At 65.0% G+C, this 49,986-nt stretch carries 39 protein-coding genes; 21 read left to right on the top strand and 18 right to left on the bottom strand.

Going from position 1 to position 49,986, the window contains the following annotated elements; translation table 11 throughout:
- Positions 1 to 244 precede the first annotated feature (244 nt).
- On the bottom strand, positions 245 to 1,039 hold the full coding sequence (gene cysQ, locus KM176_RS23085) for a 3'(2'),5'-bisphosphate nucleotidase CysQ (protein ID WP_160896889.1): 795 nt from the start codon (positions 1,037 to 1,039) through the stop codon (positions 245 to 247).
- Positions 1,040 to 1,382: 343 nt separating this feature from the next.
- Here cysQ and KM176_RS23080 point away from each other — a divergent pair, with 343 nt between their 5' ends.
- Both KM176_RS23080 and KM176_RS23075 read left to right on the top strand, forming a co-directional pair.
- Positions 1,383 to 3,098 (top strand): bifunctional sulfate adenylyltransferase/adenylylsulfate kinase, encoded by a 1,716-nt coding sequence (locus KM176_RS23080; RefSeq protein ID WP_160896890.1) that lies wholly within the window; start codon positions 1,383 to 1,385, stop codon positions 3,096 to 3,098.
- Positions 3,099 to 3,347: 249 nt separating this feature from the next.
- Complete coding sequence (locus KM176_RS23075) at positions 3,348 to 3,692, top strand: VanZ family protein (protein WP_160896891.1); 345 nt, start codon at positions 3,348 to 3,350, stop codon at positions 3,690 to 3,692.
- A gap of 3 nt (positions 3,693 to 3,695) precedes the next feature.
- Here KM176_RS23075 and KM176_RS23070 read toward each other — a convergent pair whose 3' ends face one another.
- Entirely contained in the window at positions 3,696 to 4,706 is a 1,011-nt protein-coding gene (locus tag KM176_RS23070; protein WP_160896892.1) for a ParB/RepB/Spo0J family partition protein, read from the bottom strand.
- 187 nt (positions 4,707 to 4,893) lie between these two features.
- Positions 4,894 to 6,273 (bottom strand): AAA family ATPase, encoded by a 1,380-nt coding sequence (locus tag KM176_RS23065; RefSeq protein ID WP_160896893.1) that lies wholly within the window; start codon positions 6,271 to 6,273, stop codon positions 4,894 to 4,896.
- 424 nt (positions 6,274 to 6,697) lie between these two features.
- On the opposite strand from KM176_RS23065, the gene KM176_RS23060 reads away from it, so the two are divergent.
- Complete coding sequence (locus KM176_RS23060) at positions 6,698 to 7,726, top strand: replication initiator protein A (protein WP_160896894.1); 1,029 nt, start codon at positions 6,698 to 6,700, stop codon at positions 7,724 to 7,726.
- 5 nt (positions 7,727 to 7,731) lie between these two features.
- Here the strand turns inward: KM176_RS23060 and KM176_RS23055 are convergent, their stop codons facing one another.
- Together KM176_RS23055 and KM176_RS23050 are read right to left on the bottom strand one after the other, a co-directional pair.
- Positions 7,732 to 8,640: a hypothetical protein gene (locus tag KM176_RS23055; protein ID WP_160896895.1), complete on the bottom strand. Its 909-nt coding sequence runs from the start codon at positions 8,638 to 8,640 to the stop codon at positions 7,732 to 7,734.
- Positions 8,637 to 8,903 (bottom strand): spike base protein, RCAP_Rcc01079 family, encoded by a 267-nt coding sequence (locus KM176_RS23050; RefSeq protein WP_160896896.1) that lies wholly within the window; start codon positions 8,901 to 8,903, stop codon positions 8,637 to 8,639. Before KM176_RS23050 ends, KM176_RS23055 begins: the two co-directional genes overlap by 4 nt.
- 270 nt (positions 8,904 to 9,173) lie before the next feature.
- Here KM176_RS23050 and KM176_RS23045 point away from each other — a divergent pair, with 270 nt between their 5' ends.
- From KM176_RS23045 to KM176_RS23030, 4 genes are read left to right on the top strand one after another with little or no spacing between them, the layout of a single operon-like run.
- On the top strand, positions 9,174 to 10,400 hold the full coding sequence (locus KM176_RS23045) for a glycosyltransferase (RefSeq protein ID WP_236045435.1): 1,227 nt from the start codon (positions 9,174 to 9,176) through the stop codon (positions 10,398 to 10,400).
- Positions 10,400 to 11,707: a lipopolysaccharide biosynthesis protein gene (locus tag KM176_RS23040; RefSeq protein ID WP_160896897.1), complete on the top strand. Its 1,308-nt coding sequence runs from the start codon at positions 10,400 to 10,402 to the stop codon at positions 11,705 to 11,707. The genes KM176_RS23045 and KM176_RS23040 overlap by 1 nt, the downstream gene beginning before the upstream one ends.
- On the top strand, positions 11,704 to 12,918 hold the full coding sequence (locus tag KM176_RS23035; protein ID WP_160896898.1) for a glycosyltransferase: 1,215 nt from the start codon (positions 11,704 to 11,706) through the stop codon (positions 12,916 to 12,918). The genes KM176_RS23040 and KM176_RS23035 overlap by 4 nt, the downstream gene beginning before the upstream one ends.
- Entirely contained in the window at positions 12,911 to 13,795 is an 885-nt protein-coding gene (locus KM176_RS23030; RefSeq protein ID WP_160896899.1) for a sulfotransferase domain-containing protein, read from the top strand. Before KM176_RS23035 ends, KM176_RS23030 begins: the two co-directional genes overlap by 8 nt.
- A gap of 17 nt (positions 13,796 to 13,812) precedes the next feature.
- Here the strand turns inward: KM176_RS23030 and KM176_RS23025 are convergent, their stop codons facing one another.
- Both KM176_RS23025 and KM176_RS23020 read right to left on the bottom strand, forming a co-directional pair.
- Positions 13,813 to 15,114 (bottom strand): hypothetical protein, encoded by a 1,302-nt coding sequence (locus KM176_RS23025; protein WP_160896900.1) that lies wholly within the window; start codon positions 15,112 to 15,114, stop codon positions 13,813 to 13,815.
- Entirely contained in the window at positions 15,114 to 16,157 is a 1,044-nt protein-coding gene (locus tag KM176_RS23020) for an acyltransferase family protein (RefSeq protein ID WP_160896901.1), read from the bottom strand. Before KM176_RS23020 ends, KM176_RS23025 begins: the two co-directional genes overlap by 1 nt.
- A gap of 325 nt (positions 16,158 to 16,482) precedes the next feature.
- Here KM176_RS23020 and KM176_RS23015 point away from each other — a divergent pair, with 325 nt between their 5' ends.
- The 4 genes from KM176_RS23015 to KM176_RS23000 all read left to right on the top strand — a co-directional run bounded on the left by KM176_RS23015 (position 16,483) and on the right by KM176_RS23000 (position 23,399).
- Positions 16,483 to 17,922, top strand: coding sequence for a mannose-1-phosphate guanylyltransferase/mannose-6-phosphate isomerase (locus KM176_RS23015; protein ID WP_160896902.1), 1,440 nt, complete (start codon positions 16,483 to 16,485; stop codon positions 17,920 to 17,922).
- Between the two features lie 11 nt (positions 17,923 to 17,933).
- Positions 17,934 to 19,100: a nucleotide sugar dehydrogenase gene (locus KM176_RS23010; protein WP_160896903.1), complete on the top strand. Its 1,167-nt coding sequence runs from the start codon at positions 17,934 to 17,936 to the stop codon at positions 19,098 to 19,100.
- Positions 19,101 to 19,287: 187 nt separating this feature from the next.
- Positions 19,288 to 21,408 (top strand): GumC family protein, encoded by a 2,121-nt coding sequence (locus KM176_RS23005; protein ID WP_160896904.1) that lies wholly within the window; start codon positions 19,288 to 19,290, stop codon positions 21,406 to 21,408.
- 170 nt (positions 21,409 to 21,578) lie between these two features.
- Positions 21,579 to 23,399, top strand: a complete 1,821-nt coding sequence (locus KM176_RS23000) for a glycosyl hydrolase family 28-related protein (RefSeq protein ID WP_160896905.1) — start codon at positions 21,579 to 21,581, stop codon at positions 23,397 to 23,399.
- 361 nt (positions 23,400 to 23,760) lie between these two features.
- Here KM176_RS23000 and KM176_RS22995 read toward each other — a convergent pair whose 3' ends face one another.
- Positions 23,761 to 24,066: a hypothetical protein gene (locus KM176_RS22995; protein ID WP_160896906.1), complete on the bottom strand. Its 306-nt coding sequence runs from the start codon at positions 24,064 to 24,066 to the stop codon at positions 23,761 to 23,763.
- Between the two features lie 317 nt (positions 24,067 to 24,383).
- Here KM176_RS22995 and KM176_RS22990 point away from each other — a divergent pair, with 317 nt between their 5' ends.
- On the top strand, positions 24,384 to 25,958 hold the full coding sequence (locus KM176_RS22990; RefSeq protein ID WP_160896907.1) for a glycosyl hydrolase family 28-related protein: 1,575 nt from the start codon (positions 24,384 to 24,386) through the stop codon (positions 25,956 to 25,958).
- Between the two features lie 73 nt (positions 25,959 to 26,031).
- Here KM176_RS22990 and KM176_RS22985 read toward each other — a convergent pair whose 3' ends face one another.
- Positions 26,032 to 26,640 (bottom strand): sugar transferase, encoded by a 609-nt coding sequence (locus tag KM176_RS22985; RefSeq protein WP_236045437.1) that lies wholly within the window; start codon positions 26,638 to 26,640, stop codon positions 26,032 to 26,034.
- A 730-nt stretch (positions 26,641 to 27,370) separates the two neighbouring features.
- Between KM176_RS22985 and galE the strand changes: the two genes are divergently transcribed.
- The 5 genes from galE to rfbA all read left to right on the top strand — a co-directional run bounded on the left by galE (position 27,371) and on the right by rfbA (position 31,932).
- Positions 27,371 to 28,354: a UDP-glucose 4-epimerase GalE gene (galE, locus tag KM176_RS22980; RefSeq protein WP_160896908.1), complete on the top strand. Its 984-nt coding sequence runs from the start codon at positions 27,371 to 27,373 to the stop codon at positions 28,352 to 28,354.
- 116 nt (positions 28,355 to 28,470) lie between these two features.
- Positions 28,471 to 29,040 (top strand): dTDP-4-dehydrorhamnose 3,5-epimerase, encoded by a 570-nt coding sequence (rfbC, locus tag KM176_RS22975; RefSeq protein ID WP_160896909.1) that lies wholly within the window; start codon positions 28,471 to 28,473, stop codon positions 29,038 to 29,040.
- Positions 29,037 to 30,110, top strand: a complete 1,074-nt coding sequence (rfbB, locus tag KM176_RS22970) for a dTDP-glucose 4,6-dehydratase (RefSeq protein WP_160896910.1) — start codon at positions 29,037 to 29,039, stop codon at positions 30,108 to 30,110. Before rfbC ends, rfbB begins: the two co-directional genes overlap by 4 nt.
- Entirely contained in the window at positions 30,107 to 31,009 is a 903-nt protein-coding gene (rfbD, locus tag KM176_RS22965; RefSeq protein ID WP_160896911.1) for a dTDP-4-dehydrorhamnose reductase, read from the top strand. Before rfbB ends, rfbD begins: the two co-directional genes overlap by 4 nt.
- A complete protein-coding gene (rfbA, locus tag KM176_RS22960) occupies positions 31,006 to 31,932 on the top strand; it encodes a glucose-1-phosphate thymidylyltransferase RfbA (protein ID WP_160896912.1) in 927 nt (308 codons plus the stop codon). Before rfbD ends, rfbA begins: the two co-directional genes overlap by 4 nt.
- Positions 31,933 to 32,205: 273 nt before the next feature.
- Here the strand turns inward: rfbA and KM176_RS22955 are convergent, their stop codons facing one another.
- The 4 genes from KM176_RS22955 to KM176_RS22940 all read right to left on the bottom strand — a co-directional run bounded on the left by KM176_RS22955 (position 32,206) and on the right by KM176_RS22940 (position 37,041).
- Positions 32,206 to 32,520 (bottom strand): hypothetical protein, encoded by a 315-nt coding sequence (locus KM176_RS22955; protein ID WP_160896913.1) that lies wholly within the window; start codon positions 32,518 to 32,520, stop codon positions 32,206 to 32,208.
- A gap of 207 nt (positions 32,521 to 32,727) precedes the next feature.
- Positions 32,728 to 34,089, bottom strand: a complete 1,362-nt coding sequence (locus tag KM176_RS22950) for a polysaccharide biosynthesis/export family protein (RefSeq protein ID WP_202398082.1) — start codon at positions 34,087 to 34,089, stop codon at positions 32,728 to 32,730.
- Between the two features lie 70 nt (positions 34,090 to 34,159).
- Positions 34,160 to 34,888: a YjbF family lipoprotein gene (locus tag KM176_RS22945; RefSeq protein WP_160896914.1), complete on the bottom strand. Its 729-nt coding sequence runs from the start codon at positions 34,886 to 34,888 to the stop codon at positions 34,160 to 34,162.
- A gap of 2 nt (positions 34,889 to 34,890) precedes the next feature.
- The gene (locus tag KM176_RS22940; protein WP_160896915.1) at positions 34,891 to 37,041 is read right to left on the bottom strand and encodes a YjbH domain-containing protein; all 2,151 of its coding nucleotides are present in this window, start codon (positions 37,039 to 37,041) and stop codon (positions 34,891 to 34,893) included.
- A 192-nt stretch (positions 37,042 to 37,233) separates the two neighbouring features.
- Here KM176_RS22940 and KM176_RS22935 point away from each other — a divergent pair, with 192 nt between their 5' ends.
- On the top strand, positions 37,234 to 37,989 hold the full coding sequence (locus tag KM176_RS22935) for a metallophosphoesterase (protein WP_160896916.1): 756 nt from the start codon (positions 37,234 to 37,236) through the stop codon (positions 37,987 to 37,989).
- 149 nt (positions 37,990 to 38,138) lie between these two features.
- On the opposite strand, the gene kdsA is transcribed toward KM176_RS22935, so the two are convergent.
- The 4 genes from kdsA to KM176_RS22915 all read right to left on the bottom strand — a co-directional run bounded on the left by kdsA (position 38,139) and on the right by KM176_RS22915 (position 42,158).
- Positions 38,139 to 38,954: a 3-deoxy-8-phosphooctulonate synthase gene (gene kdsA, locus KM176_RS22930; RefSeq protein WP_160896917.1), complete on the bottom strand. Its 816-nt coding sequence runs from the start codon at positions 38,952 to 38,954 to the stop codon at positions 38,139 to 38,141.
- 3 nt (positions 38,955 to 38,957) lie between these two features.
- Positions 38,958 to 39,749, bottom strand: a complete 792-nt coding sequence (locus KM176_RS22925) for a 3-deoxy-manno-octulosonate cytidylyltransferase (protein WP_160896918.1) — start codon at positions 39,747 to 39,749, stop codon at positions 38,958 to 38,960.
- Between the two features lie 20 nt (positions 39,750 to 39,769).
- Positions 39,770 to 40,762, bottom strand: a complete 993-nt coding sequence (locus tag KM176_RS22920; RefSeq protein ID WP_160896933.1) for a KpsF/GutQ family sugar-phosphate isomerase — start codon at positions 40,760 to 40,762, stop codon at positions 39,770 to 39,772.
- A gap of 247 nt (positions 40,763 to 41,009) precedes the next feature.
- A complete protein-coding gene (locus KM176_RS22915) occupies positions 41,010 to 42,158 on the bottom strand; it encodes a capsular polysaccharide export protein, LipB/KpsS family (protein WP_160896919.1) in 1,149 nt (382 codons plus the stop codon).
- A gap of 531 nt (positions 42,159 to 42,689) precedes the next feature.
- Between KM176_RS22915 and KM176_RS22910 the strand changes: the two genes are divergently transcribed.
- The 3 genes from KM176_RS22910 to KM176_RS22900 all read left to right on the top strand — a co-directional run bounded on the left by KM176_RS22910 (position 42,690) and on the right by KM176_RS22900 (position 48,495).
- Entirely contained in the window at positions 42,690 to 43,883 is a 1,194-nt protein-coding gene (locus KM176_RS22910) for a glycosyltransferase (protein WP_160896920.1), read from the top strand.
- A 67-nt stretch (positions 43,884 to 43,950) separates the two neighbouring features.
- A complete protein-coding gene (locus KM176_RS22905; protein ID WP_160896921.1) occupies positions 43,951 to 47,808 on the top strand; it encodes a glycosyltransferase in 3,858 nt (1,285 codons plus the stop codon).
- A 72-nt stretch (positions 47,809 to 47,880) separates the two neighbouring features.
- On the top strand, positions 47,881 to 48,495 hold the full coding sequence (locus KM176_RS22900; protein ID WP_160896922.1) for a CatB-related O-acetyltransferase: 615 nt from the start codon (positions 47,881 to 47,883) through the stop codon (positions 48,493 to 48,495).
- Between the two features lie 1,192 nt (positions 48,496 to 49,687).
- Here the strand turns inward: KM176_RS22900 and KM176_RS22895 are convergent.
- The coding region (locus KM176_RS22895; RefSeq protein WP_215558830.1) for a hypothetical protein at positions 49,688 to 49,986 on the bottom strand (299 nt) is incomplete at its 5' end.

The raw sequence follows: 49,986 nt of genomic DNA, 5'->3' as shown, positions 1-49,986 counted from the left end.
CAAGCTTCGCCACCCCCATCGGCTACCAGACCAACACCCTGGTCTACGGGCCCGGCGGCTACCGCTTCTCGGATTTCCTGAGGATCGGCATCCCCCTCAACCTCTCCATGGGCCTCATCGTCTCCGCCGCAATCAGGGTCCTGTGGCTGTAAGCTTTGGCGCAGAAGACAAAAGGGCCGCCCCCCGGGGCGGCCCTTCGCATGTCGACAGATGTTTCGCGCGCGAAACACGAAACCGGGGGGCCTCAGGCCTCTTTCAGATCGACGCCCGGCGCATAGGCGATGAAGAACGGGTTGGCATAGCCTTCCTTGCCGTAGACCAGCGGCTGGTGATCGTCGAAACGCACCACGTCGCCGCCCGCGCCCTTCAGCACCGCGTGACCGGCGGCGGTGTCCCATTCCATCGTGCGCCCGACGCGCGGGTAAAGATCCGCCTCGCCGGTGGCGACCAGGCAGAACTTCAGCGAGGAGCCGGCGCTGGTCATGTCGCGGGCCTTGTACTTGGCCAGGTAGTCGTCGGTCGCCTGGTCGCGGTGGCTTTTCGAGGCCACGATCATCAGCGCCTCGTTGTCGGGGGTCGAGACCCTGATCGGCTTCAGCTCTCCGGGTTTCTCGCCGAAGGGGCCCATCTCCTCAACGGTGGAACCATCCGCCAGGGTGAAGAACATGCGCTTGCGCGCCGGGGCATAGACCACGCCGCGGGTGGGCGTGCCGTTCTCGACCAGCGCGATGTTGACGGTGAAATCGCCGCGGCGGTTGACGAATTCCTTGGTGCCATCCAGCGGATCGACGATCAGGAAGGTCGCGGCGCTTTCGCTGTGGGTGGCGGCCTGTTCCTCGGTCACCAGCAGCACCTCGGGGAAGGCGGCGCGCAGACCGGCAGAGATCAGCGCATCTGCCGCCTCGTCAGCCTCGGTCACCGGGCTCGCATCCGACTTGGTCTTCACCTCAAAATCGTCGGCCTCGTAGATCTCCATGATCTTCGTGCCGGCTTCCAGCGCCAGGGTGCGCATCACAACGGTCAGTTTTTCGTAATCCAAAACGGGCTCCTGTTGAAAACGTCCGTACAAAACGTCCGGGCGGCCCCCTCCGCAGAGGCCCGCCCCGATGCCGGAAACCTATCCGACATCTCCTTCGCAATGAAAAGGAAAACACCCCGGAAAGCCGCGCGGCGCCCGTCTTTTCCCCCTTCCCGGAGCCACGTGACCCGGAACACGCCATGGCTGTCTGCTAAGCGGATGGAACACGTTCCCTCCCGGGGGCCGGTTTTTTCCCCCGCCCCGCCCCGGCGGTACTTGCGCTTCCGGGACCGGACCGTCTAGGTCACGATTGCGATAACCTTTAAAGCGGCCCGTCCGCCATTCTAAGCAGCAAGGTTTTATAATGCCGACGCATGATCTTTCTCCCATTCCCGAACTATTTGTTTCCTACGACTCCGCCCAGAAGCTGAAAGTCGAAGCAGGCGAGCTGGTCAGCTGGGATCTGACCCCGCGTCAGATCTGCGACCTGGAACTGCTGATGAACGGCGGCTTCAACCCGCTGAAGGGCTTCCTGACCGAGGCTGACTACGACGGCGTGGTCGAGAACATGCGCCTCGCCGACGGCTCCCTCTGGCCGATGCCGATCACGCTGGACGTGTCGGAAGCCTTCGCCGAGAAGCTCGAGCCCGGCCAGGACATCGCGCTGCGCGACCAGGAAGGCGTCATCCTCGCCACCATGACCGTCACCGACAACTGGGTGCCCAACAAGGCCCTGGAAGCGGAAAAGGTCTTCGGTGCCGATGACCAGGCTCACCCGGCGGTGCACTACCTGCACAATGTCGCGGGCAAGGTCTACCTGGGCGGCCCGGTCACCGGCATCCAGCAGCCGGTGCACTACGACTTCCGCGCCCGCCGCGACACCCCGAACGAGCTGCGCGCCTATTTCCGCAAGATGGGCTGGCGCAAGGTCGTGGCCTTCCAGACCCGCAACCCGCTGCACCGCGCGCACCAGGAACTGACCTTCCGCGCCGCCCGCGAGTCCGAGGCCAACCTGCTGATCCACCCCGTGGTCGGCATGACCAAGCCCGGCGATGTCGATCACTTCACCCGCGTGCGCTGCTACGAAGCGGTGCTGGGCAAGTACCCCGCCTCCACCACCGCGATGTCGCTGCTGCCGCTCGCCATGCGCATGGCCGGCCCGCGCGAGGCCGTCTGGCACGGTCTGATCCGCAAGAACTACGGTGTCACCCACTTCATCGTCGGCCGTGACCACGCCGGCCCGGGCAAGAACTCCGCAGGCGAGGACTTCTACGGTCCCTACGACGCCCAGGAGCTGTTCCAGGCCCACGAGGAAGAGATGGGCATCGCCATGGTGCCGTTCAAACACATGGTCTACGTCGAAGAGCGCGCCCAGTACGAGCCCAACGACGAGATCCTCGACAAGGACAAGGTCACCATCCTGAACATCTCGGGCACGGAACTGCGCCGCCGCCTGCAGGAAGGCCTGGAAATCCCCGAGTGGTTCTCCTTCCCGGAAGTCGTCGCGGAACTGCGCAAGACCAAGCCGCCGCGCGGCAAGCAGGGCTTCACCGTCTTCTTCACCGGCTTCTCGGGCTCGGGCAAGTCGACCATCGCCAATGCCGTCATGGTCAAGCTGATGGAGATGGGCGGCCGCCCGGTGACGCTGCTCGACGGCGACATCGTGCGCAAGAACCTCTCCAGCGAACTGGGCTTCTCCAAGGAGCACCGTGACCTGAACATCCAGCGCATCGGCTACGTCGCCTCCGAGATCACCAAGAACGGTGGCATCGCGATCTGCGCGCCCATCGCCCCCTATGCCGCGACCCGCCGCATCGTGCGCGACGCGATCGAGCAGTACGGCGCCTTCGTCGAAGTCCACGTCGCCACCTCGATCGAGGAATGCGAGAAGCGCGACCGCAAGGGCCTCTACAAGCTGGCCCGCGAAGGCAAGATCAAGGAGTTCACCGGCATCTCGGACCCCTACGACGTCCCCGAGCACCCCGAGCTGCGCATCGAGACCGAAGGCACCGACGTGGACAACTGCGCCCACCAGGTGATCCTCAAGCTCGAAGCCATGGGCCTGATCGCCGCCCACTGAGGCCGGCCCGATCCGCTCCGAAGACAGCAACGCCCCGGTCGCAAGGCCGGGGCGTTTCGCATCCGATCCGGCCCGTCCCGGGCCGGGCCTCCGGAGGGGATATTTTCGGCCAGATGAAAGAGCCTGCCGCGCGCCCCATTTTCTTGTTTCAAGTACCTCGGGGGAGTCTCCGCAGGAGCGGGGGCAGAGCCCCCTTACCTCCTCATGTTTCGCGCGCGAAACATTTTCCGATCTGCACGAGGATCCTCCATGTCACGCCCCACCTTCTCCCTGCTGCTCACCACCGCCCTGGCCCTCGCCGTGCTCAGTGCCGCGCTCGCTCCCAGTCCCGAAGAGGTCTCGCTCTATGGCATCGACAAGGTGAAGCACGCGGGCGCCTTCGCCGTCCTGACCTTGCCCACGGCCCTTCTGGCCCCGCGCCTGCTGCGCTGGAGCCTTCCCGGACTGCTGCTTCTGGGCGGTCTGATCGAGATCCTGCAACCCTGGTTCGGGCGGGATCGCAGCGTCTACGATGTCTGTGCCGATGGCGCGGGGATCATCCTGGGCCTGCTGCTGGCCCGCGCGCTCCGGAAGGGCCTCTCCCGGAGCGCCTGATCGTCAGCGCCGCTTCAGCCAGGCCTCCAGCGCCTTGCGCAAATCTTGATCCACCCCCGGGCCGCTCAGCACCAGGCGGCCCGCCTCGGCGTCATAGGACAGCGCCACAGCGGGTGGGGCGGGGGCCTTGGCAACTGGCGCCTTCGCAGCCGGCGGGCGGCGCAGTAGGATCGCCTGCTCGGCCTCGGCAGTCTCCGGAGAGGCCGCTTCCAGCGCCTTTCTCAGACGCGCCGCCGCCCCCCTCTCCTCGGTCAGCCGCTTGGCCAGCTCCAGCCCCAGCCGCTCGCCGATGGCGGTCGGGAAACGCAGCGCACCGTCCAGGCAGTCGACCACCACGGTGAAGCTGCGGATCTTCGAACGTTTCGCGCGCGAAACATTTGCGAAGAGCCCGCGCAGAGCGGCACCGACCTCCGGGTAGACGCCCTGCTCGACGGCCTTCATGGCGATGCGGGCGCGCTCATAATAGCTGAGGCCGACCCGGATCTCGTTCTCCTCTACCATGGCGACATAGGCATCGGCGGCGCTTTTCGGAGCACGCACCAGGGCCAGCACCCGGTCGAATTTCTGATCCTCCCGCGCCAGCCGCCCGAGCGCCGCCAGCCGCCGCCAGCCCGAAATCAGGCCATAGCGCGGCACGGCGCCGGCGCCGCGGTCCACCACCTCGATCGGGGTCTGCTGGCCACGGGCGCGCAGGCTCTCCACCAGCGCCTGAAGCTCTTCCTCGTCGGCGATGATCCGGTCGCGAACCATGTGCCCGCTCTCGACTTCGGAAAGCGCCAGGACCTGCACCAGGCGCCCCTCGTCACGGGCCTGCTGAAGGGCATCGGACAGCTCGCTCAGCGCGGCCGCCGCCGAGGCTTCGGCGGCAACCTCCGCGATGGGCGCGCGGGACCGGGTACGGGTCTGCGCCACGCCCATCGGGAAAGCCGACTTGGTTTCGAGCGGGGCCGCTTCCTCCTCGGGGCCTCCGAGGAAGGTCGGGTTGGCGGGGGTCAGGCGCCTGCGCTTGGCCATGCGGGGTCCTCCTTGAGAGATGCACCTGTCGGGTGCAAATGTTTCGCGCGCGAAACGGCCCTTCGGGCCGAGCCTCCGGCGGGGATATTTTCGGCCAGATGAAAGAGCCACAGGCTCCCTGTCATCTGGCCATAAATATCCCGAGGGAGTCCCCGGAGGGGACGGGGGCAGAGCCCCCCTCCCGCTCTCATTCCGCAGCTTCCCGGGCGGCCAGTTCGTCGCGCCGCCAGGTGCCGATCAGCAGCCGCTTGAAGGCCGCGTAGGTCTCGTCGAAAGTGGCGCGGCCGCGGGCATAGGTCTCGCGGTTGAAGTCGCGGTAATCGGCCTCGTAGATCCCCGAGACCTGCTCTCCGGCCTGACCGATCAGCGCGGTGAAGTCCTGCCGCTCGGGGACCAGGACCTGGCCCAGATAGGCCTGCATCAACGCTGCCAGCTCGCCCTGCTGGGCGCCGTCGTAGCGGGTGATCACCGCGCGCACCGCGTCCCATTCGAACGCAAGCTCCTCGCGCCCCAGGGCGCGGGCGGCGATGTTCTCTCCCTCCTCGATCGAGGCGAAGGTCGAGTGCAACATGTCGAAGAACCGCCCCGTGCTGTCGAACTCCAGGAAGGAGGCGCCCATGGGTACCAGCAGGATGTCCGCCGCCGACAGCCCGTTGATCGTCAGGTAGCCGAGGGCAGGGGGGGTATCGAGGAAGATCACGTCGTACTGGTCCAGCACGCCGTCGGCTTCCAGGCTTTCGGTCAGCGCCTCCCAGAGCTTCCAGCTGCGCGCCTGCATCCGCCAGACCGGGATCTGGAACTCGGACCAGTAGAGGTTCAGCTGGGCGCCGATCAGGTCGATATTGGGCCAGTGGGTCTTCTGGATGAGGTCGGCGGCCTTCACCTCCAGCGCCTCGCTCAGCGTGTCGTCGAGCGGGATCGGCGGGTCGCCTCGATCCAGCCGGCGCTGGTTCTCCTGGCGCAGGTGTCGGGCGTAGTGGCGCGCGAGCAGCGGGAAGACGGTCTCGAATTCATCCTCCACCGCGCCGCCGAAAATAGAGGTCATGGAGCCCTGGCTGTCGAGGTCGACGACCAGCACCTTGTAGCCATCGAGCGCTGCGGACATTGCCAGATGCGCCGCGGTCGAAGTCTTGCCGACGCCGCCCTTGAAGTTCGCCACCGCGACCATCTTGGCAGGCAGCCCCTCGGGTCGGTAGGGGAGGTATTCCTTGTTCTTCGCCCCCTCGGCGGCGAAGTGCGCGCGCAGGCGCAGCACCTCGTCGAGGGTGAACCACTTGGCACCGCCCTCTGTCTCGGACCGGCCCTGGGGCAAGTCGGGATTGGCGCGCAGCACGCGGCGGAAATGCGGGGTTGCGACCGGGATCAGGTAGCGGGTGATCTCCCATGTGGAGAACAGCCGGAGCGATTTCCGGCCCGCCTCGTCCAGTCCGCGGGAAGCGAGATCGCCGCGCCCGCGGGCGCAGGCCTCGGCGATCTCGGAGAAGCGGGCGGTGGAGAAGGAGGGGCCCAGGTCCTTCAGGGCCCGGTCCGGGTCGATGTTGAAATAGGGGGGCAGTGCCTCGCTCATTTCACCCTCATGTGCTGCATTTCCCGGAACATACCACGAAAGGCATCACATGAAACAAGGATCGGCATCTGATTCCCATTTTCTTTGAAAAATAACAGCTTTCCAGCCTAGGAAACGGGCGGGTCGGGGCATCCTGCATTTTTCCCGAAGTGTTAGATATGTGTTATTTATAGTGTTAAGCGATGTCATCCCCTTTGGATCTGCCTGTGAAACATGGAGGAATTTCGCCTGTCGGGAAGAGGAGTGAATCTGAACCCACGATAGGGCGACTCTGATCCCACGTTGTGGTGACTCTGAACCCACGATCAGGAGACTGGACCGGGGGCGGGGGGCGCTCTAGGTTCGGTGTCAATGAAACCACGAAAGATCCTGGGGGTGCCGCTGGCACGATCCGGGGCGCGAGCGGGCAGTACAGGACGGGCGCATGGCCGGAGCGATCACGGCGGGGCAGGGGGCAGGACCTCTGCTGCCGCAGCCACATCCGCAGGTGGATTTCTTCCTCTGCGACATCTTCGATGCCATCCCCAAGGATGACATGGCGACGATGGAACATCCCATCTTCAGCCTCTCGACCCGGCCCGACCGGCGCATCCTGAGCTACGAGCATCGCGGTGCCACGATCGAGGTCACGCCCTCGATGAAGGGGCTGGCCACGATCCACGACAAGGACATCCTGATCTTCTGCATCTCCCAGCTGATGGCGGGGATCAACGCGGGGCGCGCGGTCTCGCGCACCCTCACCCTGCGCGCCCACGACCTGCTGGTCGCCACCAACCGCGAGACCAGCGGTGACGCCTACCGCCGGCTGCGCGAAAGCTTCGAGCGGCTGGCGGGGACCCGGATCACCACTAACATCGTCACCGGCGACGAGGAGGTCACCACCGGCTTCGGGCTGATCGAGAAATGGGAGATCGTGAAGAAGAGCCGCGGGGGCCGGATGGTCAGCGTGACGGTGACGCTCTCGGATTGGCTGTTTCGCGCGGTGCTGTCGAAATCGGTGCTGACGCTGTCGCGCGATTACTTCCGGCTGAGGAAGCCGCTGGAGCGGCGGATCTACGAGCTGGCGCGCAAGCACTGCGGCAAGCAGGAGAGCTGGCGGATCTCGGTCGAGCTGCTCTTGAAGAAGTCGGGCAGCGCCTCGCCGCGCCGGGTCTTCCGCAAGATGATCCGCGACATGATCGAGGGCGACACCCTGCCCGATTACGAGATCTCGGAAGAGCCCGGCGACATCATCCGTTTCGACCGGCGCGGGGTGCTGGTGGATCCGGGCGCCGATGCTCCGCCGCTTTCGCCCGAGACGCTGGAGGCCGCGCGCCAGATCCTGCCGGGCGCCGACGTCTACGCGCTGGAGGCGGAGTGGCGCAGCTTCTGGGCGGTCTCGGGCCGACCGCGGCTGCGCGCGGCCGACCGCGCCTTCCTCGGCTTCGTGAGGAAGAAGGCCGCAGCCGGCTAGAAGGCTCAGGGCAGGTCGTGCAGCAGGTGGTACTTTCCGGCCGGCAGGGTCAGGGTCCCGGAGACGGCCTGGAGGGTGACCTCGCCATCGCTGCGCACCGCGCGGAATTGCTGGTCGGTGGCCAGACCGTAGAGCGCGGTCGACAGGATCAGGGTGTCGGCGGCCCGGGCCTGGCCGGTGGCATCGCTCAGCACGTAGCTGCTGGTGTCGGTGCTCGGGCGGTACCAGGGCAGGACGAAGTCGATGACGGAGCCGGGCTCGACCCGGATCAGCATCCGCTTGGAGTTCGCAGGTACCGAGGCCATCGTCGTGTAAAGCGCGAAGCCCGAGGAGGTGATCGAGGCGCTCTGCTCTCCGGCAGCGCCATCGACGCGCACAACGTTTTGCGTGCCCGACCCGGAAACCTTGCGCGCCCAGGCCGAGGCAAGATGGGTCTGGGTGCCGGCCGGGGCGCTCTCCAGTACGCAAAAGACGTAGCTGGCATTCGCACTGTTGTTGATGCGGTAGGCATAGGGGCCGGTCAGCTGCCGCAGCCCTGCCGTGGAGAGTGCCGCACTTGCATCGACCAGAGACAGCACTGCGGGGCTCGCGGCCGACAGCTTGGCGTTCAGGGTCGGGACCGTGTAGACGTGGCAGATGTTGCTGGCACTGGCCTCCAGCAGCAGGGCGCGCCGACCGCCGGGATAGGCGAAGCGCGGTTCGTTCTTGCGCGCCTGCAGCAGCACACCGTTGCGGTCGGTCTGGCTGGCCAGGCTGGCCCGCTGCAGGGGCAGGGGCAGCTCCGACAGGTAGCCGGTCTCGAAATCCCAGACCATCCGGGGAACATGCCCGGCATAGGTATAGGCGTTCAGCTGGCCTGACGCGCGTCCGAACCGCGGTGCCAGGGCGCCCAGGGACAGGCCGGTTCCGATCATGGCTGGACCAGCGCGTGGATGCCGGTGGCGGTGGTGCCGGTGGCCAGCACCCTGCGGACACCGACGGGCAGGATCGAGAAATCCGCCACCGTCACCGTCCGGGTCTGTTGCTGCTCGGTCAGCAGGACGATCACGCCCCCCTGCTCCACGTAGAGGCCGCAGGCGACATGGGTCAGATCCAGGCTGTCGGAGGGGGTCACCGGAAGAAGGTCTCGGGCCGGACCGTTCAGGGACATGGCTCGGCCGCTGAAGGGATTGCTCATGGGGGGTCCTGTTCTCTTGGAGGGGCGGTTGTGCAGCCGAAGGGCCGCGGCACGGAGGCGACCTTCTCAATAGAACATGTGGAAACTCTTTCCCGACAGAACGGTGGGCCTCTGCCTTCTGACTAGGCAGACAGGGTCGGCAGGGGGAACCGGGGCCTGCCGATCGGGGGGGAAGTTGCCGGAGCCGGGCCGGATACCCATTGCAACATGGGGTGCATGTCTTATGAGTGGAGGCATTGAGAGTTATTTTTATATAGGCAGATCATTTGAATGACTGATCTTGGGACCGGAGCCGCCATGTCGGCGGAGCTTGCAAGTGTTCAGGCTGGGGCACTCGATGTGGGGATCGTGCATGACTGGTTCCCCGGCATTGCCGGCGGGGAACGTGTGGTCGAGCAGATGGTCCAGGCCTTCCCCCAATCGAAGGTCTATTCGCTGTTCGACTTCCTGACCGAGGCCGAGCGCCAGGAGATCGTCGGCTCCCGGACCATCGAGGTCAGTCGCCTGAACCGCCTGCCGGGGGTGAAGAAGTACTATCGCTACCTGCTCAACCAGTGCACCCGCGCGATCGAGGAATTCGACGTCACCCATCACGACGTGGTGCTGACCTCCTCGGCGGCGCTGGCCAAAGGCGTGCTGACTGCCCCCGGCCAGCCGCATGTGGCCTATATCCATTCCCCGGCCCGCTATGCCTGGGACCTGACCCATGAATACATCAACGGGCTGGATGGCCGCTTCGGCGCGCTCAAGCGGCACATGGCGCACCGCATGATGCACAAGTTCCGCCTCTGGGACATGCGCACGCCGCCCTCCATCGACCTGATGCTGGCGAATTCGAAATTCATCGCGCAGCGCATCCGCAAGGTCTACGGGCGCGACTCCCTGGTGGTCTATCCGCCGGTGAAAACCGATGATTTCACCCTGGGCACCGCGCCCAAGGAAGAGTTCTACCTGACCGCCTCGCGCATGGTGCCCTACAAACGCATCGACATGATCGCGGCCGCCTTCGCCGGCATGCCCGACAAGAAGCTGGTGATCATCGGCGACGGTCCCGAGATGCACCGCGTCAAGGCCGCCGCCGGTCCCAATGTCGAGATCCTGGGCTACCAGAGCTTCGACGTGCTGCGCGACCACATGCAGCGTGCCAAGGCCTTCATCTTTGCCGCCCAGGAAGACTTCGGCATCATCCCGGTCGAGGCCCAGGCCTGCGGCACCCCGGTGATCGCCCTGGGCCAGGGCGGCACCGCCGAGACGGTCAAGGCCCTAGATCATGCCGACAAGCCCACCGGCGTCTGGTTCCAGAAGCAGGAGGTCGCGGATCTGCAGGATGCGGTGAAGCGCTTCGAGGCGGCGCAGGACAAGTTCGACATGGACACTTGCCGCGAGAACGCGCTGTTCTTCGGCGCGGCGCGCTTCCGTCAGCAACTCCAGGAGCTGGTCCTGCGGGGCAACGAGATCGGTTACGACGCGCTGCTGCGCGACACCCGGGGGCAGTGATGGCCTCTCCTTTGATGCGCCGCCTGCTGCGCGGCGGGATCATGGCGCTGATCATCAAGGTCGGCGCCGCGGGGTTCCAGTTCCTGATGTTCCTGATGCTGGCCCGTGCCATGGGCAAGGCGGAATACGGTCTCTTCGGTTTCGGCTTCTCGCTGGCCACGCTGCTGGCGGTGGGCGGCAGCTTCGGCCAGCGCATGCTGTCGCTGCGCTTCCTCGGCATCTATGCCAGCGAGGACAAGCCGCTGCTGGCCGCCGGGGTGATCCGCAACGGCTTTCGCATCGTGGTCGGCGGCACGGCGGTCGTGTCGCTGCTCTGTGCGCTGGTCCTGCCGGTCTTCAAGCCCGGCCTCGACATCGGCTTTCTGCTGCTGACCGGGGTCTTCGCGATCATCCTGGCGCTGGCCGAATACTTCTCCTTCGTGCTGCGCAGCTACGGGGGCATGACCCTGTCGCTGGCACCGCGCGACGTGATCTGGCGCGCCCTGGTCACCCTGGCGGCGCTGCCCTTCGCCTTCGGGCTGCTGCCGCAGATGAATGCGGCCTGGGGCATGGTGATGATCACCGTGCTGCTCTTCATCTGCATTTTCGGGCAGACCCTGATGCATGCCGCAACCCGGCCCCATGCGCTGCTGCGCGCGCCCGCGCAATACGAACACAAGCGCTGGCTGCAGGCGGCTTGGGGTCTCTGGGGCACGTCCTTCGTGCAGATCGCGGCGCCGAACCTGACCATCGTCATTCTGGGTCTGCTGCTGAGCCCGGAGGAAACCGGCCCGGTCTTCGCGGCGCTGCGCATCGCGGCCCTGCTCAACCTTTTCCTGCTGGCGGCCAACATGGTGGCCTCGCCGCTGATCTCGCGCTTCTATCACGAGAAGAAATTCGCCGATCTGCAGCGCACCTGCACCGCCATCGCGGTGCTCTCCAGTGTAACGGCCGGGCTCATCTTCGTCCTGCTGATGTTCGAGGGACGCTTCTTCCTGAACCTCTTCGGCCCGGGCTTTGCCATGGCCCATCCCGAACTGGTCATCGTCGCGGCGGCCTATGTGGTCAACACCCTGACCGGCCCGACCTCGGCACTGCTGGAACTGAGCGGCCACGAGCGCGCGGCCTTCCGGATGATCACCATCACCAACGTGATCGCCATGGCTGCCATGCCCTTCGCCACCTGGAGCTTCGGCTCTGTCGGCGCGGCCTGCTGCCTGGCCTTCTCGATCATCGGCTGGAACGTGCAGGCGGTGGTCTACGCGCGTCGCAACGTCGGCGTTGATCCGTCCGTTTTCGGACTTTTCTACAAGGGACGCGGTGCATGACCAGATCGCTGAAGATCGCCATCCAGTGCTTCAACTACGCTCCCCATACGCTGGGCGGTTCTGAGCGCTCGGCCCGGGACCTGGCGCAGGGCTTCAAGGCCCGCGGCCACCAGGTGCGCGTGGTGCTCTCGGACGGCTCCAAGCCCTATCCCGAAAGCCTCGACGACATTCCGATCGACATCGTCGAGGGCCTGCCCGTGGGGAAAAGCCCGCTGCATGGCGGTGAGCGCAGCTTCCCCTCGCGCATGGCCTGGATCATGCGCAGCGAAACCGACCCGGTGCTGCTGGCGCGCGCCCTGGCCTATCTGCGCCGCACCCGCCCCGACATCATGGTGATGAACAATCCCGCCGGGCATGGCTCGGCGATGATGGCGGCGGCGCGGATGACCGGTACGCCGGTGGTGCCGATCATCCGCGACTACGGCTGGTACTGCGCCTTCGGCGTGATGATGCGGGGCACCCAGCCCTGCGAGGGGCTGTGCAAGCCCTGCCGGACCTTCTCGGCGGGGCGGCGCAAGCTGCTGCGCGGCCTGCCCAAGGTGGTGGCGATCTCCGAACACGTGGCGCGGCTGACGCGCGAGGTGCTGGGGACCGACAACACCCATGTCATCTACAACGCCGTGCCGGATGTCTTCCTGGACACCCCGCGCCCCGAGACCCCGCGCGAGGGGCCACTGGCCTTCGGCTATCTGGGCCGGCTGCATCCGACCAAGGGCGTGACCGAGCTGATCGAGGCCTGGCAGGCCTCGGGGCTGGCCGCGGCCGGACACCGACTGCGCCTGGCGGGCGACAACCTGGGCGTCAAGCTGCCCGAGGATCCCGCCGCCCATGGCATCGACGTGCTGGGCCGGCAGGAGGCGATCCCCTTCCTCGACAGCCTGGACGTGATGTTCCTGCCCGCGCTCTGGCATGAACCCTTCGGACGCAGCGTGGTCGAGGCCCTGGCCCGCGGCCTTTTCGTGGTGGGCAGCCCGATGGGCGGCATCCCCGAGCTGATCCCCCCCGAGCGCGGCATGATCCCCGAACGCATCGATGTGCCCTCGCTGATATCGGTCATGCAGAGCATCGCCGCCGATCCGGCGCGCGTGCGCCAGACCCGGGCCACCGATCCGGTGCCCGCGCTTGCCCGCTTCCGCTCCGAGCGGATGATTTCAGAATACGAAGCCCTTTTGCTTTCCCTCGCCCGCCAGAAGGAAGACGTCCATGCCTGATACCCTGACCGCCCTGCGTCTGCCCGATCTCTACATTTGCGGCTTCACCAAATGCGCGACCTCCTCGCTGCACGACTGGCTGGTCCAGCACCCGAAGATCAGCGGCGGCTTCCAGAAGGAGCTCGAGTTCCTCTACGACAGGGACAGCTACTTCTACCGCCCCGAGTGCAATATCCATGCCCAGGGTCCGGAAGGCTATGCGGCGCTTTTCTCGGAGGCGCCGGAAGGTGCGCTGTGGCTGGATGCAACGCCCGCCTATGCCCATCATGAAACCGCCCGCCTGACCATTGCCGGCATGGAGAACCGCCCGCCGGTGGTCTTCGTGACGCGCCGTCCGGTGGACCAGATCTCCTCGACCTACCACTACTTCTCGAACAACAAGCTCTACATCGATCCCTCGATCACCATCGAGCGCTTCTTCGAGATGGTGATCGACGGCAGCGCGAGGACCGCTTTCGAACAGGATCACCTGAAGCACGCGCTGGACTGGGCCTGCTTCGATTACTGGCTGGCGCTGTGGCGGCGCGACCTGGGCGAGGACCGGGTGATCCATCTCGAGATGCGCGAGATGCTGAAGGATCCGGCGGCTGCGGTGAACGGCATCGTCGCACGCCTGGGGCTGGACCCTCTGGCGGCGCTGGATCAGGGCGGGGCCAACGAGACCTATTTCGTGAAGAATCGTGGCCTGCAGAAGCTGAACACTATGGTGCGGGGCTTCATCCCGAAGGGCGCGCTCTATGACACGGCGCGCAGCCTTTATCGCAAGATGAACACGACGACCGGCAAGCCGGAACGCAGCGCGCATGAGGAGGAGCTGCGCGCCGCGCTTGCACAGGCCGTGGAAAAACGCCAGGCCGAGCTGCTGGCGACCCTCTAAGACCGTGTTGCGGCGCGCTAGCGCGCCGCAACCTGCTGCCGGGCGGACAGCCTGGTCCGTGACAGGAAGCATATCCCCCAGATCGGGATGCACCACAGGATGATCCTCGGGATGATCTGAATGATCGAGCCTTCGGGCGCCACGATCAGGATCATGACGAAAGAGGTCATGATGGACAGCGGATGCTGTCGTCCCATCTTGCGGAAACCGTTGTGCGCTGCGGTGAGCAGGAGCCCGTAGACGACCCCGCCGATCGTGACCCCCAGAAGGCCGAAGTTGACCAGGTATTCTCCGGGGCCGCCGACCGTCCAGCCATTGACAGCATCAGGTTCGTACCACTGACGGAACCACTGACCAATCAGCAGGGATTCAGGCTTGCCCGGCCAGAGGAAGCGGGGAACGGACATGTACAGGCCATTCATGAAATCCGCCCCCTCCCGGGAGTTGCGTGAGGACAGGAAGTCCTGGACCACCAGCATGAGGGAGTCGAAGCGCGTCATGTGAAGGGACACGGCCGTGGTCGTGGCCAGATCCCGGGACATCGCGACTTCCCAGCTGCCGGCCAGTTCCGCGAGCCGGTAGATGTAGAGGAAGGTCGCGCTGCCCAGCAGGAGCGCCCCGAGCACGACGAAGCTCAGCAGCGATTTCCCGGTGATGATCCCGTTCTTGGACACCATGACCAGCATGACGCCGGACAGCAGCACGAAAGGTTCCAGTCGGCTGCCCCAGAGCGAGAAGATGAAAAGGTCGACGAAGAACATGCCCGCGAACAGGAGCGAGGGCAGAAGGCGCCGGGCGCCCTGCCATTCCCCCAGGAAGGTCGTCGCGGAGAAGAAGGCCCCCAGGCCGACGATCTGGCGGACGCCGAAGGTCCCCTGAAGATCCTTGCTGATCTTGGAGGCGTAGAGCACCCCCTGGATGGAGCCGTATTTCATGTACAGCTGCAGGCCGATCGGAATGGAGACCAGGGTGAACACGATGGCTGCCAGCATCACGAGCCGGTCGATCTTGGGTCCCACGCTGGGATAGACGCCGGCCCCGAACATGCCCTGAGAGCCAATCAGGAACATGACGGTCAGCAGGGCGGTCAGCACATACACCAGAGCATAGGCCAGGGCGCCGGTGGCCAGGACATCCGGCTTTCCGAAAAGGGCCGGATCGATCAGGTTGGCGCCCAGCAGCAACATGCCGGGGCGCACAACATAGATCAGCGTGAAAAACATCAGACTGATGATGAGTGGAGCAGAGCGCAGTTTGATCGCAATCCGGAAGAAGAATGCGACGGCAACGGTCATGACGCACCACGCGAGGAAGAACATTAAGTGCGCTCCGCGGCTTTCCTGGACATGAAGCTGCTGCCCAGCCCGTTCAGGGCCTTGCGGGACGGTTGTTCGACCAGGTGGTAGGAAAGATAGCCCAGCAACAGGGCCGGAATGATGAAGAGGGGCGAGTAGTAGATGGGCAGGTCTTCCTTCAGGACGTGGAAGATCTGCTGGTACAGGTAGACCGAGTAGGAAATCTGCCCAAGCAGGATCAGCTTCGGCTGTTCGAAGATCTGGCGGACCACCCAGCCGGGCTGGGCCTCGTGGGCCCGTTGCTCCAGCGCCAGCAGCAGCAGGCCGGTCATGATCGTCCCGAGCGTATACTTGATCGGATCGGCCACCACGGAGGCGAACTGAACGGTGATGATCGCGGCAAAGACGACGAGCATGGCATCACTCATCTTGGCAATCTGGTTCACGAAGGGCAGGCCGTATCGGCGGTGGTAGATGTATCCGAAATATCCGCAGAACAGGGAGGCGGCCCGGACATCGGTGCGCCAGTAGACTTCATAGAAGCCCAGGCCCTTGCCCCAGGTCAGCCAGGCCCCGTGAAGGAAGCCGAACAGGATGATGAGGCCGCTCACCAGCAAGGAGGCCGGGATCGACCGGCGCAGGACAAAGGCCAGAATCCCCAGGACGATGTAGGAGTGCTCCTCGATGGCGAGGGACCAGGTGTGGCCGAAGACGGGCTGGCGTTCCGCAAACGTGAAAAGGTAGTTTGACCACATGGTCAGCACCGAAGTGTACTGAAGACCCGTGACATCGAACAGACCGGCCTGCGACAGAAGGAAGACAACGGCGACGAAGACATAGAGCCCCGGGATCACCCGGGTGAAGCGGCGCCAGTAGAATGTCGGCAGACGGGCTTCGTTGAAGACGAGGATCTGCGCCATGAGGCGCCCACTGAGCAGGAAGAAAAGCTCGACCCCGAGACGGGCGATCTCGGATCCGGGGAGGGGGACGAAGTGGCCGAAGAGGACCAGGCTCACCGCCATGCCTCGCCAGCCATCGAGAAGTTCAATGCGCTTCTGTAATGCCATGGTGAAATACTCTGTGTGATGAAAAGGGGCATCGAAGATCTGCCCGGCCCTTTTCTTATAGGAGCAGGGGTCGTGCGACCGCAACCAAAGGCGGGCCAAACGATTTTGTCAGTTTCGAGAACTGCGGACCGGCGCATCCTTCTCGGGCATAAGAACGGCAGAAAACCGCTGTTCGGGAGCGGGCTCTGCCGCTTTGCGCTGCATCGCAGCAGTGTGAGGGACAATCCGGGACTCGATATGAGACCGTCGGGGCGGCAGGGGTTGAGCCTGCCCTATTCCCTGCTAACAGTACGCTAGACACATTTTTACTTATGGGTTTCTCAGGATGGCATTCTCCACCATTACCCCCGTCCTTTTGTGCGGCGGCTCCGGTACGCGTCTCTGGCCGCTTTCGCGCAAGAGTTATCCGAAGCAGTTTGTGCCGCTCGTGGGGGAGGAAACCCTCTTCCAGGCATCGGCCAAACGTCTGGCGGGACAGGACAACGGACTAGATTTTTCCGCACCCATGGTGCTGACCAATTCGGATTTCCGCTTCATCGTCACCGAGCAGCTGCAGGCCATCGGCATCGACCCCGGTGCCATCCTGATCGAACCCGAGGGGCGCAATACCGCCCCCGCGATCCTGGCCGCCGCGCTGCGCGTGATGGACACCGATCCCGAGGCGGTCATGCTGGTCGCGCCCTCGGATCACGTGGTCCCCGATGCCGCCGCCTTCCATGCCGCGATCCAGGCCGGCCTGCCGGCGGTCGAGGCCGGTGATCTGGTCACCTTCGGCATCACCCCCACCCGCCCGGAAACCGGCTACGGCTACCTGGAGCTTTCCGCCCAGCCCGAGGGCAGCGCCCCGGTGAAGCTGTCGAAATTCGTCGAGAAGCCGGATGCCGAGAAGGCCAGCGCGATGCTGGACGCCGGCAACTACCTCTGGAACGCCGGCATCTTCCTGTTCAAGGCGAAGGACATCGTCGCCGCCTTCGAGACCTTCTGCCCCGATCTGGTCGGCCCGGTTCAGGCCGCCGTCGACGAGGCCAAGACCGACCTCGGCTTCCTGCGCCTGGCGCCCGAGGCCTGGTCCAAGGCCGAGGACATCTCGATCGACTACGCGGTCATGGAAAAGGCACCGAACCTCTCGGTCGTGCCCTTCACCGGCGGCTGGTCGGATCTGGGCGGCTGGGACGCGGTCTGGCGTGAGGCCGGCCCCGATGCGAACGGCGTCGTGACCTCGGGCGAGGCCACCGCGATCGATTGCACCAACACCCTGCTGCGTTCGGACAGCGACAACCTGGAAGTCGTCGGCATCGGCCTCGACAACGTCATGGCGATCGCGATGAACGATGCGGTGCTGGTCGCCGACATGTCGCGCGCCCAGGACGTCAAGAAGGCGGTCGACGCGCTGAAGAAGAAGAAGGCCTCCCAGGCGACGCATTTCCCCAAGGATCACCGTCCCTGGGGCTGGTTCGAAAGCCTGGTCGTCGGCAACCGCTTCCAGGTCAAGCGCATCATGGTGCATCCGGGCGGTTCGCTGTCGCTGCAAAGCCACTTCCACCGTTCCGAGCACTGGATCGTCGTGGAGGGCACCGCCCGCGTCACCTGCGATGACGAGGTCAAGCTGGTGACCGAGAACGAGTCGATCTACCTGCCGCTGGGCTGCGTGCACCGCATGGAAAACCCCGGCCGCGTGCCGATGGTCCTGATCGAGGTTCAGACGGGTGCCTATGTCGGCGAAGACGACATCGTGCGCTACGAAGACATCTACGCCCGCAGCTGAGAGGACAGAGCATGAAAATCGCAGTTGCAGGGATCGGCTATGTGGGCCTGAGCAATGCCGTCCTTCTGTCGCAGAACCACGAGGTCGTGGCGCTGGACCTGGATGCCGGCAAGGTCGCACTGGTCAATGACCGAAAAAGCCCGATCGTTGACACAGAAATCGAAGAGTACCTGGCCACGAAGGATCTGAACCTCGTGGCCACGACGGAGCCCGAGCAGGCCTACGCCGACGCCAAGTACGTTATCGTATCAACTCCGACGAACTACGACACCAAGACCAACCATTTCGACACCCGCAGTGTCGAGGCGGTGATCAAGGACGTGAACCGGATCAACCCCGAGGCCACCATCGTCATCAAGTCGACGATCCCCGTGGGCTACACCGAAAGCGTCAACGCACGGATGGGGTGCACCAACGTCATCTTCAGCCCCGAGTTCCTGCGCGAAGGCAAGGCGCTCTACGACAACCTGCACCCGTCCCGGATCGTGGTGGGCGAGCAGAGCGAGCGTGCGGAAATCTTCGCCGGTCTTCTGGCCGAGGGCGCGATCAAGGACGACATCCCGACGATCTTCACTGGATCGGGCGAGGCCGAGGCGATCAAGCTGTTCGCCAATACCTACCTTGCCATGCGGGTGGCCTACATCAACGAGCTCGACAGCTACGCGATGGCGCTCGGCATGGACAGCCGCTCGATCATCGAGGGCATCGGCCATGATCCGCGGATCGGCAACCACTACAACAACCCCTCCTTCGGCTATGGCGGCTATTGCCTGCCCAAGGACACCAAGCAGCTTCTGGCGAACTACACCGCCGTGCCGCAGAACCTGATCCGGGCGATCGTGGATGCCAACACCACCCGCAAGGATTTCGTGGCCGAACGCATCATCGCGCTGGAACCGAAAGTCGTGGGCATCCACCGCCTGGTGATGAAGGCGGGATCCGACAACTTCCGCGAAAGCTCGATCCAGGGGATCATGAAGCGGATCAAGGCCAAGGGGATCGAGATCATCGTCTACGAGCCCGCCCTGCCGGAGGAGAGTTTCTTCAACTCCCGGGTGGAGCGTGATCTGGAGGCCTTCAAGGCCGAGGCCGACGTGATCGTGGCGAACCGCCGTACTTCCGATCTTGCGGATGTTGCGGGAAAAGTGTTTACGCGTGACCTTTTCGGGGCCGATTGAGTGCGGGGCTTAAGCACAGTGCGGCGCAGCCGGGTCCCGATTGTAACGAACGTGGCCCGCGGGCAGGGGGGGACCTTCCTGAAGCCAGCTTCCCTTCTGCTTCCTGTTATGTCCAGCGGCCTTATGAGTAGCTCTTGAGATGAACCAAAACTTTCCCAACCGCCTCTCCAGGGTCGGAGCCGACGCCATGAAGAAAGCTGAAGCCGCTGTCGAAGACAGCTCGATCGACTTTTCCGGAACCATGAGTACCCTCTGGAGAGGGAAATGGATCATCCTGGGATGCATCGTGGCCTGCATGCTCCTGGGCGCCTACCAGGCCTATTTCCGGGCTACGCCGCTCTATGAATCCTCCTCCGTGGTCATGCTGGAGTCGCGCCAGGAACAGGTCGTCGATCTGGAAAGCGTGATCGGCGGCCTCTCGGCCGATGCCTCTGTCATCAATACCGAGGTCCAGGTTCTCAAGAGCCGCAGCCTGCTGGGCAAGGTCGTCGACAAGCTGAAGCTGACGGAAGATCCGGAATTCAACACCACGCTGGTCCCCAGCGGGTTCCTGGGATCCGTCATCGGCGGGATCAAGAAACTGATCCCCGGTGAATCCGATCCGGCCAATGGCATGAATGACAAGACCCATGCGGAAGTCATTCGGGATGCGACGGTCTCGGAACTGCTCAACCATCTGACGGTGCGCAACCTGGCGCAGTCGCTGGTCTTCGAGATCAAGATCGAGACCACCAGCGCCCAGAAGTCCAAGTTGATCGCCGACACGATGGCCGATCTCTACATCCAGAACCAGCTCGAGGTGAAGTTCGACGCGACCGAGCAGGCCACCAGCTGGCTGACCGACCGCGTGAGCCAGCTGCAAACCGAGCTGGAAGCGGCCGAGAGCAAGGTCAACGACTTCAAGGGCAAGACCGATGTCATCAGCCCGGATGCGCTGGCCGCGATGGATCGCCAGCTGAAGGATACCCGGGAACGCATCACGAATACCCAGGATTCCCTTGCGGCGAACCAGAAGACCATGGCGGCGGTGCAATCGGCGCAATCGCCGGCGGACAAGGCTGCGGCGCTTGGCGACGACCAGCTGCAGCGCATGGCGCAGAATCTGGATCAGGACGGCGTGCAGGCAGCCTTCGATACCCGCTTCCAGCAAGTGTTCACCCGTCTCCAGGTCTCGGTCCTGCGCGACCAGAGCCAGATCAAGACCCTGCAGGCCTCGGAAGCCGATCTGCAAAAGCAGATCAACAGCCAGAGCGCCGATCTGATCACCCTGCAGCAGCTGACCCGCGAAGCGGATGCCAGCCGGATGCTGTATGAATACTTCCTTTCCCGCCTGAAGGAGACTTCGGCGCAGCAGGGTATTCAGCAGGCCGACAGCCGGGTCCTGTCCCACGCGGTGATGCCGCGCATGCCCTCCTCGCCGAACAAGAAGATGGTCCTCGTGCTGAGCGCCCTCCTCGGGTTCTTCGCCGGCGTGGCCTTCGTGCTGCTGCGTGAAGCGCGCAACAACACCTTCCGGAATGCAACGGATCTCGAACGCTACACCGGCTACGCGGTGCTGGGGCAGGTTCCGATCATCCCGGCTCGGCGGCGGAAGGACTCGATCCACTACCTTGCGGAGAAACCGACCTCCCAGGCAGCCGAGGCGATCCGGAACCTGCGGACCTCCCTGCTGCTGTCCAACGTCGACCAGCCGCCGCAGGTCATCATGACCTCCTCCTCCTTCCCCGGAGAAGGCAAGACGACGGTCTCCCTGGCGCTTGCACAGAACTTCTCGGGGATCGACAAGAAGGTCCTGTTCATCGAGGGCGACGTGCGCCGCCGCATGCTGAGCCAGTATGTCGAGATGAAGGACCATCCCGGCCTGATCTCGGTGCTGACCGGCAAGATGCCCCTGCGCGAGGCAGTGTTCCGCGACGAGACCATCAATGCCGACATCCTGATCGGCGAGGAAAGCTCGAGCAACGCGGCCGACGTCTTCTCCTCGGCGCGCTTCACGGCGCTCATCGAGGAAGCGCGGAAACTGTACGATTTCATCGTCATCGATACGCCGCCCGTGATGGTCGTGCCGGATGCCCGGGTGATCGCACAGAATGTCGATGCCGTGATTTTCGTGGTGAAGTGGGACAGCACCCATCGTCCCCAGGTGGTCGATGCGATCAACCAGTTCGAGACCGTCAACCGCCCTGTCGCGGGGGTCGTTCTGAACCAGATCAACACCCGCAAGATGATGAGCTACGGCTACGGCGGCTATGGCGCCTACGGCGGCTATGGCTACCACAAGCAGGCCAGCAAGTATTACAACAACTGACCTTACCTGAAACGGGCCCCTCGGGGCCCGTTTCGCATTGCGCCGGACCCTCCCGACAGGGGTCGGGAGGACCGTCCGGAGACCTCAGCCGACATTTACCAAAAGCGGGGACCCTCCCAGCGGAGACCGTGCGCAGATTGCGGCACGGCGTGCGTCTTGTGAGGTCCGCCATGGCAATTATTTACTCGTCATCCGCATCCTATTCGAAGGACTACCCGTCCTTCCGCCTGCTCGATGGGCGCTTCGCCATCAACTTCAAGGATCCTACCGCGCTGCTGAACAGCGAGTACCCGCCCTTCGGGGAAGGCAACCTCTGGGAGTGCAACGGCTACCGCTACGAGGAGGCCTCGGTCGCGGCGACGGACTATCACGTGAAGACGGTCGGGGGCGTCAAGCTGTACGTCGTGACCGACGGCCTGCAGGAGATCAATGTCCGGGCCTTCGGCGTGACGGGAGACGGCATCACCGATGACGCCCCGGCCCTGAACCGGGCCATCGAAGTCGTCCAGAACTCGAGCGGCATGCTGGTCGTGCCGCCGGGGGTGTACCGCTATGGCTCGGAACTACAGATCACCGATGCGCTGATCTTCCGCGGGGCAGGGCTGCGGCGTACGATCTTCCAGCCGATGGACGGGTATTCGGGCTGGTTCATGAGCATCACCGAGACCAATTTCGTGGGGTCCTCGAACAACGGACCGGTCGTCAACCTGAGCAAGGACGGATCCGGCGTGCATCTGATGGACTTCTCCGTCCGCTCGTCGCGCGATCTCAACACTGGCGCCCAGCATGGCATCCGCTGCATCGGTCGCAACGACCGCATGCGCTGGCGCAATGTCTATGTTGAATGCCTGGAGGGGACGCATTTCTACTTCGGCTTCAGCAACGGCACGAATTCGGAGGGCAATCCGGCCGCCTCCTACATCCGCGAATGTGATTTCTACAACATCGAAAGCCGGGGCGGCGGCAACAGCTCGACTGGCAGCCCGGCTATCGTGTTCAACAGCTATGGCGTGGGAGATGCGACGAACCTGTGCAACTTCTACGGCATGCGGATGGTCTATCCCTATGCGGTCGGGATCGAGTTCCGCAATGACTCCACCGGCCAGGCCGTCCGGCGCCTGAAGTTCTTCGGGCTCCTGCTGCATGGCCCGGGCAGCACGGGCATCACGGCCACGGATCCGCTGATGCGGCTGCGTGGCCGTGTCAGTCAGTGCGATTTCTACAGCCTGCAGGGCAACAGCACGAATGCAGGTCAAAGCGCCATCCGGATGCAGGCCGAAAACGGCTACATCCCGCAGGGGCACCGGTTCTGGGCCGACATTTCCTCGGGATCGGGCGACACGTTTGATATCGACGGCGCCAAGGACATCTACATTTCCTGTACCGGCCTTGCCGGGGCGGGGGTCGACTTCACGGTCGGGGCCAACGTGGCCGGCCCGATCATCATCGACACCATGGGACAGGTTCCCACGACCTCGTTCCATGCGAATACGGCACATCACGTATCCAGCCTGCAGACCGGAAACGCCGCATTGCCGGCCCGGTTGGACAAGATCATCCTGGGCGGAGAAAACGACAGTCCCCACATTACCCATGGCGATCTGGCTCCTGAAGGCCAGATTTCGGCCCCCGTCGGATCGCTTTATGTGCAGACGTCCCAGGACACGGACCGGGACAGCGATAGCCTTTACGTGAAACGAGCAGGGACGGGATCGACGGGATGGGAGAGCGTCATGCTGGCCGTCGGCGGCGGCAACAGCTCCAGGCCGGTCACGCCCACACCCTACCAGTACTATTTCGACAACAACTACAATCGCCCCGTCTTTGCCGATCAAAATGGCAACTGGATTGATGTCTCGACCTGGACGACCACAAAGCCGACCAGCCAGAGTTCGACCGGACGGGCCGGGCAAGTGGCAGCAGACAGCAGCTACATTTATGTCTGCGTTTCCGCAAACAACTGGGTCCGCTGCCCCAGCACCCCCTGGTAGGGACATCCGGTGCCGCTTTTCGGCTTCGTTTCGAAGGGCGGCACCCCGACAGGCAGCACATGGCAAGAGCGTGATCACGGGCACATGTGCAGGGGGCGTTTTATCGACGCAATCAGGCTGCCTTCCACGCCTGCCATGCTATTAAATTACATAATGTTAGTTATAATATGATTTTTACTCCAGCTAGTAGGGTCTTCCTGCCGGAATATCCACAGACGCGGAGGCCGCCCGCGTGTCAGCGCAGGATCGCAGAGCCGTCGCGTCGCGGAACAGGCCTGACACCGCCCCTTCCCATCTGTGCAGCCAGAAAAACCCGCGGTCCTGGCCCCTGGGGTCTGCCCCCAGAGAACCCGGAACGGGTCTAATGGGTAATATAGGTACTGTAGGGCAACAGGATCCTGTCGCCGGACGAATTCGTCCCTGCGACGGTAATGATATATTTTCCATTGCTGACGATATAGATCCTGATCAGCTCGGACTCTCCGAGGCCCATGTTCTCGGCTGCGGTAAAGGCCTCGTTGATCGCCTCCCCCAGTCTCCCCCTTGCAATGACATGACCACCGATGATGGCGACACTATTCGGCTGATCCGCTTCGGCAACCGTTGGGCCCAATGTGACGAGGCAGGAGAGAAATGCGCAGAGTCTTCCGGAAACGGATAGGTTCACAACGGCCTCCATAAAAGAAAGGGAATTTATGTGACCCCCGGGGTCGACATTTCCCATTTTCCCATAATCCACCGAGGATTGCATTCAAAAAATAAAATACCGTTTCAATGGCATGGCGTTTCCATGACATTAATCGGAAGGGTTGCAAGGCCAGCCCCAGCAGGCCGACCGCCTGCCGTGCGATGCGCGCGATGGCGCGTATGTGACAGGGCAGACGACTTTTTCGGAACGACGATTTGCCCTACCCTTCTGCCATTCTTCCTTCGGGCTGCCCCGGCCCGTCCGGGCAGCCCAGCCTTACAACAGGAGCCTAGGCCTTGACCGACCACCCTCCTCTCTGCCGCCACGACGGCAATCATGTCGCGCTGGCAGGGTCGATCACCTTGGATACCGAGCGCAACCTGGCCGTCGTCCATGACGGCATGACCCCCGGCGGCCACCCCCTCGGCCAGCTGCCCTTTGCCTCGATCGAGCAAATGCTGTGCAGCACCCGCCCCGCCATGGGCGTCGGTAGCCCCTGGGTGGCCGGCCCCTATTGGTACACGGAACTGTCGCCGCAGGAGGCCGATTTCGATCTTCAGACCGCGACAGGGGTGAAGCTGGCATTGGTCCTCGATGGGCTGTCAGAGGTCAATGTTCATGCCCTGGGCGTGCGCGGCGATGGCAAGAGCGACGATGCTCCGGCGCTGAACCGGGCCATCGCCCGGGCTCAGAAGACCGGTGCGATCCTGCGACTGCCGGCGGGCACCTATCGCTATGGCAGTGAACTGGAGATCTCCGACGCCATCACCCTGCGGGGGGCAGGCATTCGCTACACCATCTTCCAGCCGATGGGCGGCTATTCCGGCTGGTTCATGAGCATCACGGAAAGCAATTTCATAAACACCTCGAACCAGGGCCCCCGGGTCAACCTCTCCAACGATACGGCAGGGTTGACGCTGGCAGCCTTTTCCGTCCGGTCATCGCGTGATCTGGGCAGCGGGCCACAGAATGGTATTCGCTGTGTCGGGCGCAATGACCGGATGCGCTGGCACGACATCTATATCGAATGCCTGGAGGGGACGCATTTCCATTTCGGGCATCCGATCGACGGAAATGAAATCCGGCCGGCTTTCATACGGGAATGCGATTTCTACAATATCGAAAGCCGTGGCGGCGGAGACCTGAAAAGTGGCGCTCCGGCGGTCATCATCGACAGCTATGGTCCCGGAGATGCCACGAACCTGTGCAACTTCTTCGCCTGCCGCATCGTCTATCCCTATGGCACCGGTCTCGACATCGTCTGCCACGCAACCCGCAACGCCATCCGGCGGCTGACCTTCTTCAACCTGCTGATGCACGGGGCCGGGTCGGTCGGGGTCAAGACCGACGCCCCGCTCATGCATATCCGCGGCGCCTTCTACTGGAGCAGCTTCTACGCCTTCCAGCTCAACAGTACCTCATCGCGGCAGGTCGGCGTCAAGACCGAGGCGCTGAACGGACGTTCGGCGGATGGCCTGCGTTTCGAGGGGGACATCTCCTCGGGGGCGGGGGAAGGCTTTGCCTTCGACGCCGGCGGCCATTACGAGGTGTCCTTCGCCAATTTCGGCAACCGCGGGGCCGGTGTCTCCCTCGGGGACAACCTCGACGGTCCGGTCTTGCTCGATGCGATGGGCAAGCAGGATGTGCACACCCGGGTGAGCCGCAAGAGCGCAGGCTTCCTCCAGCAGAGAACCGAGCAGGGCGACCACCGGAACGCCCCGATGCGTTCGGCAAAGGTCTGGGTGGCCACGCCGCGCACGCCCAACGATCCCGGAATGCCCGGGGATATCGCGCGCGATGCCCATTATGCCTATATCTGCGTGGCGCCGAACCAGTGGGTCCGGATGCCCGTCGATCAGACCTGGGACTAGGGCCGCTTACAACGCAAACGACCGGGCCCAGCAGGGCCCGGTCGCTGCAAAAGAGTGGGAAGGGACGGGACGCTCAGCGCCCGGTCTGACCCAGAACGGCGTTGAAGGTCTTCACCAGAAGCTTGCAGTCCATCAGGAAGGAGGCCTTCTTGGCATATTCCACATCCATGGCCACGCGCTCGTCATAGGTGACGTCGTTGCGCCCCGAAACCTGCCACAGCCCGGTCAGACCGGGGCGCATCGACAGGTAGGCGACGCGGGACTTGCCGTAGCGGCGGATCTCGTCACGGGTGATCGGACGCGGGCCGACAAAGCTCATCTCGCCCTTCAGGACGTTCCAGATCTGCGGCAGCTCATCCAGCGAGGTGGCGCGCAGGAGATGGCCCAGCTTGGTGATCCGCGGGTCGTTGGTCAGCTTCTGATCGCGCTTCCATTCTTCCGCGGCCTCGGGATTGTTGGCCAGATGCTGCGTAAGCCGCGCTTCCGCATCCACCACCATGGTGCGGATTTTCCAGCAGCGGAAGCTCTTGCCGTTGTGGCCCAGCCGGCGATGTCCGAAGAAGCCCGGCCCGCCGTCCCGACGAATGAGGATCCACAGGACAGCGATGACGGGCAGCAGGACCGGAAGCAGCATCAGCGCGAGGACAAGATCGAACACCCTTTTGACGAACCGGGTGTACATGGTGTCGCTGAGGCTTCGCACCGAAGCGCGCCAGGCGCGCGGGGATGCCATCTTGGAATCGGTAAGCGTGGAAGGATCAATCGTCTTCACGGAACCACCTCCTTGAGGGTTAAATGAATATCACGTTTCAAACGTTAAAAGACGCGCCGACTGCCATACTGCGAAACCGACGATCAGGTGCTTTAGTTTATACTTTATTAGCCCTGTCTAAACGGGCCGCTCCCCGGTGTCGAGAGACGCCGGAATGAACTTTTCCCTAATTTTGCCCCGCCTCCTGCGGCAGCCCCGGCCGCTTGTCTGGGCCTTCGATAAAACATGTTGAAAAGAAAAGAGAATGGTCAAGTCGGGTGGCAGGTCTCCAGCCGGGTCCGGGGGGCAGCAAAAAGTTGCTCCTGCCCAGAAAACCGGCGGTTTCGGCAAGCTGCATGACGCTGCGGCATCCCCTTGCGGCACAGATTCCCCTGCGGGCCTTATTGCCCCTTCCGGCCACTTCAAGGGTGGCAAGCGGTACGGGCTTGCGACATAGTCCCCGGGAAGGCTTATTTTTCCTTTCCATCGATTTCACGCCCGTTCCGGGAGACATTTCAGAATGTTCAAGATGCCAGGCCGGGCGCAGCGATGACCTTTCCCCTTTGGCCGCCGCCAGGTCCTTTCCCGCACCCGCCCGGACAGCCCTTCCGGTGCAGGATGACGGCAGTCGGCCCCCTACATGAATAATGGAGCAAACGTTATGCAGAATGTCCTGGTCACCGGCGGCGCAGGCTATATCGGCTCGCATGCCTGCAAGGCGCTGAAGGCCGCAGGTTTCACCCCGGTCACCTATGACAGCCTGGTCACCGGCTGGGAGGATTCGGTCAAGTTCGGCCCCTTCGAAAAAGGCGACCTGATGGACCGTGCCCGCCTGGACGAGGTCTTTGCCAAGTACCAGCCCGTTGCCGTGATGCATTTCGCCGCCCTCTCCCAGGTGGGCGAAAGCATGAAGGAGCCGGGGCTCTACTGGCGCCAGAACGTCATGGGCTCGCTCACCCTGATCGAGGCCACGGTGGCCGCGGGCGTCAAGCATTTCGTCTTCTCCTCGACCTGCGCCACCTATGGCGAACAGGACAACGTGGTGCTGGATGAAAACAGCGTCCAGCAGCCGATCAACGCCTATGGCGCCTCCAAGCGCGCGATCGAGGACATCCTGGACAACTTCGGCGCCGCCTACGGGCTGGAGCACGTGATCTTCCGCTACTTCAACGTCGCCGGGGCCGACCCCGAGGGCGAGATCGGCGAGCATCACCGCCCCGAAACCCACCTGATCCCGATCATGCTGGAGGCGATCGACGGCAAGCGCCCGGCGCTGACCATCTTCGGCACCGATTACGACACCCCCGACGGCACCTGCATCCGCGACTACGTCCATGTCTGCGACCTGGTCGATGCCCATGTGCTGGGGCTGAAATGGCTGCAGGAGGGCAAGGGCAGCAGCGTCTTCAACCTCGGCACCGGCTCGGGCTTCTCGGTGCGCGAGGTGATCGACCAGTCCCGCGCCGTCACCAACCTCTCCGTCCCATACGAGGAAGGCCCGCGCCGCCCGGGCGATTGCACCAAGCTGGTGTCGGGCTCGAGCCGGGCGGAAACCGAGCTGGGCTGGAGCCCCGAACGCTCGACCATGGCGCAGATGATCGGCGACGCCTGGCTGTGGCACCGGGAAGGCCATTACGACAAGTGAGGCGCAGGTCCCGGAGCCTGTCTCCGGCGTGGCGAAAGTAGATCTTAATCGTTTTCCGGCTTGGTTCCCGGGGAGGGAGGCGCGGTCCCGCACCTCCGACTGCCGCTGGAGCCTTGATGCCGGACATCGCCACGCCCCCCCTGCCCGGACTGCTTGTCCTGACGCCGCGCCGCCATGCCGATGCCCGCGGCGTCTTCGAGGAGACCTGGAACCGGGCCGCGCTGGCCCGGGCCGGCATCCTGACCGATTTCGTGCAGGACAACCGCTCGCTCTCGCTGGCGCCCAACACCGTGCGGGGGCTGCATTTCCAGGCGCCGCCCCGGGCCCAGGCCAAGCTGGTGCGCTGCGGGCGCGGCTGCGTCCTCGACGTGGCGGTGGATCTGCGGCGCGGCTCTCCGACCTATGGACACTGGCACGGCGAGGAGCTGAGCGAGGAGAACGGGCGCCAGCTGCTGATCCCCGAGGGGTTCGCCCATGGCTTCGTCACCCGCGAGGCGGGATGCGAACTCTGTTACAAATGCTCGGCCCCCTATGACCCGGCGGCCGAGGGCACGCTTCGCTGGGACGATCCCGAGCTGGGCATCGCCTGGCGGCTGACCGGGCCTGCCGTGCTCTCGGAGCGCGACGCCGCCGCCCCGCCCCTGCGCGGGCTGGCCTCTCCCTTCCTGTGGGAGGCCGCCGCATGAAGCTGCTGATCACCGGAGGCGCGGGGTTCATCGGATCGGCGGTCGCCCGGCTGGCCATGGAAGAGGGCTGCCACGTGGTGGTGCTGGACGCGCTGACCTATGCCGCCTGCCCCGCCAACCTCGCCCCGGTCGAGGGGCTGCCCGGCTATGCCTTCGAACGCGCCGACATCCGCGACCGTACCCTGCTGGAACGCATCTTTGCCCGCCACCGCCCCGACGCAGTGCTGCACTTGGCCGCCGAAAGCCATGTCGACCGGTCGATCGACGGGCCCGATGCCTTCATCGACACCAATATCACCGGCACCTTCTACCTGCTGGAGGCGGCGCGCAGCCACTGGCAGGCGCGTGGCCGGCCCGCCGGCTTCCGCTTCCTCCAGGTCTCCACCGACGAGGTCTGGGGCAGCCTCGGCCCCGAGGGGCAGTTCAGCGAGGACAGCCCCCAGGCGCCCAATTCCCCCTATGCGGCCTCGAAATCCGCCGCCGATCAGCTGGTGCGGGCCTGGGGGGCAACCTATGGGCTGCCGGTGCTGATCACCAACTGCTCGAACAACTACGGGCCCTATCATTTCCCCGAAAAGCTGATCCCGCTGACCATCCTGCAGGCGCTGGCCGGCAAGCCGATCCCGGTCTATGGCGACGGCGCCCAGGTGCGCGACTGGCTCTACGTGGAGGATCACGCCCGCGCCCTGCTGACGGTGCTGCGCCGGGGCGAACCGGGGCGGCGCTATGCCATCGGCGGCACCGGCGAGGTCAGCAACCTGGAGCTGGTGCAGAAGATCTGCGCCCTGCTGGACGACCGCCGCCCCCGCGCCCTGCCCCATGCCACGCTGATCACCCATGTTCCCGACCGCCCCGGCCATGACCGCCGCTATGCCATCGACGCGACCCGCATCCGGCAGGAGCTGGGCTGGACCCCCTCGGTCTCCCTCGACCAGGGGCTGGCGCACACGGTGGACTGGTTCCTGGCCAATCCCGGCTGGTGGCGGGTGCTGCAGGCGCGCGGCGGCCTGGGGCAGCGGCTGGGGCTGGGCCCCGCCGCCCTCCGCCCCGAGGGCACGGTGCTGCAATGACCATCCTGGTGCTGGGCGCCCAGGGGCAGCTGGGCCATGCGCTGGCCCGCATCGGTCGCCACCGGGTCCTGGCCCTGGGCCGCAGCGTGGCCGATCTCTCCGATCCCGCCGGCTGCGCCCGCCTGCTGGAGGACCTGGCGCGCAGCCGTCCGCTCTCGGGGGTGATCAACGCCGCCGCCTGGACCGCCGTCGATGCCGCCGAGGATCACGAGGCGCAGGCCCATGTCGTCAATGCCGAAGCGCCGGGCGCCCTGGCCCGGGTCGCCGCCGCCCGGGGCCTGCCCTTCGTGCAGCCCTCCACCGATTACGTCTTCGACGGCCGGGGCAGCCGGCCCTTCGCCCCCGGCGATGCCCCGGCGCCGCTCAATGCCTACGGGCGCAGCAAGCTGGCCGGGGAAGCGGCGGTGCGCGCCGCCGGCGGTGTCCATGCGGTGCTGCGCTGTTCCTGGGTGATCTCGGCCCGGGGGCGCAATTTCGTCACCGCCATGCTGGCGGCGGCGGCGCGCGCAGAGGTGCGGGTGGTCGCCGACCAGGTGGGCGGCCCGACCCCGGCGGACGACCTGGCGCGCGCCTGCCTTTCGGTGGTGGACCAGCTGTCGGACATGCCGGAGAAATCCGGCACCTACCATTATGCCGGCGCCCCCGATGTCAGCTGGGCCGGCCTCGCGCGTGAGGTCTTCCGCCAGGCCAACCTCTCTGTCGCCGTGCACGAGATCGCCAGTGCCGACTGGCCGACCCCGGCACCCCGGCCGCGCAACTCGCGGCTCGACTGCCTGCGCACCGAACAGATCCTCGGCCTGCCGCGCCCCGACTGGCGCGCCGGGCTCTCGTCCATCCTCGATCAGATGGCACCGCTGGCCCGGCCCGGCCAGGCGCGCGCCGGAAAGGACCGCGCATGACCTCCCGCAAGGGGCTTCTTCTGGCCGGCGGCACCGGCAGCCGGCTCTGGCCGATCACGCTGGGGATCTCCAAGCAGCTGCTGCCGCTCTACGACAAGCCGATGATCTACTACCCGCTTTCGGTGCTGATGCTGGCCGGCATCCGCGAGATCTGCATTATCACCACCCCCGAGGACCAGCCGCAGTTCCGCCGCCTTCTGGGCGACGGGTCGCAATGGGGGCTGGATCTGCACTATATCATCCAGCCCCGTCCCGACGGCCTGGCCCAGGCCTATCTGCTGGCCGAGGACTGGCTGGCGGGTGCCCCCTCGGCCATGGTGCTGGGCGACAACATCTTCCACGGCGACGGGCTGGCGCGGCTGCTGGCACGCGCCGATGCCCGCCCCCATGGCACTGTCTTCGGCTACCGGGTGCGCGATCCGGAACGCTACGGCGTGCTGGGCTTCGATGCCGCCGGTCGCGTCACCTCGATCACCGAGAAACCGATCGAGCCCGCCTCGCCCTTCGCGGTGACCGGACTCTATTTCCTCGATGGCGACGCCCCCGCCCGCGCCCGCGCCGTGCGCCCCTCCAACCGCGGCGAGCTTGAGATCACCTCGCTGCTGGAAATGTACCTCGGTGACGGCCTGCTTGAGGTCGAGACGCTGGGGCGCGGCTATGCCTGGCTGGACACCGGCACCCATGCGGCGCTGCTGGATGCCGGGAATTTCGTGCGCACCCTGGAGGACCGCCAGGGCATGCAGACCGGCTGCCCCGAGGAGATCGCCTTCCAGCAGGGCTGGATCGACACGCCGGCCCTGCTGGCCCAGGCCGCGCGCTTCGGCAAGACCGACTATGGCGCCTATCTGGCCACTCTGGCCGCGCCCCAGGGCGGATATGACCAAATGCCCCCCGGAGATATCCGTTCGGATACCTGTCTTTGAAAATACCTGCCCTGCATAATTGGTCGCAGACGGGGTAGAACCTGTGGCCCGGCACAAATCGGCAAAACAGACCGATGCCGGGGCGTACTTTTCCATGACGCGGACGGACTCTGCCGCCATGGCCTGAATGATTTCCTACATTCAGCAGGTGATTGGCCGGGGCATTCCCTGGCCAATTTCGCCATCCGCCTCGTCATTTCCATGCCGGATTCGCAAAAAAGGCCTGCCCCGGACAAACCGGAACAGGCCCTTTGCCGTCGAAACGGAGCAGGATCAGAGCGTGCTGACCGTGGTGGTCACGGTCTGCGTCGTGCCGTTCGAATCCGCAACCTCGATGATTGCCTTGCCGGTCGCGTAGACGACGAAGCTGAGGACCGCCAGGGGCATGATCCCCATGGAGGCCAGCGCGGCATTCACGCTTGCCACGATGGAACCACCGGAGGCACCGCCACCGATCGTCGTGGTTTGGACGCCGTTTGCGCCGCCGGTGCCGGTTGCCACGACTTCCTGTGCCATAACGGTGTTGGCAGAGAACGCCGTCACGGAGAGCGCGATGAGGGAAGCAAGAGCCGTCTTCTTCATGGACATCAAGAGTCCTCCAATAAAACTGGGATGAGCAATCATTATCACGAAGCGTCGATCCAGAGTACCGCGTATCGTCAATTGCTGCGTGCAACTCGGGAAAAAACACTCGCACAGAATATAATAGTGACAGCAATGCCGCAACCGCAGCATTGCTGTCACCCAGCTTTCCCGTACCTGCCGAATCTTTCAGCAGGACTGGCTAGGAAGACCTCAGTTCGCCGCCGAAGCGGTCGAGGTGATCAGCGCCGGCGTGATCTGGTTGACCACGCGATTCCATTTCGTGATCGGCTGTTCGGCCGCGAAGACCACGTCGTTGGGACGCAGCTGGAACCGTGTCGCCAGCATCAGGTTGGCGGCATTCTTGATGTTCAGGTTGTAGGCGGTGACCGAGTCGAACTCGCGCGGGTCATCGGAGCCGCGCAGCACGTAGATCTGCTTGGCATCCGCGTGGATGCTGGGCAGGCCGCCATTGGTGAAGATCGCATCCGCCAGCGTTGCCTGCCGCCCGAAGGGCAGGGTGAAGCGCCCCTGGGTGCCGACTTCGCCGGCCAGGTAGACGTAGTCGCGCGCCACGGCATCCTGTTCGGTCTTGGTCACGAAGTTGGAGCGCGCCTCTTCCAGGGCGCCGCGACGGATCGCGACCTCGCTGTTGAGCTCGTTCAGCGCGGCGGTACGGGCGGTCTGCTGGAAGGTCGCCCGGGCGATCTGCTCCTGGAAGTAGGACTGTGCCAGATCGAGGTTGTAGGCGGTATCGACGAAGATGCTGTCGCCGTCGAGCAGGCGGATCTTCTGCAGGGTCTTGTCGGAATAGAGCTTTGCCAGCGGGATCTGGTAGAGCGTGCCGTCGCGGTAGAGGCGGACCGAGGCATAGGCCTGGTCGGTCACCGTCACCCCGCCCACGGCGGCCAGCGCCTCGTCGAGGTAGAGCGGCGTCAGGGTGATCGGTACCACGGCGGGCTTGGCCACCGCCCCGCCGATCGAGACCTTCTTGGAGTTGAACTCCGAGATCTCGAGGCTGAAGGTCGGGTCGATCTGGTTCTGCACGAGCTTCTGGAACAGAGCCGCCTCGGCCTCTTCCAGGGTCATGCCGGCGACCTGGACGCGTCCGACATTGGGGATGGCGATCGCGCCGTCATCCTGGACGGTGTAGCCCTGGCGGGCATTCTGCGCCGCCAGCAGGCCGGTCAGCTGCTCGACCGTGCTGCCCATCTGCGGCGTGGCCAGCAGGACGACATCGCCGATGCCGATCTTGTAGGGGCCGGGATCGGTCGCCGGGGGCACCCGGGTCTCCAGCGGCGCCCGCTGGGAATCGTCGAACACCGTCTGCGGCAGCGTTGCGGTCTTCACCTGGGGCTTTCCGGTCGTGCCGGCGATCTGGCCGAAGACAGCCGGCAGATCGCGCGGCGTATAGGGGGCGCGGTTGGCCACCATGACGGTTTCCGGAGTCATCTCGATGACCCGGACCTTGCTGTCGCCGCGGGTCACCGTCTCCACCGAGGGAGAGTTGTAGACGACACCGCATCCGGACAGAGCCCCGAGGCTTAACGAGAGGGCAATGGTCAATGCACGCATATGAAAATCTCTCCCTGAAATCAGAGTGAACTTGTAATGGGCCCGAATGGGCCGGAGATCTGCGACCCCGTCATTGCGCGGTCGTGCCCAGACGGGCCGCAAGCTGGTCCGTCAGGCGCTGCACCGTCGGCTGATCGAGGCTGCGGAAAGTGACCAGGCCGACCAGCGTCCCGGTGAACTGGCGGGACTGCAGGATCCGTCCCTGCGAACCGATCCAGTAGAGGTTCAGGAAACTGTAGTCACTGCCGTAGCAGGTTTCCGTCATGTAAGTCGTCTGGACCGTTCCCGTCCCCTGCGCCAGCGCGTTCGGCCCCTCGTTCTTCACGTCACACAGGAAAGTCGACTGGACGATGTGGTTGTTGCCGTCGAGATGGGCAACGAAGCGCTTGGCCCGCCCATTGCGACGGGCCGTCACCAGCGCCAGCGTCTGGGAGGCATCGGCTTCCATCGTGTCGTCGCCCAGGCCCCGCGTCGCCACCAGCATGCCCTGCCGGAAGGAGAAGATCGTGCCGCCCCGCGACATCCAGTTGCTGACCGGGCCGTTGGAGACCGGCATCTGCCGCAGCAGGTCGAAGGCGCCGCTTTCCTGCGCGAAGGAGAACATCCCCGCCGCATCGGTCTTCATCAGCGCCAGGTATTCCGGCACCGGCGGCGGCACCTTGCGGCTGTTCATGATCGTCTTGACCGCAGGGAAGACCTTGGCCGCCGGTGCCGAGGCCTCCTCCTGCGTCAGGGTGCCGGAACAGCCGGCCAGCGCCAGCAGGCTGGCCAGAGCGCTCGCCAGAAGGTTTCGTTGCATTCTCATCGCCAGAACCTGCCCCAGTCTTCCTGCAATTCCGGATCGTGGTAGTCGCGGACCGTATCGTAGAGCCGGTTGCGGATGTTCAGACGCTGCCCGCCGTCCCGCGTCAGCGGACGGATGGTCTGGCCGAAACCGCTCATCGAGGGTTCGCCCGCCACGCGCGACAGCGGGATCCAGAACCGGATCCCCTTGTCGAAGGATCCCTCGCCGAAGTCCTCGGCGGACACGTCGGTCTTGGTGAAGAAGGCCCCGATCCGGAAACCGTTGGCGAATTCCCGGTCCAGGCTGAAGGTGGCGCCCCAGTCGCCGGCCAGGTAGCGCCCGGCATCCACTTCCGTCATGTAGCCGTTACCCCAGTCGTAATAGGCCGAGACATGGCCGGTCGCGACCTTGTAGTCCATCAGGCCAAAGCCCATGTCGTAGTCGCGCTGCTGGACATAGTTGATCTCGGCGCCAAGCGCGAGCGGCCCGCTGACGGGTTTCCACAGCACTTCGGTCGATACCCCGGCGAACATGTCTTCCAGATAGCCGGCGGTGACGCGGCCATAGAGATCGCGGCCCGGACGGTAGAAGTATTCCGCCGTCAGGTGGTTCATCTGGATGGTGGATTCCTTGGCGTAGAGCGCGGCATCGGAACGCACGTGCGGCAGGACCGAATTCGAGCTGCGATCCGCCCCGTCCGCCCGGTTGCCGACCACCGCATAGCGCAGCTGCGTCGACAGAATGACGTTGCGCAGCGGCACATAGGCCATGTTGAAGGCCAGACCCGCATCCACCCGGATCGGCGCGTCGGGATCGAAATAGGCCGGGGTGACATAGGTGCCAAGCCCATAGGAGAAATCGGGATAGGTGCCCGGCACCTCGACGTCGCGCCGCATCGGCTCGTCCGCCGCATCGGCGATCCGGGCCCGGCTGTACATCTTCCAGGAGCTGTCGAAATCGAACTCCAGCTGCTCCATGTCGGAGCGCCGGATCGTCACCGACGACAGCGAGAGCCCGTTGCCCACCGGCACGATGTCGAAGGTCTCGATCTGCGGCGGCAGGGTGTTGGTCAGGACCCGGGCGGTGCGGCCGATGGCCTCCGGCACCGCGTCGTAGGTCGGGTTCAGGATATAGACCCGCACGCTGCTGGGCGAGGTCTGCTCATAGCCCTGCAGCTGGATCTTGACCTTCTCCAGCCCCGCCTTCACGCGGGCCCGGACCTGCTCGGAAGAGCCATCCAGGCGCCAGCCCAGGGCCGCCGCCTGGTCGCGCGGCAGCACCGGCGGCGCAGCCGGCTCGACACCGCCCGGATAGGGCCCGTACTTGCCGTTGAACGTGTACTGCAGCGCCACGCCAAGCGCACTGCCGTACAGGTAGGCCCCGGTCAGAGTGGTGCTCTTGCTCAGCCGGTAGGAGACGCCGAAGTTGAAGGGAGAGTTGTGCTCGAAGCCCATGCGCTCGGCCTCGGCCTCGTAATCATCCGAGGAATATTCCGCCGTCAGCACCACCTTGTCGTTCAGCTGGTACTGCAGGCCACCGAACAGCGCCGCATCGCCCCGGAACCAGTTCCCGGTATCAAGCTTGCCGGTCTCGTTGATGTCGGGCACATGCGCCGGCCGGCTCTTCAGGCTGTCGCTGAGCACCCCCAGGGGGTTCGAAAACCCGTTGTAGCTGCCGAAGCGCCCCCAGCCGATCCCGCCGGTGACCCGCAGCCGGTCGAAGGTCTTGCCGAAGGTCAGGTATTCCCCGGCATAAACCCCGGTGCCGCCGAAATCCTGCAGCCCCACCGCGACAGCCGGAGTAAGGTCGCCCTCCTCGGCAATCTGATAGCGGATGTCGAAGCTGCGGTCATAGCGGTTGATCGTCTTGTCGAACTTGTCGAGCACGGAATAGCGGAAGGTGCCCGACAGCCGCGGCGAGAGCTGGAACGTGAAGGCCAGGCGCAGGTTTCCGTCGAAATTGCTGGCCGACAGCGCGCCTTCTCCATCGGCCAACGACCAGGCACCGGGCATGTCGATCAGGCCGGGCGTGCCGTAGAAGCTGAGCGAGGGACGCGCCCAGAGCGGCTCCTGCCCGAGGATCTCGGCCATCGGCGTGCCGAAGCCCTCGCTGGCAACCGTGGTGCTCCCGTCCTGGGCATGTGCCTGTGCGACCGAAAGCGCCAGCATGGAAATCGATGCACAAAGGCCTGCCCATGCCCTGCCCTTACGGTGACTCATAACCTGTCCTGTCCCTTGTACCGCTCCGGGATTTCGCCCCATGCCTTGCACATCCCGTGCCGGCACGTGAGAATCCGCGCGTGTTCTTGTGCTCTATGTGGCAGATAACATGTGAAAGAATAAACCGGCGATCCGCAAAACATGATCTTCTTCAAACGTCGACGTGCTCCAAAACCCACATTTTCGGCAGCTCTCGCACCCTCTGAGCCGTTTTTCGCCGTCGGAGACATCCACGGTCGGGACGACCTTCTTGACCGCCTGCTCACTCGTATGGCAGCCACCGCCCCCGAGGCCCGCCAGGTCTTCGTCGGCGACTATATCGACCGCGGGGAACAGAGCGCCGCCGTGCTGCAGCGCCTGCACGCAGCGGAACGCGCCTCGGAGGGACGCCTCCTCTGCCTGATGGGCAACCACGAGGAAATGCTGCTGCGTTTCCTCAAGGATCCTGCCGCCGAAGGGCCGCGCTGGATGCGCTATGGCGGGTTGCAAACCCTTGCCAGCCTGTCGGTTTCCCCCCCCGCCCTCTCGGCCTCCCAGACCGAATGGGAGACCGCCCGGGACCGGCTTCAGGACGCCCTCGGAGAACCGCTCCTGGACTGGGTCAGAACCCTGCCGCGCTCCTGGCAAAGCGGCAACGTCGCCGTTGTCCATGCCGGCGCGGCCCCGGACCGCGCGATCGGGGACCAGGACGACACGACCCTGCTCTGGGGCACCCCGGACTTCGAGGCCACCCCCCGCACGGACGGGATCTGGGTCATCCATGGGCATACGATCGTGGACCTGCCCTACATGCGGCGCGGGCGCATCGGCGTGGATACAGGCGCCTATGCGACGGGACGGCTCACGGCGGCGCTGCTGCGCCCCGGCCTGCCCGAGCCCGAGTTTCTCCAGGCCTGAGCGCGCGGAACCACGCGCCTCCGGCGGGCATATTTGAAGAAAGATGAAAGGGGCGCATCCATCCCGGACACGCCCCTTCATTTTCTTATTTCAAATACCTCGGTGGGAATCTCCGCAGGAGACGGGGGGCAGCGCCCCCCTGCCCGGTCTCAGCCCTTCACGACCCGGTCCAGCGCCACCAGCGTGTCCAGCACGCCGCCCAGCTCCGAGAGATGCAGCATGTTCGGACCGTCCGAGGGCGCGTTGTCGGGATCTTCATGGACTTCCATGAACAGCGCCGCGCAGCCCACGGCGACAGCGGCGCGCGCCAGCACGGGGACGAATTCGCGCTGCCCGCCGGTGGAGCCGCCCAGGCCCCCGGGCTGCTGCACCGAGTGGGTCGCGTCGAACACCACCGGATAGCCCATCGCGGCCATCGTCGGCAGGCCACGGAAATCGCTCACCAGGGCGTTGTAGCCGAAGGTCGTGCCGCGCTCGCAGAGCATGATCTTGTCATTGCCCGTCGAGGCCACCTTGTCGGCGACGTTCTGCATGTCCCAGGGGGCCAGGAACTGACCCTTCTTGATGTTGACGGCCTTGCCGGTTTCGCCGGCGGCCAGCAGCAGGTCGGTCTGACGGCACAGGAACGCCGGGATCTGCAGGATGTCGACCACCTCGGCGGCGCGCTGCACCTGGGGGATGTCGTGGACATCGGTCACCACCGGGCAGCCGAATTCCTCGCGGATGGCATTGAGGATCTCCAGACCCTTCTCGATGCCAAGGCCGCGCTTGCCCGAGAGGGAGGAGCGGTTGGCCTTGTCGTAGCTGGCCTTGAAGACGAAGCCGATGCCCCGCTTGGCCGCCTCTTCACCGATCTTCTCGGCCAGCATGCGGGCATGGTCCAGGCTTTCCAGCTGGCAGGGGCCGGCCAGAAGCGCGAAGGGCAGGTCGTTGGAAAACTCGATCTCGCCGACTTTGACGGACATGGCTCAGGCCTCTTTCTTCAGGATGGATTCGATGCGGGCGACGTCTTCGGGGTTGTTCAGCTCCCAGAACACCCGGCCACGGCCCTCGACCTCGACGCACTTGAGACGCGCGCCGTTTTCCAGGAAGCGCAGCTGTTCCAGCCCTTCCAGTTTCTCAAGCGTGCCTTCGGGCCAGCTGCCGTAGGCGGCCAGCGCGCGCGGACGATAGGCATAGACGCCGACATGGTGGAACACCGGCACATCGCCTGCGGCAAAGGTCTTGCCGCCGGTATAGGGGATCACTTCCTTGGAGAAGTAGAGCGCGTCGTTCTTCACGGTGAAGACGGCGGTGGTACCGCCGACCCGACCGTTGCGGCGGTCCTCCAGGAACATCTCCAGCGTCTCGGGATCGCAGCGCAGCACGGGCGTGGCGGCGTCCAGCCCCTCGTCGGCCTTCATCGCCGCGATCAGCTCCGAAAGGAACCACGACGGCGTCAGCGGCGCATCGCCCTGCAGGTTGACCACCAGCTTAGGGTCCAGGCTGGCCTTCGCCAGGGCATCGGCGCATCGCTCGGTGCCATTGCGGCAGGCCTCGTCGGTCATGATGACATCGGCGCCGAAGGCGCGGGCGGCCTCGGCGATGCGCGCGTCATCGGTGCAGACGAAGACGGCATCGGCCTCGGGGACGGCCTTGGCGGCCTCCCAGCTGCGCTGGATCAGCGATTTCGGGCCATCGGCGCCCTCCAGCACGACAAGCGGCTTGCCGGGATAGCGGGTCGAGGCATAGCGGGCGGGGATCAGGATGACGGTATCCATGGGATCTTTCCTAGAGGGGATCAGGCGACGCCGGCGCGCAGGCAGTCGTGGATGCGGATCAGGCCCACCGGGGCGCCTTCCGCGTCGGTCACGAAGAGCGCGCTGATCTTCGCCGTGTTCATGATCTTCAGCGCCTCGGAGGCCAGCGCATCGGCGCGGATGGTCTTGGGATTGGCGGTGGCGACGGTGCCTGCGGTGCTCTCCATCAGCTCATCGAGGTGACGGCGCAGGTCGCCGTCGGTGATGATGCCGGTGAGGCGGCCGCCCTCGGTCACGCCCAGCACCCCGAAGCCCTTGGCGGTCATGGTGATCAGGCCCTCGCGCATCGAGAGCCCGGGGGCGACCAGCGGCAGGTCGGCGGCCGGGATCATCAGCGCCGCGACCTTCATCAGCTGCGCGCCCAGCTTGCCGCCGGGGTGGAAGATCTGGAAATCCGAACGCTCGAAGCCGCGCAGATGCATCAGCGCCACGGCCAGCGCATCACCCATCGCCAGCGTCGCGGTGGTCGAGGTGGTGGGCGCCACGCCGATCAGGCAGGCCTCGGGCGCCTCGGGCAGCAGCAGCGTCACGTCGGCGGCCTGGCCCAGAGTCGAATGGGCGCGGCGCGTGATCGCGATCAGCGGAATGTCGAAGCGGCGCGAATAGGTGACGATATCGGCCAGCTCGGTCGTCTCGCCGGAGTTGGAGATCGCCAGCACGACATCATGGCTGGTCACCATGCCCAGATCGCCGTGGCTGGCCTCGGTCGGGTGGACGAACTGCGCGGGCGTGCCGGTCGAGGCCAGCGTCGCCGCGATCTTGCGCCCGATATGGCCCGACTTGCCGACGCCGGTCACGATCACCCGGCCCTGGGCCGCCAGCAGGATCTCGATGGCCTTCAGATGCGGCGCCCCCAGGGTCGCCTCCATCAGCGCCAGCGCCTCGGATTCGGTTTTCAGCACGCGCGCCATCTGTGCCAGCGCAGCATCCTTCTGCTCGGCGAGGATCTCGCCCGCCACAACCGCGTTATTCATGCCCATTCGTCTTTCTTTCGCCCTACACAGTTTGCGCATTCCGCGCCCCGCAGATGCCCCGGCCTTTTGGCCCCCACGCTATCCTTTTGCCAGCCCCTTCTCGCGCCAGGGCGCCTTCCGGAGTGCAAGATGGTCGCAAAACCCCGCCCGGCGGCGGTCTCTTGCCGGCATTTCCCAGATAGTATGCCTGTTTCCGTCGGAAATCATCTGCCCCACGTCACCCCGCCCGGGGCACCGCCTTGCGGGGCTAGCTGACCGCCGCCCTGTCGCGCGCGATATGCTCGGAGGCGCCCTTCAGCAGCTGCATGGCATGGATCGCCTCCATCGCCGGGATCTGCGCCCGGGTGACGGGGTGGAAATAGCGGGGATAGAGGATGTAGGCCCCCGCCAGGACCTCTTCCACGCGCAGCGCGCGCGGGCGCGGTCCCACCGGATCGCGATCCTCGGTAAAGCCCCAGCCGGCATAGAAGGGCCAGCCGTAGGTGACCACCTTGCGGCCATGCAGGGCCGCCTCGAACCCCGCAAGGGAGGTCACGGTATGGACCTCGTCCGCCGCCGCGATGCAGTCGCGCAACGAGAATTCGGGCCCCACCACATGGCAATAGGCCGAGACCGCCTCCGGCTTGGAATAGTGTTTCTTCGAAAAGGCCAGGGCCTCGGGATGGGGCCGGTAGAGCACCCGCGCCTCGGGGTTCTCCAGCACCGCGCGGGTCACCAGATCATTGCCCGACAAAAGCTGCGTCGCCCCGTAGCGCATCGACAGGTCGTCCTCGACCTGGCCCAGCACCAGGATCGTGTGGCGGCCATCGCGGGGGAAGACGCTGTCCAAAGAGGCCGCAGTGTCGTCGAAATTGTATTTCGACAGGCCGCTGGTGACGATCATGTCGCGGATCTGCGCGGCCTGTTCCATCAGGGTCCCGTCGCCGGCAAAGTCATGGCTGGCCAGGATCTCGTCCAGCTCGGAGGTCTTCGAGCGGTCGAAATGCATCGCCCTGTCGTCGAAGAGCAGCGACAGCGGCTGGCTGCGCGCGGCGCCCAGCCCGAAGGAACGGATGAAGGCATCCTCGACATAGGTCAGCGGGATGGTCTGTTCGGCGCAGAACTGCGCCAGGTAGGGCGGGAACTTGTAGCTCCAGGTGAAGACATGGGGGTCGGGATACCTGGTGATGCTGCGGATCTTCTTGGTCGAAACCCGCGGGCTGTGCCCCAGGAAAACCACGTTGTACCCGGGCAGGAAGTCCACCATGAAGGTCTTCCAGTCCGAAAACCCCACCAGGATCGCCGTCGGCTTGCCATTGTGGATGACCTGCCGGGTTTCCTTCTGCACCTGCATGTTCTCCCGGGCATCCAGGAAGAACTGGACCGGGTGTCGCAGGAGCTTTTCAAGCTTGCTCAAGGCTGTTTCCTTTGCTGGAAGCGGGCTGGTCGGCAGGAGTATAGCTCTGCTCCGGGCCTTTCAACGGCGGTGGCCGCCGACAGGAGAGATCGCCTCCGGCGGCGGCGAAATCGGCGGAAAGCCACCTTTTTCCGCATCCCAACACGCCGTTCTGGGCGGCTTGCCGCCGCCGCCCCTGCTGCCCCTGGGGCACTGGGAACCCGGCGGGCGGATGGCGCCGCCGCGTCCCGCCCCCGCAGACGCGGCCCCGCCGGCCCTCCGCCTCGGCTGAAAGGCGCCGACCGGCCGGCCCGGCGCCGCTCTGATCAGGAAAACGGCATTCCGGAAAAAGGATGTGATTTCGCCCGCGCGCCCCATGCCACAAGGGACGAATGCCCTTGCAATCCAGGCGTGCGACAGCGCAGGCAATCCCATAGCCGGATCGGACGCGGCCCTGCGCACGCGTTGTCTTCGCGATGCGGCTACGGTAGTCACACCGCGCTGTGTGCCCCTCTTCGAAGAGGGTCGATCCAATGGAAAAGTGATTAGAAGATGTCCATTTCTGCCCCAGAGGCCACGCCGAAAAAGCTGCGGATCGCCTTTTTCATTCCCTGGATCACGAAGGGACGGGGCGGCACGGAAAACGTCGGCCAGATGATGGCCAATGCCATGGCGCAGCGCGGCCATGACGTTCACATCTTCACCTTCGACAACCAGAACCGGCCCTCGGTCTGGCCGCTGGATCCCGCGATCCGCCTGCATTGCCTCGAAGAAGCCGAGGACCAGCAGGCCAACGACCGCATCAGCGTCGCCGTCTGCCAGTCCAATCCCGATCTCATCGTCGGCCTGCACATGAACCGGACGCTGCTGCGCTATGTCCGCATTGCCCGGCGGATGGCCGTGCCGATTGTCCTGTCGGAACATATCGACCCCTATTTCCCGCAAAGGATTGGCATGAGCTCTCCTCTGGAACGGCTCACCGCCTTCCAGGGCGCCGCGAAGGTCCACCTGCTGACCGAGAGCTTCCGCCAGACCGTCCCGGACTACCTCCAGGAGAAGATCTCGGTCATCCCGAACACCGTCATCCCCGCGCAGCGCCGGGCGGATCCGGCCGGGCCCGGCAAGACCATCCTGACCGTTGCACGCCTCACCGCACGCAAGAACCTCAGCCGCCTGATCGAGGAATTCGCCATCGCAGCCCGCGACCATGCGGACTGGACGCTGCGGATTGTCGGCGGCGGAGAGCAGCTCGAGGCGCTGCGCGCCAAGGCCGCCCCCCTCGGCCTGGCCGATCGGATCGCCTTCGAGGGCCACACCGACACCCCCTACAGGTATCTCGAACAGGCCCAGATCTTCGTGCTGCCCTCCCTGTTCGAGGGCTTCCCGATGTCCAGTCTGGAGGCCATGACCCACGGCCTGCCCGTCGTCGGCTACAAGGCCTGCAACGGGCTGAACATCCAGGTCCGGGACGGCGTGAACGGCTTCCTGGTCGCCGACAGCAGCCGCAAGGGCGGCCTGGCCGGGGCGCTCTCCCGGCTCATGGGCGACAGCGAGCTGCGCAGCCGGATGGGCCAGGCCTCCTTCGAGATGTTCAACGAACTTTATTCGAACCAGGTCATCAGCGACCAGTGGGAGCAGCTGTTCCTGGACGCCGCGGCGATCCCGGCCACTGTGACACAGCCCGGCATCGAGGAGGTCCTGGCCGTTCAGGACGCGGCCCTGCCCGCCGCCCTGCGGACCCTCTGACCCCCGGCTTTCCGCTGCCCCTGCGCCACCCGCGCCCGCCCCCAACGCCCGACCCGGACCTGAAAATATGTCTTCGAAGATCCCCCAGAAAAAGAACAAAGCTGCCTTCGACAAGTTTGACGACCACCTCCGGGTGCGCCGGATCGAGGTGACGGAAGACACCGGCTTCGATATCCGCGCGCATGTCCTGCAATCGCGCTTCGCGGACTGGAACATCGGATACGTGAAGAACACGATGGAGAATGGCTACGGCAGCAACCTGCCCCTGCTGTTCCCCTCGGTGCGCAATCTCGACGATCCCGGTTTCGGGCGCTCCGGGAAATACCTGCTGCTGGGGACCGTGTTCCAGAACCCGGAGAACAGCCATGTGGGCGCCGTGCGCGCGCTGACCAGCTTCTCCCAGGGGGATGAGCTGGTCCTGACGGAACAGGGTTTCCTGGCCTCCTCTCACAGCTGGTCTGCGGCCTTCAAGGGGCAGACGCCGGAAGCGGCCTGCCTTGGCTATGTCTATGACGACATGGCCTATTACTTCATGGCGGATTACCCCAACCGGCTGATCCACCGCCTCAACAGCGGGCAGGAGCTGACCGAAGAGGAACGCCAGCGGGCCCGGGCGATGATCGACCGGATCGTCGCGCGGAAGATCTCCAAGTACAATTCCCAGCCCATCCACCTGCCGACCCTGACCGAGGGCTACACCCGGCGCGTGCTGGTCTGCGACCAGGCCTTTGCCGATGCCTCGACGATCTACGGCAAGGTGGACGAGGAAGACTTCCAGCAGATGCTGATGGCGGCGATCCGGGAAAACCCCGACGCCGAGATCCTGGTCAAGACCCATCCCGATACCTTCTGGGAAAAGGGCCGCCGCGTCGGCTATTTCAACCACCTGCAAAGCTATGGCCGGGTGCGCATCCTGCGCGATCCGCTGAACCCGTTCTGCCTGTTCGAACATGTCGACAAGGTCTATGCCGGCACCAGCCAGATGGGCCTGGAGGCGCTGCTGGCGGGCAAGGAGGTCGTGCTGTTCGGCTGCCCCTTCTACGCCGGCTGGGGCCTGACGGATGACCGCAAGACCATCCCGCATCGCCACCGCACCCGCAGCCTGGAAGAGCTCTTCCACTATTTCTACATCTGGTACACGATCTACCACGTGCCCGGCTGCCCGATCCCCAGCCAGATCGAGGACGCCCTCGATTTCATCGAGCAGAACCGACCCGTGCAGCTGCCCCCGGCCCTGCCCGCACAGGATCTGACGGCACAGGACCTGCCGGCGCCGAAGGTCTCGGTCATCCTGCCCGTCTACGGGGTCGAGAAATACATCGAGGCCTGCATCGCCTCGATCCAGCGCCAGACCCTGCACGACATCGAGATCATCCCGGTCAACGACCAGAGCCCGGATTCCAGCCAGGCCATCATCGACCGCATGGCGGCAGAAGATCCCCGCATCCGCCCCCTCATCCTGCCCGAGAACCAGGGCCAGGGCTTTGCCCGCAACGCAGGGCTGGCCCGGGCGCGGGGCGATTACATCCTGTTCCTGGATTCCGACGACATGCTCGACAGTGCGGACCACCTGGAACGCTGTGTCGCCACCGCGATCGAGGACCGGGCCGACATGGTGCGCGGCCGCAAGAGCTACGAACAGGTCGAGGATGCCCAGGGCAAGATCCTGCGCAAGCAGCCCGACTGGTGCGAGGTGCATTTCGACACGCCCTTCCATGGCAGCTCGGTCGCGCAAGAGCCCCGGATCCTGCACGGGCGCCACTTCTGGACCTGGATGTACCGCCGCGACTTCCTGGAAAAGAACGACATCCGCTTCCTCACGCCCCAGTGGGAGGAACGCCCCTTCCTGCTCAAGGCGCTGCTGAAGGCCGAGCGCGTCTCCGGCATTCTCAGCAACGGCTTCATCTACCGCGTGCGCTCCGATTCCACCGCGCGCCGTCCCAAAAACCTGCGCGACTGCGACTTCCAGCTGTCGAATTTCGAAAGCCTGGTCGACATGCTGCAGGAGGCCGGCGCCTTCGCCCCCGACAGCCCGCTGGCAGAGGTGGCCAGGTTCCAGGTGTCGCAGTTCCTGCACTTCACCCTGTTCGGCTTCGTCTTCAAGACCCTCCGGGAGGCGGGCACGGCCCAGGACATGGCCGCCTTCCACGACAGGCTGCACCGGCTGGTCCTGCAAACCGGCCTGAGCGGCGCCGATCTGACCTCTGCCCCGCTGCAGATGTCCCAGAAACATGTCAGCGCCGAGGCCTACCGCTTCCTCTTCGAATGCCTGCGCAGCCAGCATTTCGAGCAGCTGGAAACCGCGATCGCGCTGGCGCCCATCCCCCAGGAGGACCTGCTGGAGGCGCTGCTGCGCGTTCCGGAAACGGCGCTTGAAGCCGATTACCAGACGGCGCTGAGCCTCTATGCCCGCAATGAGCGGGTCCGCATGGCCCAGGCCGCACCGGCACCGGCTGGCCCGAAACCGCGCCTGCTGATCCACGTGGGCAGCACGAAGACCGGCAGCACCTTCATCCAGCACTTCCTGGAGCGCAACCGCGCCGCCCTGCTGCGCGCCGGCATCTACTATCCCGAGGTCGGCCTGTTCTGGCAGGAGGACCGCCCGCACAAGCAGGCGGGCCACTCGGCCTTCACCCGCGAGGCGGTCAGCCGCAACGGGACGCTGAAGCAGCATGTGGAAACCGCCCTGGCCCTGGCCGGCGGGCGGATCCACACGATCATCCTGACCAGCGAAGCCTATTTCCTGAACCGCCGCTCGCTTGAGATCGCCCGCTATTTCGAGGGTTATCCGGTCGAGATGATCGGCTATTTCCGCCGCCAGGACGAATGGGCCAATTCGCAATATGCCGAATTCGTCGCCGGGGGCGCCATCGGGCGGGTCAGCCAGCCGATCGCGGAGTGGCTGCGCGATCCGCTGACCCGCGAACGGCTGGACTACCTCTCCTACCTGGAGCTCTGGAGCGCCGAGATCGGCCGCGCGAACGTCCATGCCCGCGTCTATGACCGCAAGGCCTTCGCCGGGGGCGATGTGGTGGCCGATTTCATGACCACCCTGGGCCTGAGCGCGCAGCTCTCGCTGCCCCGCCCCGAGGCCGCCCAGGCGAACGACTTCCCCTTCAATGCCGCCCATGTCGAGATGATCCGCCCCTACAACGGGGAAAACTGGCCCAACCCGACCCCCTACCTGCGTTTCATCGACGAGGTCACCAAGCGCATCGCCGCCTATCAGAAGGCCGCCGGGATCCGCCGCCAGAAGGTGACCATCCTGACCGCGCAGCAGCGCCGGGAGCTGCTGCGCGACTGCGAGGACGGCAATGCCAGCATTGCCCGCCTCTACCTCGGGCGCGAGGACGGTGTCCTCTTCCCCGCCCCGGGGCCGCAGGAAGACATCCCCCAGCAGGCCATCAGCCAGACCGAGATCGCCATCATCACCGATGCCTTCGCCCGGCATCGTCCCGCCCCCGCGGTCGCGGCGAAGAAAGCCAAGCCCGCGGCGGCAAAGTCCGCGCCCGGCAAGGCGGCCCCGCTTGCCGATCCGGACGAGGCGATGCGTCAGACCGTCCTCTACAAGGCCTTCTCGGGTCTTGCGCGCCCGCTGCTGAGCACGCGCAAGCAGGGCAAGCTGCAGAAGCGGCCTGGCCGTTTCTTCGACGACAGCCGCAATCCGGTGCTGCGGGGGGCCGGGCAGCTGATCCGCTTCGAAAGCGACCTGCGCTTCCCGGCGACGGCCCTGGAGGCCGCGCCCCTGTCGCAGACGCTGACCTACCGGCTCTTTTCCACGGCGGCGCCCCATGTCCTGAGCGAGCGCAAGGCCGGCAAGCTTCGGAAGAAACCCGCCGCTTTCTTCGAGGACATGAAGGGGGGCATGGGCCGCAGCCTGCGGAGCTGCTTGCGCATGGAGATGAGGCTTCGCAAGATGAAGTGAGCCCGCGGTCCCGGGCGCGCGCCTGCGGGTGCCCGGGACCCTGACCGGAGACACTGCCCCCGACGGAGACCCATGCAGAGCCTTTTCACACCTCAAGAGGTGGACGCCATGCACCACCTCGGCCAGGAGGACGCCCTCAGGGCCGGCCACATCCGCGGCCCCAAGGAGCGCTGGACGATTTCCGGGACGGTGCTGTCCGGACACTTCACCAGCATCAACGGCCCCTTCAATGCCCGGGGCCAGGTGCGCATCGGCAAGTATTGCGCCTTCGGGCAGTATGTCTCGCTGATCTCCGGCAATCACCGGACCGACATGCCGAACCAGCAGATCTGGCTGAACCAGCGCTTCGGCTACAGGATTCCGGCGGAAACCAAGGGCCCGGTCGAGATCGGGCATAACGTGTGGATCGGCGACAAGGTCAATGTCCTGTCGGGGGTTCAGGTCGGACATGGCAGCGTCATCTCGGCGGGCGCGACCGTGACACGCTCCTGCGGCCCCTTCGAGATCCTCGGCGGCTCTCCCGCGCGGCTCATCCGCAAGCGTTTCACCCAGAACGTGATCGACCAGATGATGGACATCCGCTGGTGGGACTGGAGCGATGAGCGCATCGCCCGCAACCAGGCCTTTTTCGAGACCAGCATCCCCGCCGATGAGGACATCGACCTGAAGGCGATCTGCCAGCCCTGACCGGGCACCCCGTCCTGACTTGCCGGCCGCGCCGGGCCGCGCGCTGTCCCACAGCGCTGGCAACAGGCCGGGGGCGGAGCGCTCCGCTTCTGCGCACGCTCGACGGCGAAATGGCCTTTTCCTGCCCTGCTCAAGGCACCAATCCCGGGGCTCCTGAAGCGGAAGATCCGTCCGGTTTGGCCCCCGGATGAAGGCTGTTTCCGGAAGGACCTGCGCCGCGGTTCCCCTCCTCCCGGCATTGGAACCGAGTGCCCTTGTGGCGGTCAATTTCAGGAATTCTGGCCCGACAGCAGAGGTCCAAGACCCATGGTTCGAGGCCCCTAAGACAGCGCGAGGAGGGTCTTCGCACATCTTGAAACTGCAGTGAGGATCCTTCCGATCTGCCCGCCGGAAGACCTCTCTGATGGCGCGCCCCCCCTCCCGGAGCCGGGCGGGGAAACGAAGAATCCTCCCGGACCCGCCGCAATCGGAACGCCTGAGAGCTGTTGCCGGCGCCCGGCAACAGCGGCGGCCTGCGCCTGTTCACCGCGTCGTGGCGTTTGATCCGCTCTAGGGCTCCCTCCTTCAGATCAACCGCCAATTCGCGCAGGAATCCTCGCTTTTCTCCCGGCCTTCCAGGCCGTCCCGATGTCGCGTTGGGAACTTACGTCGGGAACTATCCATTTTTTTACCTGAAAACAGCGACTTGAAGAGATGCCCGCAGGCTGCGGAAAGACGGCCAAAATCCGGCGCTCAAGCGCGCGGAACGACCAAAACCCGAGGTCCTGCGCCCCTCTTTCCTTGGCGCTTTATGGCACCAATGAGCCGAGTAAAGAAGGGTGTTGCTTGGCCCTCCCCGACAATGACTTCAGCCCCCCCTAAAAATGGACAATGACTTCAGACCCCCCCCTAAAACAACAAACTACTGGTAGTGACTTCACACCCCCCCCTAAAAACGGACAATGACTTCAGGCACCCCCCTGAAATCGTTCTTTCATCCGGCTCCGGGTCGGTGATACGATGGTCCCCGGGAAGGCGCACGACCGGCCAGGCCGGCGTGTTTCTCCGGGCGCAAACCGGAAAATCTCCCGAAATCTCCCAATCGACACCTCGGCATTGGTCGGGAATACCTCAAAATGGCGCGGAGAGCGCCGCCAGAGGGCCATCTCTTGTTTTTTCGACCCCGGGACACCGGACGACTAAAGAAGGGCACTCAGCGGGCCTCTCTGTGCCATTTTGAGAATCCACCCAAGTCAGGCCATCCGCGATCCCGGCAGACCGGGATGATTTGAGGGCATTCGGGGGCAAAACCGGCGTCCATTTTCGAAATCCCCGAGATCAGCACCGGCCTGACTGCCGACACTGGTCCGAACGGCGCGGACAACGCGGACAACGCGGACAACGCGGACAACGCGGACAACGCGGACAACGCGGACAACGCGGACAACGCGGACAACGCGGACAACGCGGACAACGCGGACAACGCGGACAACGCGGACAACGCGGACAACG

It is taken from the genome of Pseudooceanicola endophyticus, from assembly GCF_018760365.1.
Taxonomy (GTDB): domain Bacteria; phylum Pseudomonadota; class Alphaproteobacteria; order Rhodobacterales; family Rhodobacteraceae; genus Pseudooceanicola; species Pseudooceanicola endophyticus.
The sequence above is the reverse complement of the archived record's forward strand: the minus strand, read 5'-3'. Positions and strand labels throughout refer to the sequence as shown.

Excerpts from the sequence above, each read along its gene's own strand:
- KM176_RS23080 (WP_160896890.1), top strand. The coding sequence starts at position 1,383 with ATGCCGACGCATGATCTTTCTCCCATTCCCGAACTATTTGTTTCCTAC.
- KM176_RS23000 (WP_160896905.1), top strand. The coding sequence starts at position 21,579 with ATGGCAATTATTTACTCGTCATCCGCATCCTATTCGAAGGACTACCCG.
- KM176_RS23020 (WP_160896901.1), bottom strand. The coding sequence starts at position 16,157 with ATGGCATTACAGAAGCGCATTGAACTTCTCGATGGCTGGCGAGGCATG.
- KM176_RS22985 (WP_236045437.1), bottom strand. The coding sequence starts at position 26,640 with ATGTACACCCGGTTCGTCAAAAGGGTGTTCGATCTTGTCCTCGCGCTG.
- KM176_RS23055 (WP_160896895.1), bottom strand. The coding sequence starts at position 8,640 with ATGATCGGAACCGGCCTGTCCCTGGGCGCCCTGGCACCGCGGTTCGGA.
- KM176_RS23040 (WP_160896897.1), top strand. The coding sequence starts at position 10,400 with ATGGCCTCTCCTTTGATGCGCCGCCTGCTGCGCGGCGGGATCATGGCG.
- KM176_RS23045 (WP_236045435.1), top strand. The coding sequence starts at position 9,174 with ATGACTGATCTTGGGACCGGAGCCGCCATGTCGGCGGAGCTTGCAAGT.
- KM176_RS23015 (WP_160896902.1), top strand. The coding sequence starts at position 16,483 with ATGGCATTCTCCACCATTACCCCCGTCCTTTTGTGCGGCGGCTCCGGT.
- KM176_RS23010 (WP_160896903.1), top strand. The coding sequence starts at position 17,934 with ATGAAAATCGCAGTTGCAGGGATCGGCTATGTGGGCCTGAGCAATGCC.
- kdsA (WP_160896917.1), bottom strand. The coding sequence starts at position 38,954 with ATGTCCGTCAAAGTCGGCGAGATCGAGTTTTCCAACGACCTGCCCTTC.
- KM176_RS22940 (WP_160896915.1), bottom strand. The coding sequence starts at position 37,041 with ATGCTGGCGCTTTCGGTCGCACAGGCACATGCCCAGGACGGGAGCACC.
- KM176_RS23025 (WP_160896900.1), bottom strand. The coding sequence starts at position 15,114 with ATGTTCTTCCTCGCGTGGTGCGTCATGACCGTTGCCGTCGCATTCTTC.
- KM176_RS23050 (WP_160896896.1), bottom strand. The coding sequence starts at position 8,903 with ATGAGCAATCCCTTCAGCGGCCGAGCCATGTCCCTGAACGGTCCGGCC.
- KM176_RS22910 (WP_160896920.1), top strand. The coding sequence starts at position 42,690 with ATGTCCATTTCTGCCCCAGAGGCCACGCCGAAAAAGCTGCGGATCGCC.
- KM176_RS23030 (WP_160896899.1), top strand. The coding sequence starts at position 12,911 with ATGCCTGATACCCTGACCGCCCTGCGTCTGCCCGATCTCTACATTTGC.
- KM176_RS22950 (WP_202398082.1), bottom strand. The coding sequence starts at position 34,089 with ATGCGTGCATTGACCATTGCCCTCTCGTTAAGCCTCGGGGCTCTGTCC.
- KM176_RS22955 (WP_160896913.1), bottom strand. The coding sequence starts at position 32,520 with ATGTCCATGAAGAAGACGGCTCTTGCTTCCCTCATCGCGCTCTCCGTG.
- KM176_RS23005 (WP_160896904.1), top strand. The coding sequence starts at position 19,288 with ATGAAGAAAGCTGAAGCCGCTGTCGAAGACAGCTCGATCGACTTTTCC.
- KM176_RS22935 (WP_160896916.1), top strand. The coding sequence starts at position 37,234 with ATGATCTTCTTCAAACGTCGACGTGCTCCAAAACCCACATTTTCGGCA.
- galE (WP_160896908.1), top strand. The coding sequence starts at position 27,371 with ATGCAGAATGTCCTGGTCACCGGCGGCGCAGGCTATATCGGCTCGCAT.
- KM176_RS23070 (WP_160896892.1), bottom strand. The coding sequence starts at position 4,706 with ATGGCCAAGCGCAGGCGCCTGACCCCCGCCAACCCGACCTTCCTCGGA.
- KM176_RS23065 (WP_160896893.1), bottom strand. The coding sequence starts at position 6,273 with ATGAGCGAGGCACTGCCCCCCTATTTCAACATCGACCCGGACCGGGCC.
- KM176_RS22920 (WP_160896933.1), bottom strand. The coding sequence starts at position 40,762 with ATGAATAACGCGGTTGTGGCGGGCGAGATCCTCGCCGAGCAGAAGGAT.
- rfbC (WP_160896909.1), top strand. The coding sequence starts at position 28,471 with ATGCCGGACATCGCCACGCCCCCCCTGCCCGGACTGCTTGTCCTGACG.
- rfbD (WP_160896911.1), top strand. The coding sequence starts at position 30,107 with ATGACCATCCTGGTGCTGGGCGCCCAGGGGCAGCTGGGCCATGCGCTG.
- KM176_RS23075 (WP_160896891.1), top strand. The coding sequence starts at position 3,348 with ATGTCACGCCCCACCTTCTCCCTGCTGCTCACCACCGCCCTGGCCCTC.
- KM176_RS22905 (WP_160896921.1), top strand. The coding sequence starts at position 43,951 with ATGTCTTCGAAGATCCCCCAGAAAAAGAACAAAGCTGCCTTCGACAAG.
- KM176_RS22925 (WP_160896918.1), bottom strand. The coding sequence starts at position 39,749 with ATGGATACCGTCATCCTGATCCCCGCCCGCTATGCCTCGACCCGCTAT.
- KM176_RS23060 (WP_160896894.1), top strand. The coding sequence starts at position 6,698 with ATGGCCGGAGCGATCACGGCGGGGCAGGGGGCAGGACCTCTGCTGCCG.
- rfbA (WP_160896912.1), top strand. The coding sequence starts at position 31,006 with ATGACCTCCCGCAAGGGGCTTCTTCTGGCCGGCGGCACCGGCAGCCGG.
- KM176_RS22900 (WP_160896922.1), top strand. The coding sequence starts at position 47,881 with ATGCAGAGCCTTTTCACACCTCAAGAGGTGGACGCCATGCACCACCTC.
- KM176_RS22945 (WP_160896914.1), bottom strand. The coding sequence starts at position 34,888 with ATGCAACGAAACCTTCTGGCGAGCGCTCTGGCCAGCCTGCTGGCGCTG.
- KM176_RS23035 (WP_160896898.1), top strand. The coding sequence starts at position 11,704 with ATGACCAGATCGCTGAAGATCGCCATCCAGTGCTTCAACTACGCTCCC.
- rfbB (WP_160896910.1), top strand. The coding sequence starts at position 29,037 with ATGAAGCTGCTGATCACCGGAGGCGCGGGGTTCATCGGATCGGCGGTC.